Source organism: Sphingomonas sp. (genome assembly GCF_026460985.1).
In the GTDB taxonomy this organism is placed as follows: Bacteria; Pseudomonadota; Alphaproteobacteria; order Sphingomonadales; family Sphingomonadaceae; genus Sphingomonas.
Genome location: NZ_JAPKNM010000099.1, coordinates 1 through 43259 on the forward strand (window position 1 = coordinate 1; position 43259 = coordinate 43259).

Annotated in this window: 27 protein-coding genes and 1 pseudogene; 23 read left to right on the plus strand and 5 right to left on the minus strand. The window is 67.7% G+C overall.

The window, feature by feature from the left end:
- From MT490_RS16275 to MT490_RS16300, 6 genes are all read left to right on the plus strand, one after another.
- Positions 1-2864: TonB-dependent receptor (locus tag MT490_RS16275; protein ID WP_297390069.1), on the plus strand; the 2864-nt coding region annotated here is incomplete at its 5' end.
- 62 nt (positions 2865-2926) lie between these two features.
- A complete protein-coding gene (locus MT490_RS16280; RefSeq protein WP_297390071.1) occupies positions 2927-4489 on the plus strand; it encodes a tryptophan halogenase family protein in 1563 nt (520 codons plus the stop codon).
- The gene (locus MT490_RS16285; RefSeq protein ID WP_297390074.1) at positions 4486-6027 is read left to right on the plus strand and encodes a tryptophan halogenase family protein; all 1542 of its coding nucleotides are present in this window, start codon (positions 4486-4488) and stop codon (positions 6025-6027) included. Before MT490_RS16280 ends, MT490_RS16285 begins: the two co-directional genes overlap by 4 nt.
- Entirely contained in the window at positions 6024-7676 is a 1653-nt protein-coding gene (locus MT490_RS16290) for a beta-xylosidase (RefSeq protein ID WP_363321759.1), read from the plus strand. The genes MT490_RS16285 and MT490_RS16290 overlap by 4 nt, the downstream gene beginning before the upstream one ends.
- A gap of 76 nt (positions 7677-7752) precedes the next feature.
- Positions 7753-9378 (plus strand): family 43 glycosylhydrolase, encoded by a 1626-nt coding sequence (locus MT490_RS16295; RefSeq protein WP_297390077.1) that lies wholly within the window; start codon positions 7753-7755, stop codon positions 9376-9378.
- 89 nt (positions 9379-9467) lie between these two features.
- Positions 9468-11783 carry a TIM-barrel domain-containing protein gene (locus MT490_RS16300; protein WP_297390080.1) on the plus strand — a complete coding sequence of 772 codons (2316 nt, stop codon included), beginning with the start codon at positions 9468-9470 and terminating at the stop codon, positions 11781-11783.
- 166 nt (positions 11784-11949) lie between these two features.
- Here the strand turns inward: MT490_RS16300 and MT490_RS16305 are convergent, their stop codons facing one another.
- A complete protein-coding gene (locus tag MT490_RS16305; RefSeq protein ID WP_297390082.1) occupies positions 11950-12672 on the minus strand; it encodes a FadR/GntR family transcriptional regulator in 723 nt (240 codons plus the stop codon).
- Between the two features lie 251 nt (positions 12673-12923).
- Here MT490_RS16305 and paoA point away from each other — a divergent pair, with 251 nt between their 5' ends.
- The 7 genes from paoA (at position 12924) to MT490_RS16340 (ending at position 23613) form a co-directional block, all read left to right on the plus strand.
- Positions 12924-13553 carry an aldehyde dehydrogenase iron-sulfur subunit PaoA gene (gene paoA, locus MT490_RS16310; RefSeq protein ID WP_297390085.1) on the plus strand — a complete coding sequence of 210 codons (630 nt, stop codon included), beginning with the start codon at positions 12924-12926 and terminating at the stop codon, positions 13551-13553.
- Complete coding sequence (locus MT490_RS16315) at positions 13550-14500, plus strand: xanthine dehydrogenase family protein subunit M (protein ID WP_297390088.1); 951 nt, start codon at positions 13550-13552, stop codon at positions 14498-14500. Before paoA ends, MT490_RS16315 begins: the two co-directional genes overlap by 4 nt.
- A gap of 5 nt (positions 14501-14505) precedes the next feature.
- Positions 14506-16701, plus strand: a complete 2196-nt coding sequence (gene paoC / locus MT490_RS16320) for an aldehyde oxidoreductase molybdenum-binding subunit PaoC (protein WP_297390091.1) — start codon at positions 14506-14508, stop codon at positions 16699-16701.
- A 360-nt stretch (positions 16702-17061) separates the two neighbouring features.
- Positions 17062-17664, plus strand: a complete 603-nt coding sequence (locus MT490_RS16325; protein ID WP_297390092.1) for an RNA polymerase sigma factor — start codon at positions 17062-17064, stop codon at positions 17662-17664.
- Complete coding sequence (locus tag MT490_RS16330) at positions 17633-18640, plus strand: FecR domain-containing protein (RefSeq protein WP_297390095.1); 1008 nt, start codon at positions 17633-17635, stop codon at positions 18638-18640. Before MT490_RS16325 ends, MT490_RS16330 begins: the two co-directional genes overlap by 32 nt.
- 93 nt (positions 18641-18733) lie before the next feature.
- Complete coding sequence (locus MT490_RS16335; RefSeq protein WP_297390097.1) at positions 18734-21976, plus strand: TonB-dependent receptor; 3243 nt, start codon at positions 18734-18736, stop codon at positions 21974-21976.
- 11 nt (positions 21977-21987) lie between these two features.
- A complete protein-coding gene (locus MT490_RS16340; protein WP_297390099.1) occupies positions 21988-23613 on the plus strand; it encodes an alkaline phosphatase D family protein in 1626 nt (541 codons plus the stop codon).
- 20 nt (positions 23614-23633) lie between these two features.
- Here the strand turns inward: MT490_RS16340 and MT490_RS16345 are convergent, their stop codons facing one another.
- Positions 23634-25325, minus strand: a complete 1692-nt coding sequence (locus tag MT490_RS16345; RefSeq protein ID WP_363321760.1) for a response regulator — start codon at positions 25323-25325, stop codon at positions 23634-23636.
- A 274-nt stretch (positions 25326-25599) separates the two neighbouring features.
- Between MT490_RS16345 and MT490_RS16350 the strand changes: the two genes are divergently transcribed.
- From MT490_RS16350 to MT490_RS16385, 8 genes are read left to right on the plus strand one after another with little or no spacing between them, the layout of a single operon-like run.
- On the plus strand, positions 25600-26040 hold the full coding sequence (locus MT490_RS16350; protein ID WP_297390102.1) for a chemotaxis protein CheW: 441 nt from the start codon (positions 25600-25602) through the stop codon (positions 26038-26040).
- A complete protein-coding gene (locus tag MT490_RS16355; RefSeq protein WP_297390105.1) occupies positions 26037-27536 on the plus strand; it encodes a CheR family methyltransferase in 1500 nt (499 codons plus the stop codon). Before MT490_RS16350 ends, MT490_RS16355 begins: the two co-directional genes overlap by 4 nt.
- Positions 27533-28045: a chemotaxis protein CheW gene (locus tag MT490_RS16360; protein WP_297390108.1), complete on the plus strand. Its 513-nt coding sequence runs from the start codon at positions 27533-27535 to the stop codon at positions 28043-28045. Before MT490_RS16355 ends, MT490_RS16360 begins: the two co-directional genes overlap by 4 nt.
- A 17-nt stretch (positions 28046-28062) precedes the next feature.
- Entirely contained in the window at positions 28063-29535 is a 1473-nt protein-coding gene (locus MT490_RS16365; RefSeq protein ID WP_297390111.1) for a methyl-accepting chemotaxis protein, read from the plus strand.
- 3 nt (positions 29536-29538) lie between these two features.
- A complete protein-coding gene (locus MT490_RS16370) occupies positions 29539-31524 on the plus strand; it encodes a response regulator (RefSeq protein WP_297390115.1) in 1986 nt (661 codons plus the stop codon).
- 2 nt (positions 31525-31526) lie between these two features.
- On the plus strand, positions 31527-32576 hold the full coding sequence (cheB, locus tag MT490_RS16375) for a chemotaxis-specific protein-glutamate methyltransferase CheB (protein ID WP_297390117.1): 1050 nt from the start codon (positions 31527-31529) through the stop codon (positions 32574-32576).
- Positions 32576-34522, plus strand: a complete 1947-nt coding sequence (locus tag MT490_RS16380) for a response regulator (RefSeq protein WP_297390119.1) — start codon at positions 32576-32578, stop codon at positions 34520-34522. Before cheB ends, MT490_RS16380 begins: the two co-directional genes overlap by 1 nt.
- A 17-nt stretch (positions 34523-34539) precedes the next feature.
- Positions 34540-34983 carry a response regulator gene (locus tag MT490_RS16385; protein ID WP_297390121.1) on the plus strand — a complete coding sequence of 148 codons (444 nt, stop codon included), beginning with the start codon at positions 34540-34542 and terminating at the stop codon, positions 34981-34983.
- Between the two features lie 16 nt (positions 34984-34999).
- Here the strand turns inward: MT490_RS16385 and MT490_RS16390 are convergent, their stop codons facing one another.
- Together MT490_RS16390 and MT490_RS16395 are read right to left on the minus strand one after the other, a co-directional pair.
- The gene (locus tag MT490_RS16390; RefSeq protein ID WP_297390123.1) at positions 35000-36205 is read right to left on the minus strand and encodes a PepSY-associated TM helix domain-containing protein; all 1206 of its coding nucleotides are present in this window, start codon (positions 36203-36205) and stop codon (positions 35000-35002) included.
- Positions 36206-36246: 41 nt separating this feature from the next.
- On the minus strand, positions 36247-38400 hold the full coding sequence (locus MT490_RS16395) for a TonB-dependent receptor (protein ID WP_297390125.1): 2154 nt from the start codon (positions 38398-38400) through the stop codon (positions 36247-36249).
- Positions 38401-38655: 255 nt separating this feature from the next.
- Between MT490_RS16395 and MT490_RS16400 the strand changes: the two genes are divergently transcribed.
- Both MT490_RS16400 and MT490_RS16405 read left to right on the plus strand, forming a co-directional pair.
- Positions 38656-40524, plus strand: coding sequence for an ATP-binding protein (locus MT490_RS16400; protein WP_297390128.1), 1869 nt, complete (start codon positions 38656-38658; stop codon positions 40522-40524).
- Entirely contained in the window at positions 40521-42668 is a 2148-nt protein-coding gene (locus MT490_RS16405; protein ID WP_297390130.1) for an EAL domain-containing protein, read from the plus strand. Before MT490_RS16400 ends, MT490_RS16405 begins: the two co-directional genes overlap by 4 nt.
- A 326-nt stretch (positions 42669-42994) precedes the next feature.
- Here the strand turns inward: MT490_RS16405 and MT490_RS16410 are convergent.
- Positions 42995-43259 (minus strand): annotated as a pseudogene (locus tag MT490_RS16410) (methyl-accepting chemotaxis protein); the annotation flags it as partial.

A 43259-nucleotide genomic window follows, 5' to 3' on the forward strand; every position in this document is an offset into this window, starting at 1 on the left:
CGCAGGAGGAAACCGGGGAGGACGCGATCGTCGTCACCGGCCGGCGCGCCGCTTTGCAGTCGGCGGACGATCGGAAGCGCAATGCCGAGACGATCATCGACTCGGTCGTCGCCGACGACGCCGGCAAGCTTCCCGACAATTCGATCACCGAAGTGCTGCAGCGCGTGTCGGGCGTCACCATCGTCCGCTTCGCGGCGCTCAACGATCCCGATCACTATTCGGTGGAAGGCACGGGCATCCAGGTTCGCGGTCTCACCGGCGTGGCGTCGCGCCTCAACGGCCGCGAGATCTTCAGTGCCAATAACGGTCGCGCGCTCCAGTTCGCCGACGTCACGCCCGAGCTGATGGCGGCGGTCGACGTGTACAAGGCCTCGACGGCCGATCTGATCGAAGGCGGCACCGGCGGCCAGATCGACCTGCGCACCAAGGTGCCGTTCGATTATTCGGGCGGCTTCCACATCGCCGCGACCGGCGATCTCAGCATGGGCGACCTTGCGCGGAAGGCGGATTTCTCAGGCTCGGTCCTCGTGACCAATCGCTGGTCGACCCCGATCGGCGACATCGGCATCCTGGCCGACTACGCCTATAGCCGGCTCAGCTCGACCTCGCACTTCTTCCGCGTCGAGCCCTATTTCAAGACCCGCATCAGCGGCACCGACTATTACGTCCCCGGCGGCTACACCTTCGGCGAGGAGCAGTTCCAGCGGACGCGCACCGGCATATACGGCGCCGTCCAGTGGGAGCCCACGCCCGACCTCACCCTGACCGGCACCTTCTTCCAGTCGCGGTACAAGAACCGGTCGGGCGACTGGGGTTCGTTCGTCGCGTCGCAGAACCTTTCGGTGAACCCGGCGAACAGCCAGTTCGACGAGAACAACATCCTGATCTCGTCGCCGTCCTTCTTCAATCGCGACCCCGTCACCTTCCTGCCGGGCGGGCCGATCAACACCGGCGGCAACAAGGGCGCCTATGCCAGCAACACGCGCACGCGCGATTACTCGCTGAGCTTCAACTGGTCGCCATCGGACAGCCCGCTGTCGGTCAAGGGCGCGATCCAGCGCGTCGAATCGTCGCAGATCTATACGCGTCTCGACGTGTTCCGCGACGTGGCGTTCCCGTCGGGCTTCGGCATGGACCTGAGCGGCGACCTGCCCGTGGTCAGCGTGCCCGCGGGTACGCAGGCGGCCTTCCTCGATCCGGCGAACTATTTCTGGACGGCGACGATGCCGCACGACGAGGACAATAAGGGCCGCCTCGATTCGGCGAACGTCGATCTCGAATACAAGTTCGACGACAGCTTCTTCCGCTCGATCAAGGCCGGCGCGCGCTATGCCGAGCGGACCGAGCGCGATCTCGCCAACGGCTATAACTGGTCGGCTTTGGGCCGCGGCTGGAACGGCGATCCGCAGATGACCTATGCCAACGCCGCTCCCGGCGACGTCGAGCTGCACGTCTTCAAGAATTTCTTCCATGGCCAGGCGGCGCTTCCGGCGAACCTGATGTTCGCCACCGACGATCTGGTCCGCCAGTTCGACCGGAACCTGCTCCACTCGGCGCCGCCCGCGGGCTTCTGCACCGGCCGCGAGTTCAACTGCTCGGCCTCGGGTCCGCTGCAGAACTCGACCTATGGCGGTGCCGGCATTCGCCCGGTCGGCTTCGTCCTGCCCGGCGACCGGACCGACAACAAGACCAGGAACCTGGCCGGCTATGTGCTCGCGCGCTTCGGCTCGACCGAGCCCGGCGGGATCTCGGGCAATGTCGGCGTCCGCGTGGTGAATATCCGCAACGAGGGCAGCGGCTATATCCAGCAGAACGCCGCGACCTTCATCCGCAATGGCCAGACGCAGTCGCTGGGCGCGCAGACGATCCCGCGCGGCGGCAAGACCAACTTCACCTACGCCCTGCCGTCGATCAATCTGGAATACGCGCCGAGCGCGGATACCAAGCTCCGCGCGAGCTACAACATCACGCTCGACCTGCCGACCTTCCAGGCGCTGCGCGCCTCGGGCTCGATCGGCGTGGCGACGACCGCCAATCCGGCGGGCGGCAACGCGCCGGGCCTCTTCACCAACTTCACCGCGGAAACGGGCAACCCGCTGCTCAAGCCGACGCTGTCGAACAATTTCGATCTGTCGTTCGAATGGTATCCGGGGGCAGGCACCACCTTCCACCTGGCGCCCTTCTACAAGCGGCTCACCAACCTGCCGATCTTCTCGCTGACGACGCGCGACGTGACGGTGGTCTTCACGAACGGCACCAGCGAGAACGTCACTGCCACCGCGACGGACTATATGAACTCGACCGAGGCGGCGACGGTGAAGGGCTTCGAGGTCGGCGGTCGCATCTTCTTCGACATGCTGCCCGGCGTGCTCAGCGGCCTGGGGTTCGAGGGCAACTACACCTTCATCGACAGCGATAACCCGGGCGATCTGTATCGCGACATCAACGGCGTGATAAAGAACGACGCGCCGCTCGTGGGCCTCTCGAAGCACAATTTCAATGCGACCCTGCTGTACGAGCGCAAGGCGGTGTCGGCACGGGTCGCCTATTCGTGGCGCTCGCGCTACCTGCAGTCGACCAACAGCAACGGCACCAATCCGACCTATAGCTTCTACACCGCCGCCAACGTGAACAACGGAGGCATCCAGATCGCATTGCCGGTCTATGGCGGGGCCTATGGCCAGCTGGAAGCGGGCGTGCGTTTCAAGGTCACCGAGAACTTCTCCTGGGGGATCCAGGGGACCAACCTGCTCAACTCGATGCAGCGCACGATGATGGGCGGCTATCCGGGCGGCAGGCTTCTCGGCCGCAGCTGGTTCCAGACCGACAGGCGTATCAGCACCGGCATCAATCTGGCATTCTGACACCCTCCTGGTGGCGGGCAGCATCAAGCCCGCCACCGCCCTTTTTTGCTCGGAGTGCGTCGATGGTTTCCGATGGCCGGCGAATCCTGATCGTGGGAGGCGGAACCGCGGGATGGCTCACTGCCGGATATCTCGCGCGGATGCTCGGCGCCGATCGTCCCGGTGGGGTAACGATCACCCTGGTGGAATCGCACGATATTGGCATTCTCGGCGTCGGCGAGGGCACTTTCCCGACGATCCGCAAGACGCTTTCGCGGATCGGGATCGACGAGGCCGAATTGGTCCGCCGTTGCGGCGCCACCTTCAAGCAGGGTGCCAAGTTCGTCCATTGGCGGCATGCGCCCGGCGCGCCGGGGCACGATCACTATCTGCACGCTTTTCATGAGACCGACGACCGCGACGGTCCAGAGCTCCTTCCTTACTGGCTGCTCGGCCTGGCCGGCGACGCCAATTGGGACGAAGTCAACACGCCGCAGAAGCGCGCGGCCGACGCGCACCGCGCGCCCAAATTGCCGAGCCACCCCAACTTTGTCGGGCCGCTCAACTATGCCTTCCACTTCGATGCGGTGACGCTCGCTGCGCTGCTGCGCGAGCAGGGCATCGCCAATGGCGTGACGCATCTGGTCGACACCGTGCAGGAAGTGCTGCTCGGCGAGGACGGAGCGATCGCCGGAGTGCGCGGCGCCGAGAGCGGTGTCCTGACGGCGGACCTCTATATCGACTGCACGGGCTTCCGCGCCGAGCTTATCGGCAAGGCGCTCGGCCAGCCCTGGAAATCCTGCCGCGACGTCCTGTTCTGCGACAGTGCGATCGCGATCCAAGTCCCTTATGAACGGCCGGATGATCCGATCGCTTCCTACACCATCTCGACCGCCCAGCAGGCGGGATGGATCTGGGACATCGGGCTCGAGGCCCGGCGCGGCATCGGCCATGTCTATTCGTCCGCGCATAGCGATGCGGAAGAGGCCGAACGGGTCCTGCGCGCCTATGTCGGTCCCGCCGGCGCGGCGCTGGAGACCCGCAGCTTCCGCTTCGACGCCGGATATCGCGAAGTGAACTGGCACAAGAACTGCGTCGCGGTCGGCCTTTCGAGCGGATTCTTCGAACCGCTCGAGGCGACCGGGATCGTCTTCTCCGAAGTCGCCGCGGGCCTGATCGCCAATCTCTTCCCCTGGGCCGGCGACTTCGAGACCTCGGCGCGCCAGTTCAATGCGAACCTGCGCCGCCGCTACGAGCGCACGCTCGATTTCATCAAGCTGCATTATTGCCTCAGCGAACGGCGCGACAGCCGGTTCTGGATCGACAATGTCGATCCGGCCTCGGTCCCCGACAGTCTCAAGGAACTGCTCGACCGCTGGCGGTTCCGCCCGCCCAACGAGATGGACATCGACCGGAACGTGGACATCTTCACCGAATCCAGCTGGCAATATGTGCTGTATGGAATGGGCTGGAAGACCGACCTGTCGGCCAAGGCAGGCGTTTTCCGGTTCGGCGCGGAGGCCAGGGCCGCGTTCGCAACCATCGAACGCCAGGCGCAATATGCGGTCCAGCAGCTGCCGTCGAACCGCGAGCTGGTCCGCTTCGCGCAGCGGTCCGGCTTCGGCCCGGGCGCGAACGCCGCATGACGCCCCCGCTTGGCGAGAAGCCGATCACCAGGCTGGTGATCGTGGGCGGCGGCTCGGCCGGCTGGATGACGGCGGCCGCGGTGTCGCGCTTGGTCGATGCGGGCGTCGCGGTGACCCTGGTCGAATCGGATGAGATCGGCACCGTCGGGGTGGGCGAGGCGACGATCCCGCCCTTGCTCGATTTCAACGCGGCGCTCGGCATCGACGAGAACGAATTCGTCGCCGCGACCCAGGGGACGTTCAAGCTCGGCATCGAATTCGTCGACTGGGGACGGCTGGGGGACAGATACATCCACCCCTTCGGCAAATATGGCCGCCCGATGCTGGGCCTCAACTTCCACCAGATCTGGCTGCGCCAGCATCTGCTGGGCAGCGGGGAAGCCGATCCGGGTCCCTTGGGCGACTATGCCATCGCCATCGCGGCGGCCCGACGGGGGCGCTTCACCAAGCCCGTGAGCAACCCCGAGGCGGTGTTGTCGGGCCTCGGCTATGCCTATCACTTCGATGCCGGCCTCTATGCCCGGTTCCTGCGCAAGCATGCGGAAACGCGCGGCGTGGTGCGGGTCGAGGGCAAGATCGGATCCGTCGAGCAGGCGCCGCTCGACGGGCATATCAGCGCGGTCGTCCTGGAGGATGGCCGGCGGATCGAAGGCGATTTCTTCGTCGATTGCAGCGGCTTTCGCGCCTTGCTGCTGGGGCAGGCGCTCGGTGTCCGTTATCGCAGCTGGCAGCATTGGCTGCCCTGCGACAGCGCCATCGCGGTGCCCAGCGCGACCGTCGCCCCGCCGACGCCCTACACGCGGTCGAGCGCGGAGCAGGGCGGGTGGCGCTGGCGGATTCCGCTGCAGCATCGCGTCGGCAACGGCCATGTCTTCTCGAGCGTGCACACCGACGACGAGACCGCGCTGCGACGGCTGCTCGACGGGCTCGATGCCCCCACGATCGGCGATCCGCGGCTCCTTCGCTTCACCGCAGGGCGGCGCGAGAAGCTCTGGGAGAAGAACTGCGTGGCGATCGGCCTCGCGGGCGGGTTCATCGAACCGCTCGAATCGACGAGCATCCACTTGATCCAGTCGGGCATCTTCCGCTTGATGGCGCTGTTTCCGGACCGCGGTTTCAGCCAGGTCGAGATCGACGAGTATAATCACTGGCTCGTCGAGGAATATGAGCACATCCGCGACTTCATCATCCTGCACTATCACGCGACCGAGCGCAGCGATTCCGACTTCTGGAACCATTGCCGCACGATGGATGTCCCCGACAGCCTCGCCGCGCGGATCGCGCTGTGGCGGGAGAAGGGGCGCATCTTCCGGGCGCACAATTCGCTGTTCACCGAAGAGAGCTGGATCGCCGTCCTGCTCGGCCAGAACATCGTCCCCCGCGCCGCCGATCCGCTGGTGGCGATGCTGCCCGTCGGCGAGACCACGCAGTTCATGAACCATATGCGCGAGATCGTCGCGCGCACGGCCGAGGCGATGCCGCGGCACGAGGATTACATCGCGCAGCATTGCGCCGCGCAGCCGACGACCTCGTCGTGACGAAACCCCATCTGAAAGAGGATATCCCGCCGATGCTCCCGACGCCGCGATCCAATGCGTTCGGCCGCCTGGTCCGAGCGCTGGCGATCACGCTGGCCACCTTCGCGATGGCGCCGGCCCATGCGCAGGCCCCCGAAGGCGGGCAGGTGCGGGCAATCGATGTCGACCTCTCGAAGGCCGGCAAGCCCCTCGATCGGTCGTTCAACTTCTCGGTCGGCGCCGATTATCCCGGGACGCTGATCCGGCCGGAAAGTCTCGCACAGCTCAAGACCGCGACCGACGAGCTCGGCTTCCGCTACATCCGCTTCCACGCGATCTTCCACGACGTGCTGGGCACGGTCCGCGTCGAGAATGGCGAGACCCGCTACGACTGGAGCAAGATCGACCAATTGTACGACGCCTTCCTCGCCATGGGGCTGAAGCCCTTTGTCGAGCTCGGCTTCACGCCCGAGGCGATGGCATCCTCGCCACAGACGATCTTCTTCTGGAAGGGCAATACCTCGCATCCCAAGCCCGAGGCGTGGCGCGCGCTCGTCGACGCCTTCGTCCGGCACCTGATCGCGCGCTACGGGCAGGACGAGGTGCGCAGCTGGTATTTCGAGGTCTGGAACGAGCCCAATCTCGCCGGCTTCTGGGAGCGCGGCGACCAGAAGGCCTATTTCGACCTCTATGAGAATTCGGCCCGCGCGATCAAGGCGATCGACCCCAAGCTGCGCGTGGGCGGGCCTTCCACTGCCGGCGCGGCCTGGGTTCCCGAACTGCTCGACTTTGCGGCGGCTCGCGGCCTGCCCGTGGATTTCGTCACCACGCACACTTATGGCGTCGAGGGCGGCTTCCTCGACGAATATGGCCAGGACGACAACAAGCTCTCGACCAATCCCGACGCGGTGACCGGCGACGTGCGGCGGGTTCGCGAGCAGATCGAGCGCACGAAGTTCGCGGGCGTCCCGCTCTACTTCACCGAGTGGAGCACGAGCTACAACCCGCGCGATCCGATCCACGATTCCTACATCAGCGCTGCCTATATCCTGGGCAAGCTGAAGGCGACGCGGGCCTTCGCGCAGGGCATGAGCTACTGGACCTATAGCGACCTGTTCGAGGAGGCCGGACCGCCGCCGACGCCCTTCCATGGCGGATTCGGCCTGATCAACCGCGAAGGCATCCGCAAGTCGGCCTATTTCACGTACAAATATCTCAACATGCTGCGCGGCAACGAAGTCCCTTCGGCCGACGACCAGGCACTGGCCGCCACCGCCGACGGACGCACCGGTGTGCTCCTGTGGCAGTGGCAGCAGCCGGAGCAGAAGCTCAGCAACCGTCCCTTCTTCACCAAGGTGCTTCCGGCCCAGCCGGCGGCGCCCGCCGAGATCCGTTTCTCGGGCCTTCGGCGCGGCAATTATCGCGTGACGGTGCGCCGCACCGGTTTCCGGGCGAACGACGCCTATACGCGCTATCTCGAGATGGGCTCGCCCAAGTCGCTGAGCGCGGCGCAGCTGGAGGAGCTCCAGCGGCTCACCCGCGACCTGCCCGAGAAGAGCGTGACCGCGCGCGTCGGCGCCGATGGCCGCTATACGCTCCGGATTCCGATGCGTAGCAACGACGTCGTCATTACCCTGCTCGAGCCCGTCGGGCGCACAGGAAGGAAATAGGATCGCGGCCGGGATCGCGCCGGCCGTCAACTGCCATGCGGGCGCTGCCGGCGCCTGGACGCTGGAGAGAATGCGCATGCAACCCACACGCCGCCAGACCCTCGGTCTAGCATTGGGAACCGCCGGGCTGGCGCTTCCCGCGCGCGCCGCCGTGCCTGGCCCCGGCGGAGATTGCAGCGCGCCCGGCCTGCCCTGGAAGACCGGCGTGGAGGGGCAGCGCAAGGCGGACCTTGGCGACGGGCGCTACGTCAATCCCGTGCTCGCGGGCGATCGGCCTGATCCGAACGTGCTCAAGGACGGCGACGACTATTACGCCACCTTCTCGTCCTTCCAATATTATCCCGGCATTCCGATCTGGCACTCGCGCGACCTGGTCAACTGGACGCCGCTCACCACGGCGCTCCGCACCAATATCGGGGTGGTCTGGGCGCTCGATATCGCCAAGCACGACGGCCGCTACTTCATCTACATCCCGGCGCTCGATCCCGAGGATTCGAGTCGTCCGCTCAAGACCTGGGTGATCCACGCGGACGACATGCGCGGCCCCTGGAGCGAGCCGATCGACATGAAGCTCGACGGCTTCATCGATCCCGGCCATGCCGTGGGCGAGGACGGCAAGCGCTACCTTTTCTTCAACGGCGGCCGCCGCGTGCGCATCAGCGACGACGGGCTCTCGGCGGCGGGCCCGGCGGAACAGGTCTATAACGGCTGGCCGATCCCCGAGGACTGGATCATCGAAGGCTTCGCGCTCGAAGGCCCGAAGCTGCTGCGGAAGGATGGCTGGTTCTACATGTTCTCGGGCCAGGGCGGCACCGCGGGTCCGCCGACCAGCCACATGGTGGTGGTTGCGCGCTCCCGCTCGATCCACGGCCCCTGGGAGAATTGCCCGAGCAACCCGATCGTCCGCACCGAAAGTGCGGCCGAGCCCTGGTGGTCGCGCGGCCATGCTACCCCGGTCCAGGGACCCGCGGGCGACTGGTGGCTCGTCTATCACGGCTATGAGAACGGCTTCCGCACGCTCGGCCGCCAGATGCTGCTCGAGCCGATGGAATGGACCGCCGATGGCTGGCCGAGGGCGCTCGGCGGCGATCTCTCGCGGCCGCTCGCCAAGCCCAAGGGCGCGCAGCCCGGACCGCACGGCGTCGCGCTTTCGGGCTTCGGGGCGGATATGTTCCGCACCAGGCTCGCCTTCTTCTCGCCGCGGCCCGGCTATTCCGATCGCGCGCAGCTCAAATCGGGCGCATTGCGCCTCGCGGGGCAGGGCAAGGGCCCGGCCGATGCGTCGCCCTTGCTGTTCGTCGCCGGCGACCGGTCCTACGAAGTGACGGTGGAGGTCGAGATCCAGGGCGACGCCCAGGCCGGGCTCCTGCTCTTCTACAACGAGAAACTGTTCTGCGGCCTCGGTCTCAGCGACGGCAAGCTCCACGCCTATCGGCTGGGGCAGGAGGAACGCTGGCCGCCCGGCGGCCCAGCGTCGGTGCGCCGCATGTACATGCGCGTCCGCAACGACGAGAATATCGCGACCTTCTTCTACAGCCATGACGGCGTGCGCTGGACCAAGGAGCGCTCGTTCGAGATCTCCGGCTACAACCACAACATGGCCGACGGCTTCCTGAGCCTCCGGCCCGCGATCTACGCCGCCGGCACGGGCTCGGCCATTTTCCGCTCACTCGTCTATCGCGCAACCGGGGCTGCCGGCTAGTGCGCATGCCTCGCGCCTCGCAACGCTCCGGATATCCGAAAGGGAAGGATAAGTTCATGAATTGGCGTCGCACTCTGTTGGCGGGCACGATGCTTGCTCTCGCAAGCCAAATCGCAAGCCCGGCCGCCGCGCAGTCGCTGGGCACGCTCGACCGCAACGGCAGCATCGTCGCGATCGAGCCCTATGCGCCGAACATCGTCCATGTGACGATCGCGCTCGATCCGAAGGAGATCGAGGCGGGCGCTGGCTACGGCATCAGCGCGAAGCCGAACACGAGCGGCTGGACCCACCGCGCCGACGCCGCGGGCGACACGTACAGCTCGAGCGCGCTCTCGATCACCGTCAACGCGCAGCCCTGGCCCAAGCAGCCCACGCAGATGCAGCGCTATTTCGCGCCGTCGCTCCCGCCCGTCTCGATCGCGATCCGCGGTGCCGACGGGCGCGAGATCACGCAAATGGAAGGCTGGGAGCTGGCGCCGCACAAAATCGATGACGAAGCCACCTTCCGCGTCGGCGCGAGCTTCGGCGACACGCCCGGCACGCATTATTACGGCCTTGGCCAGAACCAGGAGGGCGCGCTCGACCTGCGCGGCCGCACCCTGGACTGCCGCCACAATTACGATGCCCCGGCCGGCGAGACGGTCTGCGTGCCCTTCCTCGTGACCAACAAGGGCTATGGCATCCTGTGGGACAATCCCTCGGTGACGACGGTCTCGCCGGGCCTGCACAACCGCACGCAGTTCCAGTCGCGGGTCGGCGAACGCGTGTCGTTCTTCCTCATCACCGGCAATTCTGCGGACGATCTCTATGCCGGCTATGCGCGGCTGACCGGCGCCACCCCCTTGCCGCCCAAGGCTGCCTTCGGCCTTATCCAATCCAAGGCGCGTTATGAGAGCCAGGCCGAACTGCTCGGCATCGCCGAGGGCTATCGCAAGCGCGGCTATCCGCTCGACGTGATGGTGCTCGACTGGTTCCATTGGACGCGGATGGGCCAGCTCGACATCGATCGGGCCGCCTTCCCGGACCCGCAGGGCATGAACAAGCAGCTGCACGACGCGGGGATGCATTCGATCCTCTCGGTCTGGCCGCGCTTCGAGCGCGAGGGCCGCTATTACGACATGCTCGCCGCGAAGGGCTGGCTGCTCAAGGAGAAGGACGGCGATCCGGCGAACGGCCTGGCGGTGCGGTCCGACCGGGCGGGCGCGCTTCTCGACAGCACCAATCCGGAGGCCCGCACCTGGTTCTGGGGCAAGATCCGCGATAATCTGGCGAGCCAAGGCTTCGACTGGTTCTGGCTCGACGAGACCGAGCCCGATCTCGTCCCCTCGGGTTATTTCTATTCGATCGGCTCGGGCGATCGCTACTACAACCTCTACCCGCTGGTGCACACCGCGGGCGTCGCCGAGGGATCGGCGAAGGACCGGCCGGACTTCCGCAACCTGATCCTCGCCCGTGCGGCCTATACGGGCGCGCAGGCCTCGGGCGCGATCTTCTGGACCGCCGACGTGCAATCCACCTGGGAGGCGCTGCGGCGGCAGGTCCCCGCCACGCTCAACATGGCGGCGAGCGGCATCGCCTATACCAGCAGCGACACCGGCGGCTGGCAGTGGCCGAGCGGGCCCGAGGCGCAGCGTCCGGTGCTGGTGGACCCGGCGGGCGCGACCGCCATGGCTCCGTCGTACCGCGACTATCCCGAACTGTTCGTGCGCTGGTTCCAGCTCAATACCTTCACCCCGACCCTGCGGATCCACGGGCAGCGCCCCGCGACCGCGCTCTGGGAATATGGCCCCGCGGCCGAGCCGATCCTCGCCGACTTCCTGCGGCTGCGCTATCAGCTGATGCCGTATCTCTATGGGCTCGGCTATCAGACCCACCGCAGCGGCGCGCCGTTCATGCGCGCATTGTTCATGGATTTCCCGAAGGACGAGCAGGCCGCGACCGTCGTCGACCAGTATATGTTCGGCCCCGCCTTCCTGGTCGCGCCGATCCTCGATCAGGGCACGACCAGCCGCCGGGTCTATCTGCCGGCCGGAACCGACTGGTACGACTGGTGGACAAACCGGAAGCATGCGGGCGGCCAGTGGATCGACGCGGCCGCGCCGATCGAGCGCATGCCCCTGTTCGTGCGCGCGGGCGCGATCGTGCCGCTGGGCGCGGCCGTGCCGAATACGAGCGTGCGCCAGCCGCTTACCGAGATCCGCGTCTATCCCGGCGCGGACGGCACCTTCACGCTCTACGACGACGACGGCGTGACGAACGCCTACAAGTCCAACGGCGGCAAGAGCGCCACGCTGCGCTGGGACGACCGCGCCGGGCGGCTCGTAGCGGCCGGCCCGCTCCCCAGCGGGCAAAAGGCCGATGCGCTCGTCCGGGTCGTTCGCGAAGGGCAGGGCGGCGCGCAATAGCCGAGTCGAAGAGTTCTCCAATCCTCCCCCGCAAGGGGGAGGTGGCACGCGCAGCGTGACGGAGGGGGCGGAAGCACTGCGCTCAATTGGAGAGTGCGCTGCCTACCTCCCCCTCCGTCGCCTTCGGCGACACCTCCCCCTGGCGGGGGAGGATTTGGATGTGGGCTCAGTCGCGCTCGCCCGCGACTCGGTCCAGTCCTTCGTCGATGACCGCGAACATCAGGCGCCCGGCCGCTTCGCCGTCGCGTTGCTCGATGGCGTCGGCGATCAGCGAATGGCGCTGCACGATCGCGTCCATCGCCGCGCTCTGGATCGGCGTGCTCAGCGTGAAATAGGCGCCGAGCGCGGTCTCGATGACTCCCGCGAAGGACCGGAACAGCGGATTGCCCGAAGCGGTCGCGACGGCGACGTGGAACTGGAGATCGGCCTCGGCGAAGGCGCGCCGGTCGCTTCCCGCGCGCGCCATGCCTTCCAGCGCCTTGCGCATCTCCGCCAGATGGCCGTCGGTGCGCCGTTTCGCCGCGAGCGCCGCCGCCGCGGGCTCGACGGCGCGGCGCATCTGCGCGAGCTGCTCGAAGAACTCCCGATCGAAGCCGAGGCGCAGCCGCCAGGACAGGACGTCGGAGTCGAACCAGTTCCAATATTCGGGAGGCAGGACGCGCGTGCCGACGCGGCTCTTGGCGACGACCAGCCCCTTTGCGACGAGCGTCTTGGTCACTTCGCGCATCAGCACGCGCGATGCGCCGAAGCGGTCGAACAATTCGTCCTCGGTCGGGATGCGGCTGCCTGGTGAAAGCGCCCCCGACAGGATCTCCGAGCCCAGGACCGCCACGATCTCGTCATGGCCGGTAGCCCGGCCGGCGCGGGTCAGGATACGGCGCGCGTCCATCACGACGCCGCTGCACTGGCGGCAACAGCCCTGGGGACGAAGAATTGCATTCGGCGCCCTCCCCTCCAGTGCCCCAGTTGTCTGAGTAATAGTTATTTACTGATAAAAAGCAAGTGCAGACATAAAATCCCAAGCGTTTCTATGGGATTCGTTACTTCCACGCAACGTCGCGTCCCGGTTCCTGGGATTTGAGGGCGCGTTGAACCGCAGGCCGTGATAGGCGTTAGCCGCATGACGGGAGCCAGAACGACATGGATGAATATGACGGCGTCACGCGGCGCGGCGTGCTGGCAGGCGGAGGCGCCTCGATCGCGATCGCTTCGGTCCCTCCCGTGAGGGCGGAGACCCCGCCGGCGGAGCCCATGCCCGTCGCGATGAAGGTCGCGATGACGGTCAACGGCAAGCCGCGCGAGCTGGAAGTCGATCCCCGCACCACTTTGCTCGACGCGCTGCGCGAGCATCTGCGGCTCACCGGCACCAAGAAGGGCTGCGATCACGGCCAGTGCGGCGCCTGCACCGTCATCGTCGACGGCCGCCGGATCAATTCCTGCCTCAGCCTCGCGGTGATGCACGAAGGCGACGAAGTCACCACGATCGAGGGGCTCGGCACGCCGGAGAAGCTGCACCCGATGCAGGCCGCCTTCGTCAGGCATGATGGCTATCAATGCGGCTATTGCACGCCGGGCCAGATCTGCTCCGCGGTCGCGGTGCTCGACGAGATCCGCAAGGGCGTCCCCAGCCACGCGACGCGCGATCTCAATGCCCGCCCGCGCGCGACCAACGACGAGATGCGCGAGCGGATGAGCGGCAATATCTGCCGGTGCGGCGCCTATTCGAACATCCTCGACGCGATGACCGAAGTGGCGGGGAGGCGCGCATGAGGCCGTTCAGCTACGAGCGCGTCTCGACGCCCGTCGAGGCGGCGAGCGCGGCGGCGCGCACCCAGGGCGCGAAGTTCATCGCGGGCGGCACCAATTTGCTCGACCTGATGAAGCTCGAGATCGAGGCGCCGACGCACCTGATCGACGTCAACGGCATCGGGCTGGACCGGATCGAGCCGACCGCACAGGGCGGGCTGCGCATCGGCGCGCTGGTGCGCAACACCGATCTCGCCGCGGACAAGCGGGTCCGCAAGGATTATGCCTTGCTCTCGCGCGCTTTGCTGGCGGGCGCATCGGGCCAGCTGCGCAACAAGGCGACCACTGCGGGGAACCTGCTCCAGCGCACGCGCTGTCCCTATTTCTACGACACCAACCAGCCGTGCAACAAGCGCAAGCCCGGCAGCGGTTGCGGAGCGATCGGCGGGTATAGCCGCCAGCTCGGCGTGATCGGGACGAGCGAGGCCTGCATCGCGACCAATCCGGGCGACATGGCGGTCGCGCTGCGCGCGCTCGACGCGACGGTCGAGACGGTGCGGCCCGACGGCGCGGCGCGCGCGATCCCGATCGCCGACTTCCACCGGCTTCCCGGCGATACGCCGCATGTCGAGACCGTGCTCGAGGCCGGCGAATTGATCACCGCGGTGACGCTGCCGGCGCCGCTGGGCGGCACGCATGTCTATCACAAGGTCCGCGATCGGGCCTCCTATGCCTTCGCGCTGGTTTCGGTGGGCGCGATCGTCCAGCGCGACGGCAGCGGCCGGGTCGCGGTGGGCGGCATCGCGCACAAGCCCTGGAGGGTGGAGGCGGCCGAGGCGGCGATGCCGCGCGGGAGCAAGGCGGTGGCCGAAGGGTTGCTCGCCGGCGCCAAACCGACGCGCGACAATGCATTCAAGCTGACATTGGTCGAGCGCACGCTCGGCGCGGTGCTGGCGCAGGCGAGGGGCTGATCGCGATGAGGTTCGACACCCCAGCGGGAACCAACCCGATCGACCAGCTCAAGGTGGTCGGCAGGCCGACCGATCGGATCGACGGTCCGCTGAAGACCACGGGCACCGCGACCTATGCCTATGAGCATCCCGCGCCGAACGCGGCCTATGGCCATGTCGTCGGCGCCGCGATCGCCAAGGGCCGCATCGCGTCGATCGATCTGCGCGCCGCAAAGGGTGCGCCAGGCGTGCTGGCGATCGTCACCGCCGACAATGCCGGCAAGCTGACCAAGGGCGACTTCAACACCGCCAATCTGCTCGGCGGACCCGAGATCCAGCATTATCACCAGGCGGTGGCGCTGGTCGTCGCCGAGACCTTCGAGCAGGCGCGTGCCGCCGCGGCGCTGGTGCGGGTCGACTATGCCCGTGCCAAGGGCGCGTTCGACCTGAAGGCGGCGATGGACGACGCCAAGCCCTCGCGCGAACAGGCGGACATCAAGGTCGGCGATTTCGCCGCGGCCTTCGCATCGGCGCCGGTCACGATCGACGCGACCTACCACACGCCCGACCAGGCGCATGCGATGATGGAGCCGCACGCGACGATCGCCGCGTGGGAGGGCGACCAGCTGACGCTCTGGACCTCGAACCAGATGATCAACTGGGGCCGGGGCGACGTCGCCAAGACGCTCGGCATCCCGCGCGAGAAGGTCCGGCTGGTCTCGCCCTATATCGGCGGCGGGTTCGGGGGGAAGCTGTTCGTCCGTACCGACGCGATCCTCGCCGCATTGGGCGCGAAGGCGGCGGGCCGCCCGGTCAAGGTCGCGCTGCCGCGGCCGCTGATGTTCAACAACACGCCGCACCGTCCCGCGACGATCCAGCGCATCCGCATCGGCGCGACGCGCGAGGGCAGGATCACTGCGATCGCGCACGAGAATTGGTCGGGCGACCTTCCGGGCGGCGGGATCGAGAATGCGGTGCAGCAGACGCGCTTGCTCTATGCCGGCCCCAACCGGCTGATCACCGCGCGGCTGGCGGTGCTCGACCTGCCCGAGGGCAATGCGATGCGCGCGCCGGGCGAGGCGCCGGGGCTGATGGCGCTCGAGATCGCGATCGACGAGATGGCGGAGAAACTGGGCATGGACCCGGTGCAGTTCCGCATCGTCAACGATACCCAGGTCGATCCCGAGAAGCCCGAGCGCCGCTTCTCGCAGCGCCAGTTGGTCGAGTGCCTGAGGCTCGGCGCCGAGCGCTTCGGCTGGAGCCGGCGCAGCGCTACCCCGGGCGCGGTGCGCGACGGGGTCTGGCTGGTCGGCATGGGCGTCGCGGCGGGCTTCCGCAACAACCTGGTGACCAAGTCGGGCGCGCGCGTCCGGCTGAGCCCGGCAGGCCGGATCACGGTCGAGACCGACATGACCGACATCGGCACCGGCACCTATACGATCATCGCCCAGACCGCCGCCGAGATGATGGGCGTGCCGCTCGATCGGGTCGAGGTGAAGCTCGGCGATTCGAGCTTTCCGGTCTCCGCCGGTTCGGGCGGGCAATGGGGCGCCAACAGCTCGACCGCGGGCGTCTATGCCGCCTGCGTCAAACTGCGCGAGGCGGTCGCCCAGAAACTCGGCTTCAACTCGGCCGATGCTGTGTTCGCGGGCGGCAAGGTGCGCTCGGGCAAGCGTAGCGCGCCGCTCGCCAGGGCGGCGGCCGAGGGCGAGATCGTCGTCGAGGACATGATCGAATTCGGCGATCTCGCGAGGCGATACCAGCAATCGACCTTCGCCGGCCATTTCGTCGAGGCGGCGGTGCACGGCTATACCGGCGAGATCCGCATCCGCCGCATGCTCGCGGTCTGCGCCGCCGGCCGCATCCTCAATCCCAAATCGGCGCGCAGCCAGGTGATCGGCGCGATGACGATGGCGGCGGGCGCCGCGCTGATGGAGGAACTCGCGGTCGACAAGCGCTTCGGCTTCTTCGTCAACCACGATCTCGCCGGCTACGAAGTCCCCGTCCACGCGGACATCCCGCACCAGGAAGTGGTCTTCCTCGACGAGGTCGATCCCATGTCGTCCCCGATGAAGGCCAAGGGCGTCGGCGAGCTGGGCATTTGCGGTGTGGCCGCAGCGGTCGCGAACGCCGCCTACAACGCGACCGGCGTGCGCGTGCGCGACTATCCGATCACGCTGGACAAGCTGCTGGATCGATTGCCCGCGCCGGTGTCGGTTTAGGGGTATCGATATTCATCCTTCTCAATCCTCCCCCGCCAGGGGGAGGTGGCGCCGAAGGCGTCGGAGGGGGCGGAAGCACGCCGATAATGAGTTGCCGTCCTCCCCCTCCGTCAGCCTGCGGCTGACACCTCCCCCTGGCGGGGGAGGATAGAAAGAGCTGAATGTCGCGTAGGACGGAATAGCAAGCCGCGGAATCTGCACCCACGCCTACTCATCCCGGACCGTCGCAGGCGCGCGGCTGCCGAACATCAATTGTCATATTTACCGCCTAACCGGGGCCTCGATCCGCTTCGAGCCCTCTCCGGAGGCCCACTCGCGGCGTCACCTCTAAAGCGGGTTTGCACCCTCCAGGGATAGTTGATGCGCGCGATCGATCGGGGACGGACGCAATGGTTCCTCCGCAACATCCTGCCGCATGAGCCTGCGCTGCGGAGCTGGCTCGCGCGTCGCCAGCCTTTGGGGCTCGAGGTCGACGACATCATCCAGCAGGCCTATGCGATCCTCGCCGATCTAGAGACGGTGGAGGGCATCCGCTTCCCGCGCGCCTATCTCTTCCAGGTCGCGCGCTCGGTGATCACCCATCATGTGCGCCGCGCGCGGGTCGTCTCGATCCACACGATGGACGACCTCACCGAGCTCGAGCATGCCGACGACTGCCCCTCGCCCGAGCGCATCGCGATCGATCGCGATCAGCTGCGGCGGCTCGCCCAGGCGATCGGGGCCATGCCCGCGAAGACCCAGGAGGCCTTCGTCCTCCGCCGCGTCGAGGGCCTCTCGCAGCGCGAGATATCCACGCGCATGGCCATTTCGGAGAACACCGTCGAAAAGCATATCTCGAAAGGGCTCCGTTTTCTCGTCGATTGGTTTGGTCATGGCGGAAAAGCTCTGGCAGAAGCCTCTAGGGAAAGAGAATTGGAGATTGCCTCTTTAGATGACCGAGCGAGAAACCAGTCGGTACATTGACGAGACAGCTGCCGACTGGATTGCGCGGCTCGATCGCGGGCCGCTGTCGGAAGAGGAAGCACAAGCGTTCGAAGCGTGGCTGAGCGGGGATTCGCGCAGGCGCGGCGCGTTGCTGCGCGCCGATGCGCTGTCGATGCTGAGCGAATCCGCCCAGGCGCTCGGCCCGCAATTCGATCCCGCGCAATTCGCCGCTCCCGAGCCGAAGCCGGTGCCCAAGGTCTCCAGGCGCAGAATGCTCGCCTGGGCCGGGGCGGGCGGGGCAGTCGTCGCGTCGATCGCGGTGCTGGGCATCACCGCGCCGGCTGCCGGCGCGATCACGACGGGCCTCGGCGAGGTGCGCCTGGTCACGCTCGACGACGGCTCGACCGTCATGCTCAACACCGAGACCAGCGTGCGAGTACGCTACAGCGACAGTGCGCGTCGCGTCGAATTGCTCTCCGGCGAAGCCTATTTCACCGTGGTCGGCGATCCCCGCCGGCCCTTCTTCGTCGACGGCACCGGAACGCCGCTGCGCGCCACGCGCGCGGCATTCCGCGTCCGCAAGCTGAAAGGGAAGCCCGTCGACATCCTGGTCGACCAGGGCGATGTCGCGCTGGAAGAGGCGCGTGCGTCCGGCGCACTCGTCCTGCCGGCCCAGACCCGGCTCGTCCTTTCACCTTCCGCTATCGGCGGCACGGGAGCCGTCCCGGTCCCGCAGCCGATCTCGCCCGATCTCGTCTCGCGCGAGCTGGCATGGCGCGAGGGCAAGATCGCCTTCGAGGGCGAACCGCTCGACCAGGCGGCCGCCGAGTTCGCGCGCTACAGCAGGATCCGGATCGAGATCCGCGATCCCGCGCTCGCCCGGGAGCCCGTCGCGGGGCTGTTCTCCGCCAGCGATCCGGTGGGCTTCAGCCGGGCGGTGGCGGGGCTGTTCGGCGCCCAAGTCGAGCAGAGCGGCGATGCCGTGATCCTCAGCCGCGGAGCGGCGGCGCGATAAAATTCTTCGCGGCGGATGGCGGAAGCGGCCGCCCGAAGCCTCTCAACCTCCAAACGCGCGGCGGTTGCCCGCGCGCATTGGGGGTCGCAAAACATGTTCCGTAATTCCATCCTCTCGAGCACGGCCATCGTCCTGTCGCTGGGCGTCGTGGCTCCCGCCCATGCGCAGGTCCGCGCGTTCGACATTCCGGCGCAGCCCGCCGTCCAGGCGATCCCCGAATTCGCCCGGCAGGCGCAGCTCCAGGTGATCGCCTCGGCGCGCGACCTTTCGGGCGTGCGCACCCCGGCGATCAAGGGATCGATGGAAACGCGCGAGGCGCTGCGCCGCCTGATCGCGGGCACCCCGCTCCAGATCGTCAGCGACGACGGCCAGATCGTCACGCTGCGCTCGCGCCGCGCTTCCGAGGCCGCTCCGGCCGGGCAGGTTGCGGGCAAGGGCACGCTCGCGGGCCGTGTCCTCGACACCGCGACCGGCGAATATGTGCGTAACGCCGAGATCCGCGTCGAGGGTACGACGATCGTCGGCTGGTCCGACGAGGACGGCAGCTTCCGCCTCACCGGCGTGCCGGCGGGCGACGTCACCGTCCTGGTCCAATATACCGGCCTGCAGGCGGCGAGGGTCGCCGCCACCGTCGTCCCCGGCCAGGTGGCGACGCTGGCTGTCGAGCTCAAGGCGCCTTCCTATGCGGCGTCGGGCGGCGACGAGGCGGCTTTGGTCACGGTCACTGCGACGCGCTCGGGCCAGGCCAGCGCGATCATGGAGCGCCGGGCGGCGCCGAACGCCAAGAACGTGGTCGCCGCGGACAATTTCGGCGCGCTCACCATGGGCGACGTGGGCGAGTTCATGAAGAACATGCCGGGCATCTCGCTCGACTATACCGAGGTGGACGCCACCGCGGTGCGCATCGGCGGCCTCGACCCCAAATATTCGACCTTCACCACCGACGGCGCCCGCATGGCGACCGCCACGTCGAACAACAATAACGGCCGCCAGAACTCGTTCGAGCAGATGTCGATCACCGGCATCGACTCGATCGAGCTCAACAATACGCTGACCGCCAGCATGGACGCCGATTCCCCGGGCGGCAGCATCAACCTGCGCAGCAAATACGCCTTCCAGCGCAAGAAGCGGCTGCTGCGCTTCCAGCTCGGCGCGGTGGGTACCTCGGATTCGGGCTTCTCGCCGATCTACCTCCCCGACGACAGGAAGCATGCGCGCATCTTTCCGTCGGCGCAGATCGGCTATGCCGACGTCTTCCTGGGCGGCACGCTCGGCGTCGCGTTCAACGCCAGCTACAACGCCAATTACGTCCAGCAGGACCGCATCCAGACCGACTGGTCGTACCTCGCCAACGGCCGGGTGATTCCGTACCAGGTCATGTGGCGCCCGGGCCCGAAGCTGACGACGCGCAAAGCCGCCAATCTGAGCCTCGACTACAAGGCCAGCGACAAGCTGACCCTGTCGTTGCGGAGCAACTATTCCTTCTACGACGTCGAATATTTCAACCAGTACACCTTCCTGATCTTCGGCACGACTACGACCTCGCGCGCCACCGCGGATTCCACCCCGACGCACATCGTGGTCAATCCGAACGGCGCCAACACCCGGCTGCACACCCAATATTCGCACCGTTATGCCGGCACCCCGGCATGGCTCGTCGCGCCCAAGCTCGAATATAAGGACGACAGCTTCGAGGCGGTGCTGCGTGGCAGCTATTCGAGCTCCGAGTTCAACTTCCGCGATAACAGCAAGGGCTTCTTCCAGCGGACCGACAGCTATCTGACCCGCATCGGCTTCACGCTCGACCGCCCCTCGACCACATCCAACGAATGGACGCTCACCCAGACCGCGGGCCGCCCCTGGGGCGACCCCAGGAGCTTCAACCGCGACGACGATATCGGCAACAACATCCGCACCTCCGAATCCGACGCCAAGAACGAGATGTACGGCGGCAATCTGGACCTGAAGAAGAAGTTCGACATCGCCGGCGTGCCGTTCCTCGCGCTGGGCGGGGCCGGGCTGCGCAGCAACGACTGGCGGACCAATGAGGGCTCGTTCAACCAGTTCCAATATGTCGGGCCCACCGGCGACCTCACCCAGCGCGCGCCCGAGGCAGTGATCCCCTGGACGCAGAACTATCAGTTCCAGATGCTCGGCTTCGACGCCGGCAACATGAACGCGCAGAACTGGCGCGCCGACAGCAACTACGCGATGTACGACATCTACAAGGCGCATCCCGAATATTTCGTGCCCGACACGGTGGGCAATTTGAAGCGCGACCTCGACAACAACAAGCGCGTCAAGGAAGACATCGTGGCCGGCTATGTCGAACTTCAGGCGCGTGCCGGCCGGGCGCGGTTCGATCTCGGGCTGCGCTACGAGCGGACGAAGACCGGGGCCCGGGTCGCCAATGTCCGCCCGGTGAAGGACGTCACCGCCGCCGGGCTCTCGGTCAACACGGTCGAGGGGCTGCTCTACCAATATAACAACGGCGCCTATTCGACGCGGCGCGGCGAATATGACGACTGGTTCCTGAGCGGCGGGATCAAGTACGATTTCACCGACAATCTGGTCGGCCAATTCGCCTACAGCCAGTCGATCCTGCGGCCCGATTACGGCAATCTTGGCGGCGTGGTCTCGGTCAACGACGACACGCAGATCGTCAGCGTGCCCAACACGCTGCTCAAGCCCGAGCATTCGACGAAGTATTTCGCCGGGCTGCAATATTTCCTCGAGCCCTCGGGCGTGGTCGGGCTTTCCTATTACCGCCTCGACATCAAGGACATGCAGGTCACCGGCATCACCGTCGATCCCGAGGATGTCGGCTACAGCTCGAGCGACTATCCCGGCTACATCTTCCGCAGCGCGCAGAACGCGCCGGGGATCAGCACCAACGAGGGCGTGATCGTCGAATACGACCAGCAGTTCAGCTTCCTGCCGGGCGCGCTCAAGGGGTTCGGCATGCGCGCCTCGCTGACCGTGATCGACCCGGACGGCGAGCGCGTGAACATGCCCAAGAAGGCGGCCAATTGGGGCTTCCGCTACAGCTACGGGCCGGTCGACGTGCAGCTGACCGGCAACTGGCAGGATAAGTACCGCACCAGCGCGCTGAGCAACACGCCCACCACCGCGAACAACGGCATCCTCTACCACGCCCCGCGCGAGCTGTGGAACGTCAGCGCCAGCTACAAGATCGACAAGAGGTTCGAGGTGATGCTCGCGGGCCGCAACATCTTCAACGCGCCCGACGTGATCTACTCGAACGTCCCCGGCCGGGTGCAGCAGTACAGCATCTACGGGTCGATGTGGAACCTGGGCATCAAGGGCACCTTCTGAGGAGGCGGGACATGAAGATGCACGTCGATCGCCGGAGCCTCGTCCTCGGTGGCAGCCTGGGCCTCGGGGCGCTCCTGCTCCCCGCAGGCCGCGGCCTTGCCGCCCAGCTCCTCGCCGCCAGGGGGTTCACGCACAATGTCGCGAGCGGCGAGCCGGGGCCGGATTCGATGCTGCTCTGGACGCGCTACGTGCCCGCGGCCGGCGACGGCGCGATCCGGCTCGACGTCGAAGTGGCGCTCGACGCGGACTTTTCGAAGGTCGTCGCGGGCGGCAGCGTGCGCACCGGTCCCTGGCGCGACTGGACCGCGAAGATCACGGTCGACGGGCTGAAGCCGGGAACGGTCCACTGGTATCGCTTCGTCGCGCCCGATGGCAGCAAGTCGCCGGTCGGGCGCACCAAGACCCTGCCCGTGGGCGACGTCCCGCGCTTCAATCTCGGCCTCTTCTCCTGCTCGAACCTGCCTTATGGCTGGTTCAACGCCTATGGCCATGCGGCCGCGCGATCCGACCTCGACCTGTGGCTGCATGTCGGCGACTATATCTACGAGTACGGCGCCGCCTCCTATCGCGACAAGGTCGTCGCCGGGCGGGTTCCGGAGCCGGACCACGAGATCCTCGCGATCGCCGATTATCGCCTGCGCTTCGCCAGCTACCGCGCCGATCCCGATCTCCAGCGCCTGCACCAGATGGCGCCGATGGTCGCGCTGTGGGACGATCACGAATCCACCAACGACAGTTGGGAAGGCGGCGCGCAGAACCACCAGCCGGCGACGGAGGGCGACTGGAACGCGCGCCGCGCCGCCGCGATGCAGGCCTATCGCGAGTGGATGCCGGTCTCGGACGAGCCGTGGAAGGCCTATCCGCTCGGTACGCTCGCGACGCTTTATCGCACCGAATCGCGGCTGCTCGGGCGCACCCGGCCGGCCGATATCGGCGCCGCCTATCGCGCGGCGGATCCCGATGCCGCGCTCAAGGCGTTTCGCGACGGCGCGTGGCGGGATCCTTCTGCGACGATGCTCGGCTCGATGCAGGAGAGCTGGCTGGCGCATGCGCTGAAGGCCAATGCGCGCACCACCGCCTGGCAGTTGGTCGGCATGGGCACGATCCTGGGGCGGACGCTGATGCCCGCGGACGCGGTCAGCTGGCTCCGCGCCGATTCGACCGAGCGCCGCGTGAACGGCTTCCGGGACAGCATCCGCGCGGGCAGGCTCGGCCTGCCGATGTGGATGGACCGCTGGGACGGCTATCCCGCGGCGCGCGCGCGGCTGCTCCGCGCGGCGCAGCAGGCCGATGCGGATCTCGTGATGCTCTCGGGCGATAGCCACAATGCCTGGGCCTATTCGCTCGCCGAGGACGGGCGGCCCGCCGGGGTTGAGTTCGCCGGCCACAGCGTCACCTCGGGCGGGATCGAGGGCGATTGCGCCGCCGACCCGAAGACCGTCGCTGCCGGCTTCGTCGCCGCCAATCCCGAGCTGAAATGGGCCGATACCAGCCGGCGCGGCTATATGATGATCGAGATCACGCCGCGGCGCGTCACCGGCGAATGGCTGTTCCTGCAGACGATCCAGTCGCGGACGACCGCGATCGCGGGCACGCACCGCATGCATGTCGAGCGGGGACGGCGGGCCTTCGTGTGAGCGGCGCCTCGCCGACCCGGCTAATTGCGCAGGCAGGATATCATTATCCCCGCCAGCTCGCTCGGGCGGAACGGCTTGTGCAGCACAGGGAACTCGCGTTCGTCGAGGCCGGTCTCCGAAGCGAAGCCCGTATAGCCCGTGATCAGGATCACCGGCATGCCGGGGCGGCGGAGGCGCGCTTCGCTCGCCAGCGCGTAGCCGTGCATTCCCGGCATCACCAGGTCGGTCACCAGTATATCGACCTTCGAATTGCCGTCCAGGATGGCGAGCGCGCTCGGCCCGCTATCGGCCTCGAGGACGTCGTAGCCGAACTCGCGGAGCCAGTTCGCCGTGGTGTCGCGTACGAGCGGATCGTCGTCGACGACGAGCACCGGGCTCGCGACTCCATTGATCGGAAGCGCCGTTTCGACGCGCTCGTCGATCAGCTTGGCCAGGGCGATATCGGCACGGGGCAGGTAGATCGCCACGGTGGTGCCGCGCCCGGGGGCGCTTTCGAGCGTCACCGTGCCGCCGAGCTGCTTCACCACGCCGTAGACCATCGACAGGCCGAGCCCCGATCCCTTGCCGACCTCCTTGGTAGTGAAGAAGGGCTCGAAGGCGCGCTTGGCAACCGTCTCGGCCATGCCGGCGCCGTCGTCGCTAACGACCAAGGCCACATAGCCTGCCGCGCCGGTGAGATCGCCGGGCAGCGCGGGATCGTCGGGCGCGACGTTGCGCGTCGCGATGCGCAGCGTGCCGCCCGTCGGCATCGCGTCGCGGGCATTGATCGCGAGGTTGAGCAAAGCGAGCTCGATCTGGGTGGAATCGGCGAGTGCCGGCCATAGCCGCGCATCCGGCGCCAGCAGGATCGTGATGGCGGGCGTCAGCGTGCTCGCCAGCATCGCCTCGAGACCGCTCACCAGCTGGTTGATGTCCACGGAGGCAGTGGCGAGCATCTGGCCGCGGCCGAAGGCGAGCAACTGCGCGGTCAGCCGCGCGCCGCGCTCGGAGGCGGTCAGTGCCTGGCGCAACAGCCTTGCCACTTTCTCGTCGCCTTCCTTGCGGAGCGCGAGATCGAGATTGCCGATGATGCTCGTCAGCAGATTGTTGAAATCGTGCGCGACACCGCCGCTGAGCTGGCCGACCGCCTCCATCTTCTGCGCCTGACGGAGCTGTTCCTCCACCTTCTGCCGCTCGGCGATCTGCGCGCGCAGGCGCGCATTGGCCTCGCTGAGCGCGCGGGTGCGCTCCTGCACGTTGCGCTCCAGCCTGGCATTGGCCTGCTGCAGCGCCTCGGCCGCCGCCTGCTCGGAGCGGCGCAGCTGTTCCTTCGCGCGCTCGCGATCCAGCGCGAGGCGCCGGCTCTCGACGGCGCGCGCCACCGCGGGACCGAGGCGCTTCAATCGGTCCTTGAGCAGATAGTCCGTCGCGCCTTGCTTGATGCAGTCGACCGCCGCCTCGTCGCCGAGCATGCCGGTGACGACGATGAACGGGATTGCCAGGCCGGACTGCGCGAGATGCTCGAGCGCCGCCAGCGCGTTGAAGCCGGGCAGCGAATAATCCGCCAATATCACGTCGATTTCCGGATCGAGCGCCTCCAGATATTCCCTTTCGGTGGAAACCAGGCGCCAGTCGAGCGCAATCCCAGCGCGACGAAGCTCGAGGATCATCAAGTCGGCGTGCGCAGGATCATCCTCCAGAACAAGGATATTTATCAGAGATGACATGGTCATCTTGTCCCCGCCGGTCAGACATTCCTGAATATTGACGCAGGCGCGCTATAATGAAATCGCTGACCAATAGAGATCAATCTCTATCATCGTATCATGTCTCTCGTAAGAAGAGAGTGATCCAAAATGAAGCTTACTCTGCTTGTGGCCCTAGCCGGACGATGGCTTAGAATGGCAGCCGTACTTTAGGGTGATTTCGGCAAAGTCGATCCTGCTGGCCCGCAGGATCATGCGATGCGCTGCTGCAATTGTCGGAACGTCTCGCGCAAGGAGACCCATGGACAGTCCAAGGCGCAATCTGGCGTTCTTCTGCCGGGTCGGGCCGCGGCTTTGCGCCTTTCCCTGCGCCGATATCGTCGAAATCATGCGCGGGCTGCCGATCAGCCCCGTGCCCGGCGCGCCGTCGTTCGTTCCCGGAGTGTCCATCATCCGCGACGTCGCGACGCCGGTGGTCGACCTAGCGGTCCTGCTCGGCGGCGACGCTTCCGAGCTTGCCTATTTCGTGATGGTGGCATTGCCGGGCCGCCGGGTCGCGGTGGCTGTCGATGCCGCGCTCGGCGTGCGGGACCTTTCCATCGACGGCGAAGGGCTTCCGCCGCTGCTCCGCGGCGCGAGCCCGGAGCTCGTCTCGACGATGCGTGCGCTGGACAATGAATTGCTGCTGGTCCTCCGCGGCATCCTGGATGTTCCCGCGGAGCTGGAGGCTCCGGCTGCATGACGCACGAGCTCGGCGACCGGGAGGTGCGGGATTTCCAGGACCTCGTCGAGCTGCGGCTCGGGCTGCGGATCGAGGACGCGCGGCTCGGTTTCCTCGCCGAGTTGCTCCGGCGCCGGCTGGATTCGACCGGTATCGAGCCCGCCGCCTATCTCAACCGTTTCGGATCCGATTGGACCCGCGGCGAGATCGGCGCATTGGCACGGGAGCTGACCGTGCCCGAGACCTATTTCTTCCGCGGGGCCGATCAGTTCCGCGCGCTCGCCGAGATCGCCCTGCCGGGGCGGCTGGCCGTCGCGGGCGGGCGCGAGCTCAGGATCCTGTCGGCGGGGTGCGCATCGGGCGAGGAGGCCTATTCGATCGCGATCGTCGCGCGGGAGGCGGCGGCGGGGTCCGTCGCGCCGGTCTCGATCCAGGCGGTCGACATCAATCCGGCGGTGATCCGCAAGGCCCAGCGGGCGCGCTTCACCAATTGGGCGTTCCGCGAGACCGCGCCCGATATGCGCGCGCGATGGTTCCGGCGCGTCGGTGCGGAGTTCCAGCTCGACGACGGGATCAGGGGCGCCGTCGCGTTCCACGAGCGCAACCTGATCGACCAGGATCCGGAATTCTGGCGGCCGGGAAGCTGGGACATCGTGTTCTGCCGCAACACGATCATGTATTTTCCGGAGGAGACCGCGCGCGCGGTGGTGGCGCGGATCGCGGGCGCGCTCGCGCCGGGCGGATATCTGTTCCTCGGCCATGCCGAGACCCTGCGGGGCCTCTCGCACGACTTTCATCTGCGCCACACCCATGGGGCGTTCTATTACCAGCGCAAGGAACGAAACGAAGCCGCCGCGGACCCGAGTGCGCCGGGGACCAGGCGGGTCTCGTCCGAGCCGCCGGTCGAAGCGGAATCCGACTGGATCGCCGACATCGGCCGCGCGGCGAAGCGGATCGAGACGCTGGCCGGCGCGCCTTCGCCGCACGTGCAGGCGGAGGCGGTTTCCGCGCCGCGCGCGGATTACGGCGCGGCGCTCGATCTCCTCGCGCGCGAACGGTTCGCCGAGGCGCTCGAGCTGGTCGAGGCTTTCCCGCCGCGGTCATTGGCCGACCCCGACATCCTGCTCCTGCACGCCACGCTCCTCGTCCATGCCGGCCAGCTCGATGCCGCCGAGCGGGCCTGCCGCTCCTTGCTCGGACGCGACGACATGAGCGCGGGCGCGCATCACGTGCTCGCATTGTGCCGCGAGGTGGGGGGCGACCGGCGCGGCGCGATCGAGCAGTACCAGATCGCCGCCTATCTCGATCCGTCCTTCGCCATGCCGCACCTCCATCTCGGCCTGCTTGCCCGGCGCGCGGGCGACGCCGAGGAAGCGCAGTGCGAGCTCGGCATGGCATTCGAGTTGCTCCAGCGCGAAGAGACCGGGCGGCTGCTGCTGTTCGGTGGCGGCTTCGGCCGCGACGCGCTGCTCGCCTTGTGCCGCACCGAACCCGAACGCTGCGGGGAGGACGCGTGAGCGGCTCCGCCCCTACGCTCTTCGACGGCGCGCGCGCCCTCGCGGAGGCGTTCGACCGCAGCTTCGCCATCGCTCGTCCCGCCGCGCCGCCGACCCCGCGCGATTTCCTCACGGTCCGGATCGGGGGCGATCCCCACGCGATCGGCCTTCTGGACCTCGCCGAGCTCGTCCCCCTGGGGAAGCTGGCGGCGCTGCCTGGGAACCCGTCCGAATGCCTGGGCCTGGCCGGGGTGCGGGGCGGTGCCGTGCCGGTCTACGACCTTCGCGTCCTGCTCGGCTATGCGGGGGGCGGGGAGACGGCGCCCTGGCTGGCGATCCTGGCGAGCGCGCGCGTCGCCCTCGCCTTCGACGCGGTCGAAGGGTTTCTCCGACTGCCGGACGATGCCGAGGGAGACGCCGCGACGGCTCAGCGCCACGTCCGTCAGGTGCTCAGGTCCGGCGATGCGGCGTTGCCCGTGCTCGACACCGACTCGCTGCTCGCCGCGATCCGTGGCCGCGCCGACTCATGAAACAGGAGAGCCCGCACATGCTGCAGCAATGGACGTTCTCGCGCAGGATCAACATCAGCCTGGCCGTGGCCGCCGCTTTCACCGTGATCGTCGGGCTGGTCGCGATCTCGACGCTGCGGGACCTGGTCGCCAGCAACGAGCGCGTCGTCGCGGCGAACATGGATGGCCTGCTTCGGGCCACGCAGCTCGAACTGCTGCTCGAGCGCAGGTCGGCGGCATCGCGCGGTTTCCTGTTCAACGGCGACGAGCGGTTCGCGAGGGAGGCCGGCGCCGCGCGCGACGAATTCGCCGCCAATCTGGACAGGATCGAACGGAACCCGTCGATCGCGGGATCGGCGCAAGCCATCGCGGACATCCGGAAAGCAACGGACATGCATCAGCAGGCGAGCGATCGCGTCGTCGAGATGCGGCGCAGCGGCGCCCCCGCCGCGACGATCATGAGGGCCTATGAGGATGAGGTCTTGCCGAGACGGGTCAGGGTCACCGCGGCGATCCGGGACTATGTCGGGCTCCAGCAAAGGCGAGTCGCCGATGCCGAGCGCGAGGAAGGCGAACGCGCGCGCTATGCGATCGGGCTGGTGAGCGTCGCGGTCGGCCTGGGCGGGCTCTTCGCAATTCTGGTCGCATTGTTCCTGTCGCGCGCGCTCAACCGCCAGATCGGCACCGCCGTCGCGCACGTCCAGAGCTCGTCGGCCGAGCTCCAGACCGCGGCCAACCAGCAAGCGACGGGCGCGAAGGAACAGACCACCGCGATGAACGAGATCACCACCACGATCAGCGAGCTGCTCGCCACCTCGCGCCAGATCGCCGAGAGCGCGCAGCGCGTCGCCGAGATAGCCGAGCGGACCACGGCGGCGGCGCAGTCGGGCGACGACACGGTCGACCAGGCGCATGATTCGATCGCCGGCATCCGCCAGCAGATGGACATGGTGGTCGCCCATATGCTCGAGCTGGGCAGGAAGTCGCAGCAGGTGGGCGCGGTCGTCGACATCGTCTCGGAGTTGGCCGAGCAGACCAACATCCTGGCGATCAACGCGACGATCGAAGCGGCCGGGGCGGGAGACGCCGGCCGGCGCTTCGCCGTCGTCGCCGACGAGATCCGCCAGCTCGCCGATCGCGTCACCGGCTCGACCAAGGAGATCAGGCCGCTGATCGAGGACATGCGCGGCGCGGTGAACACCACGATCATGGCGACCGAGACCGGGTCCAAGGCCGTCGACGGCGGCTCGCGCCAGTTCGGCGACGTCGCCTCGTCGTTCAAGCAGATCGCGACCCTGCTCGTCACCACGACCGAGGCCGCGCGCGAGATCGAGCTTTCGACCAAGCAGCAGAGCAGCGCGGTCGAGCAGGTGAACGCGGCGATCGCCAATGTCGCCCAGGCCACGCGCGAGACCGAGGTCAGCGCGCGCCAGACGCTCGATACGGTGTCGCAACTCGCGGGCCTGTCGCGCGATCTGCTGCGCCTCGTCCAGCCCCAGGCGGCCGCCTGACGCGTGCCGCGCGACCCCTATCTCTATTTCCGCGCCGAAGCGCGCGAGCTCCAGGATGCGCTCGTCAAGGGCGCGCTGGATCTCGAGAAGGGGGAGGGCGAACCTGGGCTGGTCACCCGGCTGCTGCGGCTCGCGCACACGCTCAAGGGCGCCGCGCGGATCGTGAAGCAGCGCGCAATCGCCGATCGCGCCCATGCGATCGAGGAACTGCTCGACCCCTATCGCGAGGCCGGTGCCGCGCCGCCGCGCGAGGCGATCGATGGGATCCTGCGGATGCTCGACGAGATTGGAGGCCATGTCGCCGATCTGGGCGCGGACCGCGACGCGGCACCGGACCGACCTCCTTCCGCCGACGAGCCGCTCCGCATGCTGCGCGCCGACGTCTTCGAGCTCGACGCGCTACTCGAGGGCGTCACCGAGACGCGCACGCGGCTGGAAGGCGCGCGGCGTACGCTCGACGGCTTCGGAGACGTCCGTGGCCTCGTCGACGGCCTCGGCGGGCAACGGGCGGCGAGCGACCTGCGTGCCGCGCTCGCGGGCCTGCAGCGCAAGCTCTCCGCCTCGATCGACCAGGTCGATCGCGAGCTGCGGCAATTGCGCGGCGGCGCCGAGAAACTGCGGCTGGTCCCCGCCGGCGCGCTGTTCAACCCGCTCGAACGGACCGCGCGCGACGTCGCCCAGTCGTTGGGGAAGCGCGTCGGCTTCGCGGCGCGCGGCGGCGAGGTGCGGCTCGACGGCCATGTCCTGGAAGTGCTCCAGGGCGCGCTCGTCCAGCTCGTGCGCAATGCCGCAGCACACGGCATCGAGACCGCGGATCGGCGACGGGCCGCCGACAAGCAGGAAGAGGGCCGGATCGCGCTCACCGTCGAGCGACGGGGAGGACGGATCGCCTTCGCCTGTGCGGATGACGGCGGCGGCCTGGACGAGGAAGCGCTGCGCCGCGCCGCGCGCGCGAAAGGCATCGCGATCCCCGACCGGCCCGGCGCCGAGGGACTGCTGCGGCTGCTGCTCGGCGGCGGGCTCAGCACGGCGGGGAGCGTCACCGAGGTTTCCGGGCGCGGGATCGGCCTCGACATCGTCCGCGACGCCATGGAACGGCTGGGCGGCGAAGTCGCGGTGCGCAGCGCGCCGGGCACGGGTACGACGATCGAGCTCCTGGTTCCCCTCTCGGTCGCGTCGATCGGAGCGATGCAGTTCGAAACAGGCGCCGATGTCTTCGCGATTCCGCTCGACGCGATCCGCCGGGTGATGCGCTTCCTGCCGCGGGAGATCGCCCGCACCGCCGATGGCGAGGCAGTGACGTGCGACGGCAGGACTATCCCGTTCGTGCCGATCGCTTCGCTGCTGGGTGGGGCGGCCGGGCGAACGCATCGCGCGGCACGCCGTCCCGCGCTCGCGGCGATTGTCGAAGGTGCGGGCGGTGACGTAGCCTTGGGGGTGGACCGGCTGGCGGGGATCGCGACCCTGGTGCTGCGCCCGCTCCCCGATCTCGCGCCCGCCATGCCGATCGTCGCGGGGGTATCGATGGACGCGGACGGGAACCCGCAGCTCGTCCTTGATCCGGACGCGCTCGCCACCGCCGTCCGGCGCGCCGCGCTGCCGCAGGCCGCGCCCGAGGTGCCGCCGCGTCCGGTGCTGGTGATCGACGATTCGCTGACGACGCGGATGCTGGAGCAGAGCATCCTCGAATCCGCCGGCTACCGCGTCGACACCGCCGCCTCCGCCGAGGAGGGGCTGGAGGCGGCGCGGCGCGGCGACTACGGGCTAATCCTCGTCGACGTCGAGATGCCGGGCATGGACGGCTTCGGCTTCATCGAGACGATCCGCCGCGATTCCGATCTGTGCGCGATCCCGGCGCTGCTCGTCACTTCCCGCGCCGCGCCCGAGGACAAGAAGCGCGGTCGTGAGGTCGGCGCGCAGGGCTATATCGTGAAGAGCGAGTTCGATCAGGGCGCGTTCCTCGATCGCATCCGACAGCTCCTGGTCTAGCCATGGCGAAGCTCCGAATCCTCGTCGTGGAAGACTCGCCGACGGTCAGGCAGCGGCTGTGCGAGACGCTGGCGGGCGACCCCGGCATCGAGGTCGTCGGTGAGGCGGAGGACGGCAAGCAGGCGATCGAGCTCGCCGCCGCGCTCCGCCCCGATCTCGTCACGATGGACATGATGCTGCCCGTGATCAGCGGCCTCGGCGCAACCGAGTACATCATGGCGCATTGCCCGACGCCGATCCTGATCGTCTCGGCCTCGGTCAACCGCGGCGAACTGTTCAAGACCTATGAAGCGCTCGCCGCCGGCGCGGTCGACGTCCTCGAAAAGCCGAACGGGGAGGAACCCGAAGGTGCCTGGGAGCGGAAGCTGATCGCGGCGGTCAAGCTCGTCGCGCGTATCCCCGTCATCACCCATCCGCGCGCCCGGCTCGGCCTTTGGAAGTCGACCGCGTCGGTGCCCATCCTGTCCGCGCCGCAATTGAAGGTCGCGGCGGTCGGTGCATCGACCGGCGGGCCGGGCGCGCTCGTCGAGCTGCTGCGCGGGCTTCCGCCCGATTTCGATCTGCCGCTCCTGCTCGTGCTGCATATCAACGAACCGTTCGGCGCCGCGCTCGCCGACTGGCTAGACGCCCAGACGCAGCGCCCGGTGGCCTATGCGCGCGACGGCGAACCGATCGCGGCGGCGGCGGGACGCGTGCTGATGGCACCGCCCGACAGCCATCTGATCGTCCAGGAAGGGCGCGTGCACCTGTCGCGCGATCCGCCGCGTCATTCCTGCCGCCCCTCGGTCGACATGCTGTTCGAGTCCCTCGCGCACGAATATCGCGCCGCTGCGGCCGGCTGCCTGCTGACCGGCATGGGGCGCGACGGGGCTGCGGGGCTGCTTTCGATCCGCATCGCCGGGGGCAGGACGATCGCGCAGGACGAAGCGAGCTCGGTCGTCTATGGCATGCCGCGCGAGGCCGCGATGCTCGGGGCGGCCGAGCGGATCCTGCCGATCGGCGAGATCGGCCCGGCGCTGACCGCGCTAGCGGCCGGACAGGGCGACCCGTGATGGCCGGCACGGTGCTCATCGTCGACGACAGCGTCACCGTCCGCATGGACCTTTCCGATGCGTTCGCGTCGGCCGGCTTCGCGGTGCGGCCCTGCGCGTCCGTCGCCGAGGCGCGGGCGGCGCTGGCGCAGGGTGCGGTCGACCTGGCCGTGCTCGACGTGCTGCTGCCCGACGGCGACGGCGTGGAGCTCCTCGCCGAGATCCGCGCCTCCGAAGCTTCGCCGGCGGTGCTCATGCTCTCCACCGAGGCGGAGATCGGCGATCGCATCCGGGGCCTGCGCACCGGCGCCGACGATTATGTCGGCAAGCCCTATGACGTCGGCCATGTCGTCGCCAAGGCGCGCGAGCTCATCCGCGGTCGGGGAACGGAGACTGCGCCGGACCGTCAGGCCATCCTGGTGATCGACGACAGCGCGACCTTCCGCGGCGCGCTCGCGCATGCGCTGGAGGATGCGGGATATGCGGTGCATCTCGCGGGTGACGGTGAGGAGGGGCTGCGCGTCGCGGCGGAGCGGCGCCCGGCCGCGATCGTCGTCGACGGCATGCTGCCCGGGATCGATGGCGCCACGGTGGTCCGCCGCCTCCGCCTCGACGCGGCGCTGCGCGGCACGCCCTGCCTGTTGCTCACCGCCTCCGAGGATCGCGGTGCCGAGCTCGAAGCCTATGAGGCGGGCGCGGACGCGTTCGTCCACAAGGAGGACAATGTCGAACTGATCCTCGCCCGCCTCGCCGCGACGCTCCGCCGCAGGTCCGAGGCCGTGCATGGCGAGACCGCGAGCTTGATCGGGCCCAAGCGCATCCTGGTCGTCGACGACAGCGTCACCTATCTGCACGAGCTGGCCGATGCGCTGCGTGGCGAAGGGCATGACGTGGTGCTCGCCCAATCGGGCGAGGCGGCGATCGAGTTGCTCGCGGTGCAGCCGGTCGATTGCATCCTGCTCGATCTGCTGATGCCTGGAATCGGCGGGCAGGAGACGTGCCGCCGGATCAAGGCGGCGCCGATGCTGCGCGACATCCCCCTCATCATGCTCACTGCGATCGAGGGCCGCGCCGCGATGCTCGAAGGGCTCGGCGCCGGTGCCGACGACTATATCCAGAAGGCGAGCGAGTTCGAAGTGCTCAAGGCGCGCGTCCAGGCCCAGCTCCGCCGCCGGCAGTTCGAGGACGAGAACCGCCGTATCCGCGGTGAATTGATGCGCACTGCGCTCGAGATCGCCCAGGCGCGCGCCGCGCGCGCGCTCGCCGAAACGCGCGCGGAGCTGATCGCCGAGCTCGAGCGCAAGAACAACGAGCTCGAGGCGTTCACCTACTCGGTGTCGCACGATCTGCGCGGGCCGTTGCGCAGCATCGACGGGTTCAGCCAGGCGCTGCTGGAGGACTATGGCGGCACGCTCGATACGACGGGCCAGGACTATCTGCGCCGCATCCGCGCGGCTGCACAGCGCATGGGCGAGCTGATCGACGATCTTCTCCAGCTCTCGCGCATCGACCGCCTCAATATGTGCCGCGAGCCGATCGACCTCGCCGCGATCGCCCGCACGGTGGTTGCCGATCTCCGCCAGCAGCAACCGCGCGAGGAGGTCGAGATCGTCCTGCCCGATACGCTGACGATCGCGGCGGACGGCGCGCTGATGCGGATCGTGCTGGAGAATCTCCTCGGCAACGCGCTCAAGTTCAGCGCGAAGAACCCGACGCCGAGAGTCGAGCTGGGCATGGCGGCTACGCCGGAAGGCCCCGCCTGCTTCGTGTGCGACAACGGCGTCGGCTTCGACATGCGCTATGCCGCCAAATTGTTCGGCGTCTTCCAGCGCCTCCACGCACAGGAGGAGTTTCCAGGCACCGGGATCGGCCTCGCCACCGTCCAGCGGATCATCCAGCGCCATGGTGGGCGCATCTGGGCGGAGAGCCGGCCCGGTGCGGGCGCGACCTTCCACTTCAGGGTTTGAGGATCGGAGACGAAGCCATGGCCGCCAATGCCATCCTCCTCGTCGAGGACAATCCCGACGATGTCGCACTGACGCTCCGGGCCTTTGCCAGGAACAAAATCCTGAACGAGGTGATCGTCGCGCGCGACGGCATCGAGGCGCTCGACTATCTGTTCGCGCGCGGCGCTCATGCGGGGCGCGATCCGCGCGACGTGCCCGCCATGATCCTGCTCGATCTCAAGCTCCCCAAGCTCGACGGGCTCGAGGTGCTGAAGCAGATCCGCGCGGCGCCGGGGATCGGCCTGGTGCCGGTCGTCATCCTCACCTCCTCGCGCGAGGAGCAGGATCGGCTGCGCAGCTACAGTCTCGGCGCGAACAGCTATGTCCAGAAGCCGGTGGACTTCGAATGCTTCTCCGAGGCCACCCGCCAGCTCGGGCTGTACTGGCTGGTCCTCAACGAACCGCCCCCCAAGCTTTTCTAGTCGGGAAGGCGCGGCATCAGCCCGCCCGTTCCGCCAGCAGCGTCGGGAGCATGAGGAAGGCGGTCAGGACCAGTGCCAGCGCGAGCCACCGCCATCGCGCCATGCCGTGCCAGGCGCGCCTGATGCCGAGGCCGAGCGGGGTCGCCTGCTTGAGCTCGCGGCCGATGCGCAGCGCGTAGATCGCCACGCCGGAGACCGACAGGCCGGTGAGAAGTCCGCCGAACAGGAACCACAGGACCTTGGTCCAATAGCCGCCGAACGTGCCGAAATGCAGCGGATCGGCCATCTCGCTGATCCGCTGGTGGATATCGAGATCCGTGCCGTCGAAGGCGGCGAGGACACGTCCCGACGCCGCATCCGTCCACACCGCATTGGCGCGCGGGCGGACGAGGATCGCGGTCTTCGCGCCTTCGAAGACGAAGGCGGGCGATTTCGGCGACGGAAAGCGGATGCTCTGGATGTCGAGCTGCGGATCGACCGCACGGGCTGCGCGCAGGCTCGCCGCGAACCGCCGGCCGGCCTCGATCGGGCCCGGCGCCACGGGCGGCGCTTCCTTGCTGATTGCCACCCTGGGCACCGGGGCGTCGGCGCCCAGCTGCTCGACGAAATACCAGATGCCGGTGAGCGCGATCAGCGCGACGAACCACAGGCTCCAGACCCCGGCCAGCCGGTGGAAGTCGCCCCACCAGGTGCGCGCGTCGCGCCGGCGCGGGAGCTTGAGGAAACCGCGCCACCATTTCTTGTAGACCATGAGCGAGCTGACCAGGCTGACCAGCATCAGGAAGGCGAGCGTGCAGACGATCGGCACGCCGATCCACACCGGCAGGTTGAGGTGCCGGTGCATGTTGCGCAGGACGCGCTGCGCCCCGACCCACGGCGCCTCGCCCTGCACCGCGCCGGTCGCCGGATGGACATGGAGGAAGCCGTAGCGGCCGTCGTCCCGGATCACCGACACCTTCACCGCGAAGGCGCCGGCGGTCGGCTCGTCGATGCCCTGGATCTGCCTGATGCCCGGATAGGCCGTGGCGCTCGCGACGATCTTCTCCCAATCGGGCTCGGCGCCTACGCTCGACGGGGACACGCGCAGCGAGGGCTGGAGCAGCCAGTCGATTTCGTTCGAGAGGACAGCCAGCGTTCCGGTCAGGAAGACGAAGCTCATGAACAAGGCGAGCTTGAAGCCCACCCAGTGATGGACGTGCCACCACAGGCGGCTCGCCTTCATCCTGCCCGTCCGTCCGGCTGGGAGGCTGGCCGTCGCCATCGTCAGAACTTGTAGGCGAGCTCGAGGAAGGCCGAGCGCGGCTCGCCCGGGAAATGGCCGCCGCGGTCGTTGAAGCCGGAGGCGGCGTAGGTCTTGTCGAAGAGATTGTCGACGCGGGCGCGGGCTTCCCAGGGGCCGCGGCCATAAGTGACCGAGGCGTCGAAGATCATGTACGGGTTGACCGTCTGGTTCGAGAGGCTGACCCGCCGCGAGACGTAATCGCCGCCAAAGGCGAGGGCGAGGCCGGTCCGCGGCAGCTGGTAGCGCGTCCAGAAGCCGAGCTTGTGCCGGGGGGCGTTGGCGAAGCGCCCGCCGACGACGGCGTTGGTGATCGCGGTCAGCCCGTTGGTCTTGGTGATCCGCGCGTCATTGTAGGAATAGGCGATCGTCAGCACCCAGTTGCGCGTGATGTCGGTCGCGATGTCGAAATCCACGCCCTTGGAGGTGACCTCGCCGAACGCGATCGAATTGTTGACCCCGTCGCCCTCCGGATCGCCGCGCGGATCGGCCTGGAGGAGATTCTCGCGCCGGATCCTGTAGACCGACAGGCTGGACTGGATGCGGCCGTCCATCAGCGCGGTCTTGACCCCGCCCTCTATGATGTCGCCCGTGGTCGGCGCGAAGGGGCCGCCCGCGCGCGGATCCTGCGCGGCGGCGCCCTGCGGCTCGAAGCTGGTCGCATATTGCGCGAACAGCGAGACGTCGTCGCGCACGCGCCAGACGAGCCCGACGCGATAGCTCTCGTCGCTCCCCTCGAAGCGCGAGACGGCGCCGCCCCCCGGGCGCGATACGTCCTCGAAGCTGTCGGTGCGGATGCCCGCGACCGCGACGAGCCGGCCGAGCGTGAGCTCGCCCAGCAGATAGAAACCGCTGCGCTTGGACACGGTCAGGTCGCGCACCATCGGCGGCAGCGCATAGGTTGCCGGATCGCAGGCGCGATAGACCGGGTTGGCGAAGGCCAGCGGGCAGGGGAGGCCGGCAATCGCGGTGGCGCGGCCGGTGAGCGAGGTGCTGTCGAAGATCGCGTCGGTCTCGCTATGGTCGAAGCCGGCCAGCAGCCGGTTCGAGATGCCGTCACCCAGCGTCGCGGACCAGATCGCGTTGGCGGCGAAGGACCAGACGTCATTGTCGCGCAATTGGTCGCGATACTGCCGCGCGACGCCGTCGAACCGGCCATCGCGATTGCTGTCGAGCAACGCGATCGGCTCATGATATTTCTGCGTCTCGACCGCGTCGATGTGGCGGACCGACGCGTCGAGCTTGAGATTGTCGGTCGGCTCGACGTCGAGCCGGGCCTGGACCGTGGTCGAGCGCAGGTCGAGGAAGTCGCTCGGCTCGTTATGGTTCCAGCGCCGGTCGGCGAGGAAATGGCCCTCATTGTCGACCGGAATGCCGCGCAGGCGATTGGCGTCGAGATCGAGCTCGATCCGGAAGATCTGCGCGGTCAGCTTGGCGATGCCGAAATCGAAGGTCGAGCCGGCATCGAGCACCAGCGACCGGTTGCCGGCAAAGGTGCGCGGCAGGTCGCGATCCTCGAAGAAGGCCCCGGCGCGAAGCGAGATCATTTCGTTGACCGGCCCGGTGACCTCCGCTTGCGCCCCGTAGCGGTTCTGCGTGCCGCCGACCACGCCGACCGAGCCCGAAAAGGTCTGCGAGGGCTTCTTGGTCACATAGTTGAACAGGCCGCCGGGCGCTGTCTGGCCGTAGAGCATGCCCGCCGGCCCCTTCAGGAACTCGACGCGCTCCATGTTGAAGAGCTGCGGCACCGAGAAGCCGATATAGGGATCGCCGCGCAGGCCGTCGTAGAAATTCTCCTGCTGGCGGAAGCCGCGTGCGGTCACGCCCGCATAGGAGAAGAAGCTGACGCCCGAGATATTGCGGTAGAGATCCTGCGCGTCGCGGGCGCCTTGATCCTTGATCAGCTCCTTGGTGAGGACGGTGATCGCCTGCGACGACGCCAGCGGCTCGGTCGGCAGCTTGCCGCTCGCCGTCTCGTCGACGCGATATAGCCGTGCCGCGCGCCCGGTGACGACGATGTCGTCCCCGTCCTCACGTGCGGTCTCCGTCTCGCTCGCTGCGCCGGCGGGCGCTTCCTGCGCCATCGCCGGAGTGAGCACGACCGAACAGCACAAGCCCGCGGCGAACCAATGGCGCAATCTTCATCCCCCTGCTGGAATTCCGTTGGGGGCGGCGACTAGGGTTCATGCTAATGCGAGTCAATCTTATTAAAGCGCCCGGCCGATGAGAGGGAAGGGCGCTCGTCGCAGGAGCGATCCCTCCGTCCACGGCCGGTCCAGCGCCGCCCGGCGCGCGCGAAACCTCTCAATTTGCAGAGCAATCCCCGGCGGACCCGGCGGGCCTCTATAAGACTCTGATGGCACCGTGCAGGTGTTTCAGATTGGGAAGGCACTGTGTCCGGCGAGCGAATTCGGGTATCTGAGCGCCCTGCCATAGCCGGCGGTACCTTCGCGGACGATCGGACGCGGACAACCCGCTTCGGGAATCTGTGGCTGGAAGCCACGATCTTCCTGCTCCTGCTATGCACCGCGGCCGCGATCCTGTTCAGGAGCGCGCTGGTCGAGCACGATCTCAGCATCGATCCCGCCACTGCGGCCCAATATGCTCCCTATGCCTATAGCGACGAAACGTCGGGCGGGCGTTCGGTCGCCTTCCTCAAGGATCCGCACGCATTGGCCTGGACCTGCGAGATCAGGACGGGTTTCGCCTATCCGTTCTGCGGCGTCGGGTTACGACTGGATCAGGTCGAGCCTGATACCGGCCTGGATCTCTCGGGCTTCAGCAAGATCACGCTCGACATCACCTATAAGGGCCCGTTGAAGAGGCTGAAGATCGCGCTCAAGAACCGCGATCTCGTGGGTGGAGCCCCGGTTCAGGGCGAAGACGCGAAACCGATCGCGATCGAGATCGACGTCGTGCAGGGCCGGCAGACGATCGAGCTCGATCTCGCCGACGCCGTCGTCGAATCCTGGTGGGCGAGCACCCACCTGAATGCGATGCCGCGCGCGAAGGAGCCGCGTTTCGACAATGTCGTCGCGATCGATCTGCAGACGGGATCGGGCGAGGCGCTCGGGCTGCACAGCGGATCGGTCCATCGCATCACGCTTTCCGGCGCCTCCTTCACCGCGGCGCAATGGTATCTGCTCATCCTCGGCATCTGGGCCGGGCTCACCGCATTGCTTCTCGTCTATCGCCTGGTGACGCTCAGGCGGACGCTTGCCGCGCGGCAGCGGCGCCACCTCGAGGAAGCTCGGTACCTCGAGATGGCCAGGCAGGCGGCCGAGAGCGCCAGCCAGGCCAAGTCGCGCTTCCTGGCGCATATGAGCCACGAGCTTCGCACCCCGCTCAACGCCATCCTCGGCTATGCGCAGTTCCTCCAGGCCGCCGACCTCGACGACCGGCAGCTGCGCGCGGCGAGCACGATCCAGGAAAGCGGCGAGCACCTGCTCGCGCTGATCGGCGACATCCTCGATCATTCCAAGATCGAGGCCGGCAAGCTGGAACTGCACGCCGCGTCCTTCGACCTGCGCGAGACGGTCCGGACCGTGTTGGAGATGGTCCGCGGGCGCGCCGAGGATAAGGGCCTCCGCTTCATCTGGCGGATCGGCTCGGACGTGCCGGCACGCGTCGTCGGCGACCAGAAGCACCTCCGGCAGGTGCTGATCAATCTCCTGGGCAATGCCGTGAAGTTCACCAACCGGGGCGAGGTGGCGTTCGCCCTCGGCATGGTCGCCCGCGAGAGCGGCGACGTGCGTCTTCGCTTCGAGGTTCGCGACACCGGGGAGGGCATCCCGGAGGACAAGCAGCACCTCGTCTTCCAGGCGTTCGAACAGGTCGGCGACAGCGCCGCCAACGCCGGGGGCACGGGCCTCGGCCTCAGCATCAGCCAGCAGCTCGTCGAGCGCATGGGCGGCAGGATCGAGATGACCAGCCGCTCCGGCGAAGGCAGCCGCTTCTGGTTCGAACTCTCGCTCCCGCTCGGAGAGAATTGCCTGCCGGAAAGCGTAGCCGACGTGGAGGAAGCGGTTTCCGCCCTGCCTTCTCCGCTGGAGACTCCGCCGCCGGAAGCGCTTCGCCCGCTACTGGTCCCGGCCCAGGCCGGCAACATGCGTGCGATCCGCGCCGAAGCCGAGAAACTGATTGCCGCCGCGCCCGAATATCGCGCGTTCGGAGCGCACCTCATCGATCTGGCGAACAACTTCCAGTCCGCGGCGCTGCTCGAGCTCGTAGAGAAGAATCTAGAAGACAGGTTGGCGGCATGAGCGATCTGAGCAACCCGATCGAGACCCGGGAAACCATCCTGATCGTCGACGACAATCCGGTGAACCTGGGCGTGGTCGGCGAGCATCTGGAGCAGCACGGCTATCAGGTCCTCGTGGCGCTCGGCGGCGAGGAAGCGCTCAAGCGCGCGGCGTTCGTGGGGCCGGACCTGATCCTGCTCGACGTGATGATGCCGGGCATCGACGGCTTCGAGACCTGCCGCCGGCTGAAGGCCGATCCGGTCACCAGCGACATCCCGGTCATCTTCATGACTGCGCTCGGCGAGATACGCGACAAGATCGCGGCGTTCGAGGCCGGCGGCCTGGATTACGTCACCAAGCCCTTCCAGATCGAGGAGGTGCTGGCGCGCATCGGCACGCACCTCAGCCTCCGCGCGACCAAGCAGCGGCTGGCCCTCCAGAACGAAGTGCTCGCGCAGGAGGTCGTTGCGCGGCGGAAGACCGAGGCCGAGCTCCGCGATTCCGAGGAAGGGTTCCGCCAGCTCTTCGAAACCGCAGGCGACGGAATCCTCCTCCTCGACACCCACACCCTGTGCGTCGCCGACGCGAACAGGCGCTTTCTGGAACTGATCGGCCAGCCGGGCGAGGCGGTGCTCGGCAAGCATGCGGACGAACTGCCCTGGCTGTCGGGCACGATCGCGCGTTCGCTCGACAGGCTGACAGTCGAGGGCGCGCTGCAACTGCCCGATTGCGAGATCGCGGGCTGCGACGGCGCCCCGGTCAGCGTCGACATCGTCGCCTCGGCCTGCGAGATGAAGGGCCGCAGGCTCGCCCAGCTCAATTTCCGCGACGTCAGCGAGCGCAAGAAGGCCGATGCGCAGATCCGCTATCTGGCGCTCCATGACGCGCTGACCGGCCTCGCCAATCGAACGATGTTCTACGAGCGCCTGAGCGGGGAAATGGCGCATGCCCGCCGCAAGGGCGGAAGGGTCGCATTGCTCGTCATCGACCTCGACCATTTCAAGCAGGTCAACGATTCGCTCGGGCATCTCATCGGCGACCAGTTGCTCGAAGCGGCGGCGGGGCGAATCCTCGCCTGCCTGCGCGAATGCGACCTCGCCGCTCGCCTGGGCGGCGACGAGTTCGCGGTGGCCCTGTCCGAGATCGAGGGGCGCGAGCAGGCGCAGGAAGTCGCCGAGCGCATCCTGGCGGCGCTCAAGGTCCCGTTCGAGCTGGGCGGCCAGCTGGCGCACGTCTCGGGCAGCATCGGCGTCAGCCTCTTCCCCGAGGACGGCGAGAGCCCGCGGGTGCTGATGCGCGCGGCCGATACCGCCATGTACGGCGCGAAGAAGAGCGGCCGGAACGGGTACAAGAGCTATTCGCACGACCTGGACGTGCCCGGCGAACGGTGGCGGATCCTGTCGCAGGACGTCCACGACGCCTGCGCGCGCGGCGAGCTCGAAGTCTATTACCAGCCCCAGATATCCCTCCAGAGCGGGGAGATCACCGGCCTGGAATGCCTGCTGCGCTGGAACCATCCGCAGGAGGGCCTGATCTCCCCCGTGGTCTTCATTCCCCTGCTCGAGGAGCGGGGGTTGATGGTCGAAGTGGGGAGCTGGATCCTGCAACAGGCCTGCCGGCAGAATGCCGAGTGGCAGGCGAAGGGGCTTCCGCCGGTCCGCATCGCGGTGAACCTTTCCGCGCAGCAATTCTATCGCGGCGATATCGTCCAGTCCGTGCGCGAGGCGCTCCGGGTCTCGGGGCTGGATCCCCGATGGCTCGAGCTCGAGCTCACCGAGAGCCTGACGCTCGACGACAGCGAAGCGACGGTCCTGATCATGCAGGACCTGAAGGCGCTGGGTATCGCGCTCTCGCTCGACGATTTCGGCACGGGCTGGTCGTCTTTGAGCTATCTGCGCCGCTTCCCGCTCGATCGCATCAAGATCGACCGGACGTTCGTCCGCGACATGGAGAGCCATGACGGGACGGCCGCGATCATCCAGAGCATCCTCAACCTGGCGCGCACGCTAGGCATGGATTGCGTGGCGGAAGGCGTGGAGACCGAGGAGCAGCGCGACAGCCTGCTCCGCCAGGACTGCCCGGTCATGCAGGGCTTCCTGTTCAGCGAGCCGCTCACCGCCGAAGGCATACCGCACCTCCTGCGCGGCAATTCCCGTTCGGCCTAGAGACCGGGCTCAATAGACCAAAGCCGTCATCCCGGAAGTTAGGCTTTCCCGGAAAACCGCCAGGTTTTCCATTGGAAAGCCTTACTGTCCGGGATCCACCTCTCCACCAGACCATTGCCTCACGGTGGATCCCGGACAGCTCAATTTTCTGACCAAATCACAGATTTGGAGAAAATTGGCTTCCGGGATGACGGTGGTTGCGTACAGTCCTAGCGGCGGGCGAGGCGGTCGCCGCGAGCCGGGCCAGCTGGCTTCTCCGTTAGGGGCAGGGCAGTCTCAAAAGGACGAGGAGAAGAGCGGGACGCCCTTCTCCTCGGCTGGAATTCTTAGAACGAGGCCCAGTTGTCGTGGGCGGCCCCGTTGGCGACGGGGAGCGCCTTGACGGGCGAGACATAGGCCGAGGCCTTTGTCGTCCTGGCGGGCCTTGCCGGCGCGCTGGCGCGGGCCGTCATGGCGCGCATCTCGGCGCCGACGTTGAACTTCGACGCCTGCTCGCTGAGCGCCGCGACTTCGCCGTTGAGATTGCGCGCGGCGGCAGAGGTTTCCTCGACCATCGCGGCATTCTGCTGGGTCGACTGGTCCATCGTCCCG

Bases quoted from the DNA above. Each gene is read 5' to 3' on its own strand.
- MT490_RS16295 (WP_297390077.1), top strand. From the start codon at position 7,753: ATGCAACCCACACGCCGCCAGACCCTCGGTCTAGCATTGGGAACCGCC.
- MT490_RS16345 (WP_363321760.1), bottom strand. From the start codon at position 25,325: ATGACCATGTCATCTCTGATAAATATCCTTGTTCTGGAGGATGATCCT.
- MT490_RS16405 (WP_297390130.1), top strand. From the start codon at position 40,521: ATGAGCGATCTGAGCAACCCGATCGAGACCCGGGAAACCATCCTGATC.
- MT490_RS16285 (WP_297390074.1), top strand. From the start codon at position 4,486: ATGACGCCCCCGCTTGGCGAGAAGCCGATCACCAGGCTGGTGATCGTG.
- MT490_RS16280 (WP_297390071.1), top strand. From the start codon at position 2,927: ATGGTTTCCGATGGCCGGCGAATCCTGATCGTGGGAGGCGGAACCGCG.
- MT490_RS16385 (WP_297390121.1), top strand. From the start codon at position 34,540: ATGGCCGCCAATGCCATCCTCCTCGTCGAGGACAATCCCGACGATGTC.
- MT490_RS16330 (WP_297390095.1), top strand. From the start codon at position 17,633: ATGACCGAGCGAGAAACCAGTCGGTACATTGACGAGACAGCTGCCGAC.
- MT490_RS16355 (WP_297390105.1), top strand. From the start codon at position 26,037: ATGACGCACGAGCTCGGCGACCGGGAGGTGCGGGATTTCCAGGACCTC.
- paoC (WP_297390091.1), top strand. From the start codon at position 14,506: ATGAGGTTCGACACCCCAGCGGGAACCAACCCGATCGACCAGCTCAAG.
- MT490_RS16350 (WP_297390102.1), top strand. From the start codon at position 25,600: ATGGACAGTCCAAGGCGCAATCTGGCGTTCTTCTGCCGGGTCGGGCCG.
- MT490_RS16325 (WP_297390092.1), top strand. From the start codon at position 17,062: ATGCGCGCGATCGATCGGGGACGGACGCAATGGTTCCTCCGCAACATC.
- MT490_RS16305 (WP_297390082.1), bottom strand. From the start codon at position 12,672: ATGGACGCGCGCCGTATCCTGACCCGCGCCGGCCGGGCTACCGGCCAT.
- MT490_RS16390 (WP_297390123.1), bottom strand. From the start codon at position 36,205: ATGAAGGCGAGCCGCCTGTGGTGGCACGTCCATCACTGGGTGGGCTTC.
- MT490_RS16300 (WP_297390080.1), top strand. From the start codon at position 9,468: ATGCTTGCTCTCGCAAGCCAAATCGCAAGCCCGGCCGCCGCGCAGTCG.
- MT490_RS16335 (WP_297390097.1), top strand. From the start codon at position 18,734: ATGTTCCGTAATTCCATCCTCTCGAGCACGGCCATCGTCCTGTCGCTG.
- MT490_RS16315 (WP_297390088.1), top strand. From the start codon at position 13,550: ATGAGGCCGTTCAGCTACGAGCGCGTCTCGACGCCCGTCGAGGCGGCG.
- MT490_RS16380 (WP_297390119.1), top strand. From the start codon at position 32,576: ATGGCCGGCACGGTGCTCATCGTCGACGACAGCGTCACCGTCCGCATG.
- cheB (WP_297390117.1), top strand. From the start codon at position 31,527: ATGGCGAAGCTCCGAATCCTCGTCGTGGAAGACTCGCCGACGGTCAGG.
- paoA (WP_297390085.1), top strand. From the start codon at position 12,924: ATGGATGAATATGACGGCGTCACGCGGCGCGGCGTGCTGGCAGGCGGA.
- MT490_RS16365 (WP_297390111.1), top strand. From the start codon at position 28,063: ATGCTGCAGCAATGGACGTTCTCGCGCAGGATCAACATCAGCCTGGCC.
- MT490_RS16340 (WP_297390099.1), top strand. From the start codon at position 21,988: ATGAAGATGCACGTCGATCGCCGGAGCCTCGTCCTCGGTGGCAGCCTG.